Raw genomic sequence first — 57296 nt, 5'->3', positions numbered from 1 at the left:
TGTCGACACAGCAAGCACTGATGGCTTGAATGGCAGACTGTATGAATTGAAAGTTATCAACCTGGTAGCTGTGTTTTGTTCTGTTCGCCAGTATGTCTTTGACAGGGTGAAGTTGGCGGCACCGGGCATAGTGCTCCAGTGTTGTGGTGATGGTGAACAGTGTCTCATTCGGTTCGCAGGTGTAATGCACCGATTCGTCGCTGTGCAATACGATGATTTCGTCAGGCCGCAGTTTTTGATTGTTCACGACGGGACGGCCAATCGGGGCCTGCGAAATGGCGAATGTGACGAATCCGGCGGGGACAGAACTGACCAGGGTGACGGATGAGTCGAACTCGAGGCGACTGCACTGCAGTTCAGGACTGTGAAAGAGCCTGTGTTGCCGGATGCGCGCCTCGTGCTCGGTCGGGATAAGGCTCATTTCCCAGTTGCCTATGGTTCTGTTCAGTTGGCTTGGCAGGGCAGAAGACAAATGAAAGACTTCATCGGGAGGTGCGATACTCATGAAATTGAAAGCTCACCTGTTAAATGATTAGGATCAGGCAATGACTGTCCGTGCGGCGATGACGGTCACATGCCGGATGAAGGTATAGGCGCGTTGGGAGGATTGTCAGAGCCCCCGGATTATTTCCAGTTCCGCTGAAAACGCGTAATTGCTGTGCGATTCCGAGTCGTCCAGCTGTTGTACGTTGCGCGAGTCAACCATCGGACTGAAGATTTTCGACTGGGGTTTCATCGGGTCAATGGCTGCCGCTGTAAAGGAATAAAAGTCGTCAACACGGTAACCCGTTTTTACCTGATAGCCAGTTTTCACAGAATCCGCAGCCTTCTTGTTGGTTTCGACACTCGTCAATTTTGTACTGTAGATGCCCTTGTCGTCGGCCATGGCCTTGAGGGAAAGCAATAAACCAAACGACACGGTGACGAAGTTTTTCAGTAGCATCGAGGCGATTTCCTTATTTACAGTTTAATCAGGCAGAACCCAGTGTCAGCTGTATCTCTGCCACGACGTGGTCTGTAAATAATCCCACCCCGACTGCGCCTTCCAAAGTCAATAACTCATATTTTCAGGTTGTCAGAAGAGGCAATTGCCGCTTGTGACGGAGAATGCCGCGCTGTTCAAAGTAATATGAGCGAGGTGGCGTAACTCATTCCGGTATCGCTTTGTGGCGGTGTAGGGAGGGCGGAATCAGTGTCCTGCTCGTCCGTATGATACTCATTCTCACTATGAATTTTCAGATGCGATAATTTCTGAGTGTCATCCGGGTTTGTTTGAATTTCATAATATTCAATGGTCGTGCTTTCGACGGCATGCTCGTCGTTCGCTAACGAACAAAAGGGCAGGGCAGACAGGAATAGAACCGCCAGGCATCCGAAGGGCGTCGATTTATTACTGCGCAGGAAATGTATTGTTTTCACTTGATTCCCCTGTGTAGGGCATTGTCCCGGACGAGAATCAAGCAGGCTCGATTCCAGAGATTATTGGCGGGGGATTTTTTTTCCGGGACGCCATCTGATTCAAGTCAATAACTGTTATTTTTATTTGAAGTGATCTTTGACAGGAGCCTGTGCCAGTCTGGTGCTGAGTCAATTAATGGTTCATGCAGCGCAAACGGCCAAGGTCATGTATGTAAAAGCACACGGCGTTTTTATTCTGTGTGGGGATCAATTCGTAGTTCAGGATGGCACCTTCTTGCAAGACGTATTGGCGTCTGAAGAACAGGTCAGGGGTCTTTTCAATGGCAAAAAGTTCATTGTCCTGGCTGAGTTTGACGTTACTGATTTTTATCTGAACCTGCGATTTGCTTTCTCTGATTATATTTGCCGATATTGTTGCATTGCGGATTTTTCCATTCAGGCTTTCCAGCGTGGTCCCGGTGAGTCGACCATGCCCGATAGTGAGATACTCTTCGGTGTTGAGTTGATTTAGATCTTCCAGCCATTGCCGGGCCTTGGTTTGATAGCTGGTATTTTCCATGTAGTGCGAAGGAGAATAAAAAAAGGAAAAAATGCACAGTGCATTGATCAAGGCGATAACCGGCCAGTGAATCGCTTGCGGAATTTCAAACTTCATAAGGTAACTTCCAAGCATTGACGAATCATCATGGCGAGGTCTTTTTCGGCGCTGTTTAATTGTAGATTTGCAGTGCTTAGATCCGGGCGAATGCACGAAACGGAATAGTTGGTTTTATACAGGTTGATCCAGACTTGCCCCTTCAGGTTGGGTGGAAGCTGTTCTGATTGCTTGGCCGACAGCTCCAGCAACGCTTGTGCCTCGGCAAGATCATTGCCTACGGCGTGGATGATCAGTCCATTCTTGTCGACGCTGGATATTTCAATTTTTGGCGCTTCGAAGTCGAACTGAAAGACAGTCAAGGCCACGACTGCCAGGGTAACGATATAAGCGATCAGTTGGGCCTTGGTAATACCGGTGGATTTTTCGGTTTTGCTCGAGGACGCCAGCGACTCATCGCGATCCGGTGGCGGTCGTTGTCCAGGCGTGGCTGCCGGTGGCTGCACAGCTTCTTCTGAGGGTGCCGGGACGTCGGCTGCTGCATCGACGACAAAGTGCCGGTTGAAGCAATATCCCCGGCGAGGAACAGTCATCAGGATCTCGTGATCGCGACTGTCATTCAAAATGTTTCGTAGTGAGAAAACGGTTTGATTCAGACTGCCGGAAGCAACCACGCGGTCATTCCAGGTGTAGTCGATGATTTCATCGCGGCTTTTAGTGACACCTGGCTCCATCAGCAGCAGGTCCAATAGACGCGATTCGGCTCTGCCTAGCGTGGAATTCTGTACATCTCCATGGGGTGTTGTAAGGGTGAGCATGGCGCTGTCCGGGTCGAATATCGCCACGGCGCCATTTTTCAACTTGAAGGTGTAGCTCATAGAAATCTTCCGATCAGGCGTGCTGGCCTGAGTATAGGGGCCGGATTTGGCTCGGTACATTCGGGACTGGGAGATGAAATGGATGAGGACCAGGCGCAAGGCGCGCTGTGGTGCCTTTACGATGCGGGACCGGCTCGGTTCAGGAGCGCGGGGTGCGGTAAACAGCCCTGCCTGTCAGCGGTATCAGTTGAACCAAACAAAGGAAAAGCATTGTTGGATGACCCATGGTTTTTGATTTTGACAGCATGAATGATGCTTTGAATGGATGTTCTGCGCTATCCGAAAACTGCAAGCTCGCGCGGGTGGGTTTGCGCGGCGACTGGGTCTAAGCGGATTGCCTGCGCAGTCCAGACAAGGTATTCGTTGCTCCCGGACAGGTCGAGAGTTTTCACAATACAAGTCAATGATTGTTGTTTGTGCGCCCGTTCAACGGCAGATTATTTTTGATTCCAATTAGCTTTGAACCAGACTCGCTAGCGCTTTTAATGGATCTCGAGGAGCGTTGACACGCATCGCGTTCAGGCTTTGCCTGACGCGGCGCAAACGATCCTCACCTCTCGTTCGACGGCTTTTGCCCCGCGCCCTTCATGGAGGACGCGGGGTTTTTTTTGTTCGGGAAATTGCAGGAGCTGGCTTGCCAGCGATGGTCGTTAACGATAACGCGTGCGAACTGGATCAACGCGGCGCACTGGAGTCCATCGCCAGCAAGCTGGCTCCTACAGTTTTAGCGTGGGCGCGGTCCCTTGTGGGAGCTGGCTTGCCTGCGATGGTCGTTAACGATGACGCGTGTGCACTGGATTAACGCCGCCGATCAAGGCAAGACATCGTAGCCGCGCTGCTGCAGGCAGCTGCTATAGACGGAGTTATTGGCAGTGACGCTTTGCTCGCTCGCCGCATTATTCTGCCGGCGCGCCTGGCGTTGCCTGGAAGCACCCACCACGGCGCCGGCCGCCGCGGCACTGCGCGCCTGGTTCTGGCGATAGTCTTGCCGGGTGTCGTCGTCGATCTGGTCATAGACGTTTTCATGTTGGCGGCCCCGAACCTCAGCCGCGGTCGCCCCGGCTACGGCGGCGGTTGCGGCGCCCTTTGCCCGACCACCGGTCGGCACGGTGCTTTGTACCGGATGTTGTGCGTTGGCCTGGGATTGGCAGGCACTGGTGTCCTGTTGGATGGCCTGGGAAGTCTGACCTTTGAGGGGGATCACCGTCACTGCCAGGGCGCTGGTGCTCGGCAACAGCATGAGCACCGCCAGGGTATGGGCCAGTATTTTCATGATGGGGTCTCACGTCAGGCGTCGGCACGGCTGACGGTTTTGTTAGAGAACAAGCGCGGTTCAAACCCCATGCCAGCCTGTGTGCGATGGGGCTTATCCGGGCATCAGTGCTTGAGGAGCAGGGCCTGCATATCGTCTGTCATACCTTTGAGCGCGACCTTGAAGTCACTGGCAAGCACCGGCTGTTGGGCATTGTCGAGTGTCGCGCCAAACACCTTGCGAACCATCTTCGCGACCGGCAAACCGGTCTTGGCATCGATCAGGTTGGCTTCGATGTACATCTCGGCAGTCTGATCCCGATGCCCGGTGGCTGCTTGTGTTGCCCCGACAATGGCCCCAATCGGAACAGCCTCATACCAGTGCATGCCTTCGTTGTTGGCGCTGACATGAGTGATCGCCGCTTGCAGGATCAGCGATCGCGAATCGGTCGGTGCCAGTTGCGGATAAGGGACTATCGCATAGCGGCGGGAAAAGGCTTGCTTGACGCTGTTGCTGGCCATCAATTGCAGGTCTTGCAGGGTCTTCAGGCTGACGCGCGCGGTCGGCTTCGGCGCCGGATACAGCTCCATCTGCCTGAACACCACAGTGGAGTAGGCGCGAGGATCGAACCCCGGCGATACCCAGCGCAGGACCTTCTGTTCACTCGGCGTAGTTTGCTCCTCCAGGCCCTGGTAATTGCCCAGAAAGCCCGAGTATTGCTCCTGTTGCGCCACTTTCGAGACACAGCCGACCTGAAATACACAGCTCAAAGCAATACCCGCAATCCATTTATTCGACATGCCCATGTGTTCGGTTCTCACGTGATGAAAGTTGTCATTCGGGTACAGGTGTTTGCACGCCGGTCAATGCGGGCCGAATGCTGCCTGCAGCAGCGGGATAATTCGAATCAAAAACTCTCAAAAACCGTTAAACACACGGCCAGCGAGGGGCCGGGCCGGGTTGCACATCGATCAGAGTTGCCTACGCTAACCCTTTGCAACGCCGGTTTTTGACAACGACAGGTGAGTGAGATGGATTTGAAAGAAGGGTGGATGGGTAGCGCGTCGACACTCGTCGTTGCATTGGGCTGCATCCCGATGGCTCAGGCTGAGGATGCGGCAGAGTTGGCGAAAAAAGCCCTCAACCCGGTCGCCGCGATGTACAGCCTGCCGGTGCAGTACAACTGGGACCAGAAAATGGGGCCGACCGGGGAGGGCATGCACAGCGTGACCAATATCCAGCCCGTGCTGCCGTTCGCCCTGAACGAGGACTGGAATCTCATCTCTCGCACCATTCTGCCGATCATCGACCAGCACGGCCTGGCCCCCAATGGCGCGGCGGATAAATCCGGCACCGGCGATATCACCCAGAGTTTTTTCTTCTCGCCGACCAAGCCGACGGCAAGTGGCTGGATACTCGGTGCCGGCCCGGCGTTGCTGATACCGACCGGCAGTGACGAGTTGCTCGGCAGCGAGCAATGGGGCCTGGGCCCGACAGGGGTGGCGTTGAAACAGTCCAATGGCTGGACCCGCGGCATTCTGGCCAACCATATCTGGGGCCTGGACGACAGCCCGCCGGACAACAAGGAAAAGGTCAACCAGACTTTCCTGCAACCCTTCCTCTCGTACACCACCCATACGCTCACGACCTACGGGGTCAACACCGAGTCGACCTACAACTGGCAATCGCGGGAATGGTCGGTACCGGTCAACCTCACGGTCACCCAATTGTTGAAGATCGGCGGTCAACCGCTGACGGTGCAGGCCGGCCCGCGCTACTGGCTCGACAGCCCCGAAGACGGCCCGCAAGGCTGGGGCTTTCGCGCCGCCGTGACGCTCCTGTTTCCACGCTGATACGCCGTTTCGGACGGCTGGAGGAGACACCCCATGGACCGATTCACCGGCGGTTGTTTGTGCGGCAAGGTGCGCCTAGTCGCATCGGGGCGCCCGTTCCGGGTTGGCGTTTGTCACTGTCTCGACTGCCGCAAGCATCATGGGGCACTGTTTCATGCGTCCGCGATATTTCATCAGGATGCGGTAACTATAGAAGGCGAAACACGTGACTACGCCGGGCGGCATTTCTGTCCGCACTGCGGTTCGTCCGTGTTCGCGCGCAGTGCCGACGAAATCGAAGTGAACCTCGGATCCCTGGATGCCCCGGACCAGCTGACGCCGACCTACGAGAGCTGGGTCGTGCGGCGTGAGGCCTGGCTGCCGGCGTTTGCGCTCACACGACGCTACGAGCGCGATCGGGATTCCACCGGGCGTTTCGAGGACTAGCGGGCATGCATTGTGGTACGCCAGGTCTTGAGGCTCCGGGTGTCCGGTTCAACGATCAGTGAGATTTCGGCACCGCACCGCGCAGAACGATCGATGCAGCGGATCTCTCGCCGCTACTCAAGCAACTGATCGATTAGCACCGCGTTGGTATAAATCAGGCTGCCATCGCTCGCACGATGCCCGACCAGATGAAACTGACCGCGTTCGTGGTGCAGATAGACACGCATCTGACAGTCGGACAAGGGCGCGTATCCCTCGGGCATGATCAATTCCATCGAGTCCATATCGACATCGACCATGGCTTCACGCTCGTGGGTCTTCTGCAGGCGCTCTTCGGCCTCTTCCAGACGGAGATGGAGAGGTCCGTCGACGTAGAAATGGACTTCCCCCATCGGGGTGGACTTTTGGTCGCCGCTGGTTTTGCACCAGCCTTCGATCGTCAGGGCACTCATGACGAAACCTCCCATGTGGATTGCTGGACTGTGTGGCTACCGTCCCTGCTCAATGTCACCACATTTGTTTGACGACGCTGCAAGGGCAGGGTTCGAACTTTGCAACCGCTTGCGGCCGAACTCAGCCATCCGTCATCAGCACTCAAGTATAGCTGGCAACCGGAACTCCCTTGCCGGCCTCACGGTACAAGCCGATCGCTCTATACTTCTTACTGACTTTAGCGCCCGGACGGGTGGTATTTGTCGGCCCTGCTTGGACGTCAGTGGCGATGCTTATTGCATAACCAATGAACAACAGGAATAGGATGAAGAGCAAATGGCAATAGCAATTGTCCTGATACTCATCGTTATTGCCTCCGTGCTATTCCACATACTGGCGCCCTGGCATGCGACAACGGCCGCTTCTAACTGGGGATCCATAGACACCACCTTGTTCATCACCCTGATCATCAGCGGAATATTTTTCATTGCCATCACGGGGTTCATGGCGGTAGCGGTGATTCGGTATCGTCACAAGGTGGGTGCCAGGGCGGCCTACCAGCCGGAAAACAAAAAACTGGAAACATGGCTGATCATCGTTACCTCGGCAGGCATCGCCGGGATGTTGGCGCCAGGCCTGGTTGTCTACAACGATTTCATCCGGGTGCCGAAAGATGCCTACGAACTTGAAGTGGTCGGCCAGCAGTGGCAGTGGGCCTATCGTTTTGCCGGGCAAGACACAAAGCTGGGCAAGTCGGATATCAGGTTTGTCGACGCCACCAATCCTCTCGGCCTTGATCCCAAGGATCCTGCAGGCCAGGACGATGTACTTGTCATGAATAATGAAGTTCGCCTTCCGCTCGATCGGCCGGTGAAAGTTTTATTGCGCTCTAAAGATGTCCTGCACGATTTCTATGTACCGCAAATTCGCAGCAAGATGGATATGGTGCCAGGGATGGTGTCGTACTTCTGGTTTACGCCGACTAAAACCGGAAAATACGAAGTCCTTTGCGCTGAATTTTGTGGCGTAGGTCATTACAACATGCGCGGGCATATGGTCGTGGAAGAGCAGGCCGTCTTCGATCAATGGCTAAAAGGCCAACCGACTTTTGCCCAGACATTGACCACAGCTGCCAAACCCGGTCGAGACAGCGTGCTGGAAAAAGGTCGTCAGTTGGTCGAGCAGCTAGGCTGCAAGGCCTGCCATAGCCAGGATGGCAGTGCCAGTCTCGGCCCGGGATGGAAGGGGCTGTACGGCCGCACTGAACAGCTTGCCGATGGCACCGGTGTGCTGGTCGACGAGGCCTACCTGAAAGAGTCGATTCTCGATCCGAAGGCCCGCCTGGTACAGGGCTACCCGCCGGTCATGGTGGCCTATACTCTCAAAGACGACGAACTGGGTGCTGTCATCGCCCTGATCAAATCGCTGGGTGCTGCCGGGCAAGACGATCAACCTTCGACCGGCGAAGCGTCGAGCCCGGGTGACGACCTGGTGGCGCAAGGGCAGCGACTGGCCGGGTCGCTTGGCTGTCTGGCCTGCCACAGTGTCGATGGCAACAAGGGCGTCGGCCCCAGCTGGCAGGGCCTGTTTGGCAAGACCGAAACCCTTGCCGACGATACGAGCGTAAAGGTCGATGAGGGCTATTTGAAAGAGTCGGTTCTTCATCCCAATGCCAAAATCGTCAAGGGCTATCCAGCCGTAATGCCGACGCTTGCTCCGAGTGACAAAGAACTGAATGCACTGATCGCTTTTATCAAATCCAAAGCGAATGCTGACGCTGATGCGACCAAGGCGGAGCCAGGGAAGTAGCCGTAAAGCAGCCAGAAACACACTGAAACTTCGGAACGAGGATGACGTGATGGCCTATGCGGAGCAAGCCGAAACAGAAGCACTGCACGAGCCCAAAAGCTTCCTGACCAAATACATCTGGAGTCAGGACCACAAGGTCATAGCCATTCAATACTCCTTGACGGCTCTGTTCGTGGGGCTTATCGCCCTGGTGCTGTCCGGCTTGATGCGCATGCAGATAGGCTTCCCCGGCAGTTTGGCGTTCATGGATGCCAATACTTACTATCAGGCGATGACCATGCACGGCATGATCATGGTCATCTACTTGCTGACGGCCTTGTTTCTGGGAGGCTTCGGCAACTATCTGATCCCGCTGATGGTGGGCGCCCGCGACATGGTCTTCCCCTATGTCAACATGCTCAGTTACTGGTTTTACCTGCTGGCGGTAGTGGTGTTGCTCAGCAGTTTTTTCGTCCCCGGCGGCCCCACGGGTGCCGGCTGGACGCTCTATCCGCCACAGTCCATCGCCCAGGGGACACCGGGCGTGGAGTGGGGCATTGTCCTGATGCTCGTCTCACTGGCGATTTTTATCGTCGCCGCCACCATGGGCGGGTTGAACTATGTCACCACGGTGTTGCAGGCGCGCACGCACGGCATGACATTGTTTCGCATGCCGCTCTCGGTGTGGGGCATTTTCATGGCCTCGATCATGGCCTTGCTGGCCTTCCCGGCGTTGTTCGTCAGCGCGGTCATGATGTTGTTTGACAAGCTGTTGGGCACCAGCTTCTTCATGCCGGCGATGGTCTCGCTGGGGCAGCAGCTCGATCACCAGGGTGGCAGCCCGATATTGTTCCAGCACTTGTTCTGGTTTTTCGGCCACCCGGAAGTCTACATCGTGGCTCTCCCTGCATTTGGCCTGGTCTCCGACCTGATCAGCACCCATGCGCGTAAAAACATCTTCGGTTACCGAATGATGGTGTGGGCCATTATTGCGATCGGGGTGCTGAGTTTTGTGGTCTGGGCGCACCATATGTATGTCAGCGGAATGAATCCGTACTTTGGCTTTTTTTTCGCCGTCAGCACCTTGATCATTGCGGTGCCGACCGCGCTGAAAGTCTATAACTGGGTACTGACCCTGTGGCGCGGCGACATCCATCTGACCGTGCCGATGCTGTTTGCCCTGGCCTTTATCGTCACCTTCCTGGTTGGCGGCCTGACCGGGTTGTTTCTCGGCAATGTGATCGTGGATATTCCGCTCTCGGACACCTATTTCGTCGTCGCCCATTTTCATATGGTCATGGGGGTCGCACCGGTACTGGTGGTGTTCGGCGGTATTTATCACTGGTTCCCGAAAGTCACCGGACGCATGTACAACGACACCCTGGGCAAACTGCATTTCTGGATTACCTTCCTGGGCACCTACGCCATCTTCTTCCCCATGCACTACCTGGGTTTCCAGGGTATGCCTCGCCGCTACTACGCCTATGAAAACTACGCGTTCATCCCGCAGTCGGCGCAAGAGCTGAATGCCTTCATTACCGTGGTCGCATTGACTGTCGGGGTTTCCCAGTTGCTGTTCCTGTTCAACATGGCCTGGAGTGCATTCAAGGGCAAGCCCGCCGGCAGTAATCCCTGGGGCGGGGCCAGCCTGGAATGGCAAACGCCGAACACCCCGCCGATACACGGTAACTGGGGAGAGAAGTTGCCGGTCGTGCATCGCTGGGCCTATGACTACAGCGTGCCGGGGATAGAACAGGATTTCGTGCCGCAAACAGTCTCCGCCGAGGAACTGGAGCACATGCGCCAACTCAATGCCGGAACCAAAATAGCGGACGTCAAGACATGAACAGACTGCTATTGAGAAACGCCGACGGCGCCGACCCCGGCGGCAGCTGGAATCGCGACCCTGAGGGTGTCCAGGACGCTGAGGGTGCCAATAGAAGTCAAATCGCAAGAGTGGGCCTGCGCTTGTTTCTGGTGGTGGTCAGTTCGTTGTTCTTGCTCTTCCTGATCGCCTTTGTTGCCCGTTCACAAATGGCCGATTGGCTACCCCTGACAGAGCCTTTGGCGCCGTTAGGCAATTTGCGGCCGCTATGGCTGAACTCGGCATTTCTGCTATTGAGCTGCATCGCACTGCAATGGTCGCGCATGGCCGCCAGACAGGCTCGACTGGGCGCAACCGTGGTTGGTTTTGCACTGGCGGGCGTCTTTGCAATTGCCTTTCTGGCGGGGCAACTCTGGGTCTGGCAGCAGTTTGTTGCCTGGGGCTACTTTGTCGCGAGCAATCCCGCCAACAGTTTTTTCTACCTGTTGACCGGGCTGCATGGGCTGCACCTGCTGGGCGGACTGATCGCCTGGTGCTGGATCGTCGCCAAATTTCTGCGTCATGTGCCGGTGGCGCAACTGAGCGCCAGCGTAGAGCTCTGTGCCATCTATTGGCATTACTTGCTGGGTCTCTGGTTCGTGCTGTTTGCTCTGCTGGCCAGCACGCCGCAAACCTATGAAGCCATCGCCAGATTCTGCGGCCTGAGGTGAAAAGCCATGGCATCGCATCCGCAAGCCCAAGTCCAAGTCGAGACCGGTTCATCCGATCCACCAGGCTTGCCACCCGCCCCGGGATGGCAAGGCATCGCCAGCGACTGGTCCACGGACAAAGAGGCCTTCAAGCAGGTGCCCTGGGGCAAGGCGATGATGTGGATCTTCCTGCTCAGCGATACGTTCATATTCACCTGTTTTTTAACCGGCTACATGTCGGTACGCATGACCATCACGACGGCCTGGCCGAACCCGAGTGAAGTGTTTGCCTTGACGATCGGAGGAAGGGAAATCCCGCTTATTCTGATCGCCATCATGACCTTTGTGCTGATCAGTAGCAGCGGCACCATGGCCATGGCCGTCAATTTCGCCTACCGCCGTGATCGCGCGAAAACGACTGCCCTGATGCTGGCGACCGCTGCCTTGGGTGTGACGTTCGTCGGTATGCAGGCATTTGAATGGAGCAAGCTCATTGCAGAAGGTGTGCGTCCGTGGGGGAACCCCATGGGCGCGGCGCAATTTGGTGCCAGCTTCTTCATGATTACCGGTTTTCACGGACTGCATGTGTCAATCGGCGCCATCTACCTCAGCATTGTGGCGCTCAAAGTATTGCGCGGAGATTATGAACGCTCCGGAAACTACCAGAACGTCGAGATCGCCGGGCTCTACTGGCACTTCGTGGATTTGGTGTGGGTGTTTATTTTTGCATTCTTCTATTTATGGTAGAGGAGGGCGGGTGATGGCACATGCTCAGGGTCAGCAACATCCAATCAGTTTGTACCTTAAAATCTGGGGGCTGTTATTCGTCCTCAGCACGCTGTCGTACCTGGTCGACTATTTCCACTTCCATGGCTACCTTCGGTGGTCCCTGATTATCACGTTCATGTTGTTGAAGGCAGGTTTAATTGTCTCCATCTTCATGCATATGGCCTGGGAGCGGTTGGCTATGGTCTACGCCATATTGGTGCCACCGTTGTGTTTGCTGGTGCTCGTCGGGCTGATGGCCACCGAGGCCGACTATATTTTCCTCAGCCGGGTCATTTTCTTTGGCCAGTAAGCCGATTGCGGATGGCCTTGAGTCTCCAGGCGCTAACCCGATATCACTCGCTTGAACTGATGCCATTTGTGCTGCCAGGCGACTGTCCAATGGGGGGCTGCCGCTCCAGTGCCGGCGATCTCCAGCTGTGGATGTTGTCTGATTACCTGATCCAGTACCGATTCCTGGTTCGGATCAACATCGACGAAGAAGATATGTTTGCCTTCGTTTACCACCTGTTTGAAGTTGCGGAAGTGAGTGTTGGGCATCTGGAACCCGAAAAAACCGCCTTCCCAGATGCAAAAGCCCAGGATGACAATGGAAAGGAAGATAAACGGCATCCAGCCTGCGGCGGATTCGGTCCAGCCCATCCAATAGGCGCCACCGAGAACCAGTGCCGCCAGTGGCAAACCGATCACCGCGCCTATCTCACCCGAGTGAACAGCATCCTGTTCCAATAACGAGTTGACCTCGTGGAGGTGATGTTGTTCGACATCGGCAACTTTTTCACTGAGCACATGTATCTGTTCAGAATTGATGCCGCTGGCTTCCAGTTCATATTCAACGGTTTCAAGATCGTTGAGATTGTCACTGATGTAATAGTGCCGATTCATGCCACACCTCCCGACTCGAATTTGCTGTAGACCTCCTTTGTCCGGCAGCGATTAACCTGGATTTGCAGTCGGTGTCTGAACCGTGGGGAACGTTGCACACTTCATGCAATCTGAAAAAAAGTATAGCACTCGCCATCCTGCGGACCGGTCGCTAGTTGATCTGCACAATGACCGGACCTTCCGTCACGATCGGTGGGTTCGCGCGGATATGCGAAGTGTTTTTCTGAATCCACTCACGGGCAACTTTCAGGCTCGCATCACTGCCGGCCTTGTCCTTGCAAACAGTGATCGAAGTACCACCATCACCCGTATTGAGCAGTGTGTAGCTTACGAGGCCAGGTACTGTCCGCAGGGTCGTTTCGATGTCGACGCTGCGCTCTTCCATAAACTCGAATAGCTGCTTGGCTCCAGCACCCAGGTAGGTTCTTATCACCGCATACATGGTCGTCTCCTTTGAGAGTACCGTCGTGATGCCAATACAGATCCGTTGCTGCTCCCCCGGGTTTCAGGTCGCCCTGATTCAATAAGCTTAGTCAAACGCCGGCGACAATCGACATGCAACGACCACCGGCCACATGGGGTCGATTTCGACCTGTCCGATCGAAAGCGAAACACGAGCTACATCAAACATTTCGATGTGTTTAAGCAACATTTCACGGTTTTTCCGATAATACCATGTCGCGATAATCCTCCTTCAAAAGTGACGGGCAGGACAGTGAGATGGCGAAGGAAGGAAGTTATACCGGTACAGCCAAGTGGCTGCATTGGGGCATGGCCTTGGTCTGGCTGGGTGCCTGGGTTATCGGAATTGTGGCGACGCATTGGCGCGACGAATTCAATGCCCACCATGAACTCACCTACGTGCACAAGGCGATGGCCAGCACGCTTTTGTTTCTCATCGTCGTGCGTATCGCCTGGCGACTGAGTCACCCGGCACCGGCGCTACCCGATTCGATGAGCCCGACGATGAAGCGTGGTGCACTGGTCGGGCATGTGCTGCTGTACGCCGTGGCCCTGATCGGGCTGCCGTTGTCCGGCTGGTACTGGAGCTCGGTCGCTGACAAACCCGTCATGGTGGCGGCGCTGTTCGTGCTCCCGCCAATCGTTGACCCCGATCAAGGCCTGTACGATCTGGCAAAGGCGGTTCACACCTACATGTCGTGGTTGTGCGGCGCGCTGGTGGGGGGGCATCTGCTGGTTGCGCTCAAGCATCACTTCGTTGAAAAGGATGATGTGCTCAAGGGCATGCTGCCCGCCCGCGACCGCTGATTTTCCTGCCGTTTCATTGTCGACGCAATTGCACCGGACTCACGCCAAGGCGTTGCCTGAAGGTGGTCGCCATGTGCGCCTGGGAATTGAAACCGCAGGCGTAGGCGATTTCAGCCAGCGTGGCGGTCGAGTCGCGCATCAGGGCGCGGGCCCTGGCCAGGCGTCGGTCGATCAGATAAGCATGGGGGCTTTTGCCGGTGGTGTTTTTGAAGGCCCGCATGAAGTAGCCTTCGGACAAGCCAAGCAGGCTCGCCATCGCCGGTACGCTCAACGGGCCATCGAGGCCTGCGTCAATGAACTCATCGAGCAAGCGCATCCGGCTGCCGGTTATCGAGCCTTGGGGCAGTGTCGACACGGCTTCGCTGGCCGTCGCGCGCTCGGACAATGCCAGTGCCCAGGCCTCCCAGTCGTCCTCCACGCCAGCGTGCAACAGCGCGGCGCGCATGCGCCATGCGAGGGCCGTGGCCTGCCGGTCGATGCGATTGTTGAAGGCGCGATCCCCCTCCAGCGCCATACCGTCAGTGCGTATCACCCGCAGATATTCACCCCCCTTGGGCGATTCGGATAACACGTCACACCCCACCGGAACGAACGCCAGGCCGTTGGGCAGGGCATCGAAGGGTTGTACCCGGTCGCTGCCGATCGCGTGCAGGCCTCGCTGGCTGTCGAAGGCAAAGCCGATTCCCGCCTGGGTCGCTACGTATCGGGTTGCGTAGGCGCAGCCGGGGAGCAATTCGATCGCCCAGGGGCCGGCCTCGATGCGGCGGACCGGTTCGGACAGCAGGGGGGGATGCAGGCGGTTTCGATGGCTCATGAGCACCATAGTAGTGAAGAGGGCACACAAAAGTCAGGTCGGTTTTTTGAAAGCCTGCGTACTGCGCTCTTGTTCAGACTGGGCAAAATCCCGGGGAGACAACTCATGCACACACTGACTCGCGAAGACATCGAACAGGCCGCACGCAACGTTTACCAGGTCATGCCCGCCACCGCCCAGTACCCTTGGCCGTTGTTGGCCCGCCGTTTGGGTTGCACGGTGTGGGTCAAGCACGAAAATCACACGCCTACCGGTGCTTTCAAAGTGCGCGGCGGCATCACGTTCATGCACTGGCTCAAACGCGAGCATCCGGGCGTGAAGGGCATTGTCAGCGCGACCCGCGGCAACCATGGCCAGAGCCTTGCACTGGCGGCTGGCGCACTGGGTTTGCGGGCGCTGATCGTCGTGCCGCAAGGCAACTCGGTCGAAAAGAACAACGCCATGCGCGGCTTTGGCGCTGAAGTGGTCGAGTATGGCCGCGATTTCGATGATGCCCGGGAAGAGGCGGCACGGCTTGCGCAGGAGCACGACCTGTTCCTGGTGCCGCCGTTTCACACCGAGCTGGTCAAGGGCGTCGCCACCTGTGCGCTGGAGTTGTTCAACGCTGCGCCGGATCTGGATACCGTCTATGTACCGATCGGCTGTGGATCGGGGATTTGTGGCGTGATCGCCGCCCGCGATGCCCTGGGCCTCAACACCCGGGTGGTGGGCGTGGTTTCCACAGAGGCGGCGGCCGCACAGTTATCGTTCGACACCGGCGCCCTGTGCGAAACCGCCTCGGCGACCACCTTTGCCGACGGTCTGGCCGTACGCAAGCCGGTGCCTGAGGCCTTTGCCATCTATGCCGCAGGTGCGGCGCGGATCGTTGCGGTCAGTGACGCGCAGATAGCCGAGGCCATGCGCGTGTATTACACCGATACCCACAACCTGGCGGAAGGGGCCGGTGCGGCGGCGCTGGCGGCGCTCATTGCCGAGCGTGAAGCCATGTCGGGAAAAAGGGTGGGGGTGATTCTGTCCGGCGGAAACGTCGACAGATCGGTGTATGCGGGCGTGATTGCGTGAAGGGGGGTTGTAACCTGGTCGCATAAATTTGAAATGCTCGGCATTGCCCGACACAATCGCGCCCCGTTCCGGCCAAAGGCGCCGGACGTTCGTGGTGAGAAGGGGCTGCAGTTGAACGAACAGACATTGTCCATGCGCCTGGAACGCGTGGCGGCGCATGTGCCGGCCGGTGCGCGCCTGGCCGATATCGGCTCGGATCACGGCTACCTGCCGGTGGCGTTGATGCGCCGTGGCGCCATCACCGCGGCGGTGGCCGGGGAGGTGGCGTTGACGCCGTTCCGCGCGGCCGAACGCACCGTGCGCGAGAACGATCTGGAACAACGGATCAGCGTGCGCCTGGCCAACGGCCTGGCGGCAATCCTGCCGGGAGACGGGATCACGGCGATCAGCCTCTGCGGCATGGGCGGCGAAACGATCCGCGACATTCTCGACAGCGGCAAGGCGTACCTGAGCGGGCAGGAGCGCCTGATCCTGCAACCCAACGGCGGCGAGCAGCCACTGCGCCTGTGGCTGATGGAAAATGGCTATCGCATCCGCTGCGAGGAAGTGCTGCGGGAAAATCGTTTCGACTACGAAATCATCGTCGCCGAGCGCGCCGGGCCGGTGATCTACACCGCAGAAGAGTTGTACTTCGGCCCGCTGCAGTTGCAGACCCGCAGCCCGGCGTTCCTGGTCAAGTGGCAACGCAAGCTGCGCCAGAAGCAGAAGACCCTGAGCCAGTTTGGCGGGGCGCAGCGGGCCGTGCCTGAGGAAAAGGTGCAGGACATCGCGCGCCAGGTCCGGTGGATCGACCAGTTGCTGGCCTGATTCTGTTGCGCAAGGCACGCGTCTGCGCTTACGCGGGCAATGGATCGCCCTTGTTCCCGGCCCCTTTGGCCAGACGGGCGCTGCGCCGCAGTTCCTGCGGCGTGCGCCCGACGACTCGCACGAAACTGCGCAGCATGTGATCGGCATCGCCGAATCCGAAGCACCTGGCGATCTCCTCGAACGTCTGGTGCCCGTCTTCGACCAGCGGCCGTGCCGACTCGATTCGCAGGCGTTCGATAGCTTTAGCCGGCGTCACCCCGACCGATGCCGCGAACACGCGGCCAAACTGGCGCACGCTCATATGGGCAACGTCTGCCAGGCGTTCAACCGACAGATCATCACGCAGATGATCGCGCACGTAGCTCAGCACCGTGCGGATCCGGTCCGAGCCCGGGTCGAAATCCAGCAGCGAAGAGAACTGGTACTGACCACCCGGTCGCCGGTAGTAAACCACCAGCATGCGTGCGACAGCGCGTGACACTTCCTTGCCCAGGTCCTGCTCGATCATCGCCAGGGCCATGTCGATGCCGGCCGACATGCCGGCGGACGTCCAGACATTGCCGTCTTCGGTCCAGATTCGATCACCGTCCACGCGCAGCGCCGGATAGCGTGCCTGCAATTGCGGCGCGTAGTTCCAGTGCGTGGTCGCGACACGACCGTCGAGCAGGCCGCTTTCGGCCAGCAGGAAGGCGCCCGTGCAGACGCTGGCAGTGCGGCGCGCGCGCGGGGACATCTGCCGTATCGCCGCTGCCATCGGCATCATCCTGTCATCGATCGGGGCGGTGGGTGCGCCGACGATGATGAGCGTGTCGAGCGGGTCGACAACCTGCAGGGCTTGCGTCGCGACTTGCACGCCGCTCGAAGCTTCGATCAATCCGCCTTCAAGGGACGCGACCGTGAATCGATAGCCCGAGGGGCGCGCACGGCTGGCGTTGGAGAAGGCTTCGAGCGGGCCGCTCAAATCCAGCAGTACGAACCCCGGGTAGACCAGGAAACAGATGTGACGTTGCATGAACGGAGCGCCCAAAGTCTGCATGGGAGGGGAGCCATGGTACGCGCTTGCCGTCTGCAAGGTCAGGGGCGCGCATCAAGCCCGTAAACCTCACGCGAGATGGCTGCGCCTGTCGGCCGAAATCCAGGGATTAATGTCCATTTGCTGATGCTTTCTCGCCGTACCGTACATGCCCCCCCCACATTGAGGACGTGCAAATGACCTTCAACACAATTCAAGCCGCGAGAATGATCTCCTGCGCCACGTTGCTGTCGGCTTTCCTGATAGCCTCCGGCGTTGGCTTCGCCGCAGAGAACCCTTACGCCGATCCGGCCAAACCCGCGCTCCCGGCCTCCACCTTCGAATGGGATTCCAGTCGAACCGCGCTGGTCGTTATCGACCCGCAGATCGACTTCATGAGCCCGGAGGGGGCGGGCTGGTCGGTCTTCAGACAGAGCGTTACCGAGCAAAACCTCGTGCCGAACCTGAGCCGGCTTTTCGCGGCGTTCAAGCAGGCCGCAGCGACGGTAGCCATCTCGCCGCACTACTACTATCCCCACGATCATGAATGGGAGTTCGAGGCGCCGGCGGAGACCGTGCAGCACAAACTGGGGCTCTTCGATCGCAAGGGCGCCCTGACGCTGGATGGATTCCGCAATTCGGGTGCCGACTTCATGAAGGAGTTCAAACCTTTCATCGAAGACGGCAAGACTATCGTCGCCTCACCGCACAAGTTGTATGGCCCGCAAAGCAACGACCTGATGCTGCAGTTGCGCAAGCAGCGGATCGACAAGATCATCCTGGCCGGCATGGCATCCAACCTGTGCGTCGAATCGCACCTTCGCGAGTTTCTGGAGCGCGGTTTCGAGGTGGTTGTGGTACGTGATGCCATCGCCGGCCCGAAGCTGCCTGACGGCGACGGGTACGGTAGCGCGCTGGTCAATTTCCGCTACATCGCCAACGGCGTGATGACCACAGACGACGTCGTGAAAAAACTGGAAGGGCGCTGATCTGCGGTATTCTCCATCCGCTGACCAGGCACGGGGGCCCTTGAGGCTTCCGTGCCTGATGACTGACTTTGATTGATCCATGAGCGATGGATCGGCCTCATCACTCTTCTTCCCTGAGTGCCTGGATCCGCCCTGACTTTTCTGCTGCCAGCAGTGCGGCATGGTCTTTCGCATTTTGATTGGCATAGGCAATGGAGAATTTGCCGATGGCCTGGTCGAAGGAGTCCGTCTTGCCCAGGTAGCCACTGATGAGCGCGGCATCTCCGGATTTGGCATGGGCACGGGCCAGGGTTTGCCCGCACCACTCGGCGTACATCTTCATTCTTGCGGCGCAAACGCCTTCGATGGGGGCTGACATTTTCATGTCGCGCAACTGGCGTACAAAGAAATGCCGGCCATTTTGTCCGCGTGTCCAGCCCAGAAAGATGTCGCTGGAGGACTGCATCAGCCGCTGCCCCGTGACCACACGCTGCCCCTGGTTCTCGAATTCGCTGTCGCCTGCAAAAGGCGCCAATACCGAGGGGCAGGCTTCCTTGAACTGCAGGAGCAAGGGGTTGTTTTCCGCAGAAAAGAACAGGCCGACGAAACAGTAGGTACCCACGCTGCCAATGCCGACAGCCTTGACGGCAACGTCTTCGAGGCGGTACCGATCGAAGAGCACACGTCGTTCATGGGGCAGCGACAAACGATATTCCTGCAGTGCGATACGCACTCGCTGCTTGAAGTCCTTTTCGTACACATGAAAAAGCAAGGGCGGTTGATCGATCAGTCGCCGTCGACCGCCGACTTCGCTGCTGATCTTGGGGTAGAGGTAATCCCCCAGACGCATCTTCGCCTTTGCCACCACTTGCTCGCGAATTTTCCTGATCTGGGCATTGGGCGCCATGTCGATGATCGCTTGGGCATCCAGACGGTCATACCAGACCTCCAGCGGGCCCATTTTCGAGAATTTGCGCAGGCCCTCGCGGTAAGCACAAACGCATTTGACGGCAATGCCCCGTGCCTCTTTATCGGTGAGCCGGTTATCGCGTGCCGCCACGACAAAACTGATTGCCAGGCGTTTGACGTCCCATTCCCAGGGGGCAGGGAGTGTTTCGTCGAAATCGTTGATATCAAAAATCAGATTGCGCTCAGGTGTCGCGAACAATCCGAAGTTCATCAGGTGACAGTCCCCGCAGGCTTGCACCTCAATGCCTGTGGTTGGAGTAGTGGCCAGGTCATGGACCATCAAACCCGCAGAACCACGTAAAAAGGTGAACGGGCTGCGCAGCATCCGGCCGTAGCGCAGCGGCACCAGGTTTGGCAGTCGATAGCGGTTGGACTCTTCGAGGCGTTCGATAGGGTCGCGGTGTTTGCCCGGCGGTTTCCATTCGCCGTGAACCGAATGGGGCAAGCGTTCGCGTATTTGCTCGCCTGCGAACAGGCGCTCCTTGCGCGAGAGAAAGACTGACTCGTCTGCGCTGTCGTCCGATTGTTTTGCCAGGCCATCGGCAGCCTTGCTTTTGCGGGGGGGCATGCCCACTCCTTTGCTCAACGAAGGCTGACTCCCTCGGGCACAGGATCTGCTAATGCGACTGTTCCATCAGCCTTCAGGGTGACCTGCACTGGTGTTTCGCAAAGAGTCGAAGCCGTTGTTGAAGCGTAGCAGTTCCGTTCCGGGATGCTGTATTGCCAGCATTGAATGGCGCGGCTGCGTGGGAGCCAAATTTCGCAGTTTGCAGGGGCAAACGGTGTGAGTTCCGCGCGAAATCCGCTTTTTTTTCCGGCACGGAAAGTGAAACGATTCAGCCGCTTTGCAACGGTGGTTTCAGCCAATGAAACCGGCCTTTTGAGGGGGCGTCGACAGTACCGTTTGTCGTGGTTTTTGTTCGAAAAATGAACAATTGGGGTATTCTGCGCTCTGATCTTCCAGCAGGCGGATCCCTTGAGCTTCGCACTGCACTCCCTAGTAAAATGGACGTATACCTCATCTGCATTGAATGGAATGCACATGGGGATTTTTTTTACCTGAGACCTGGAGTGATAGTATGACGTCATCACTGACTCGCGGGGCGAGTCGCTCTCTCTTGTAATACCCAAACTAATTTAGTCGCTTCAATCAATGTGAACTTTGATTGTGCAGGCGTGGATAATTCATTCGCGAGCCTGGGGCATGGTCACTTCACACTGCCGCAATAAGTGGAGATGTATACGTGGATATTAATACAATGATCGGCCTGCTTGGCCAGAAAGAATCCATGGAGTTTATGCGTTTAGGAGTTGTATACGTACACCTGTTGGCTTGCTGTGTAGCGATTGGCCTGGTGTTTGCCAGCGATGTCGCAATGGTCAAGGATTTGTTGAAAGGCCGTGTGTCCTCCGGGCACGATAATGATCATATGGCCAGTTTGCAGAAGTCTGTTTCCAATGCGTTGCTATTTTTGTGGATCACCGGTGCAGCGATTATAGGTATTGATTACCTTGATAAAGGGATGACTTATTTTGCCAACCCGAAACTTCAAGCCAAAGTTATTATTGTCCTGTTGCTGACATTCAACGGCATGCTCTTGCACCGCTATGTATTGCCCGCCATGCTCAAGGCCGGTTCCTTGCTTGACCTGCCTATCAATGTGCGAATGTTTGCCCTGTTCTCTGGTGCACTGTCGGGCGTTTCCTGGCTGTATGCCGCGATGCTCGGTGTTGGCCGACCGCTGGCCTGGAAATACTCGTTGACCGAGTTGCTGATGGCCTATCCGGTATTGATCGTGCTCGGCTTTGCGACGATGGTGGCGCTGACCCAGTGGGCGCGCAATCGCAACGCGGCAGCGCCGGCTGAAGAGACTACCTGGCTGTTCGCTGGAATTCCTGCGCGTTGAACTGACGAAAGTCCAGGTGAAGACGGGTGAAACCGTTAGAACCCTGAAAACACCAGACCCCCTCCCTGTGAGGGGGTTTTTTTTTTTTTTGGGGGGTGCGCCAGGCATGGCGCGTTGCGCGCAAGCGCAACCAGCTTGGCTGTGGTGGCCTCGCTGGTGACTTGGAGGTGAAAGTCCTCTACACACCCGGCAAGGGGAAGTGTTAGCCAGAGGCAAGGGTGTCGCGGGCGACCGCGAATCTGAAGGAAGCCCGAGGCAAAATGCTGGCCTGACGAACAGGAAGCGGATAGAGGCGGCGCAGTGGGGTGAGACGGCCCAAATCGTCAAAGCCCAATACTTGCACGGGACGCTGTGACGTAAATCCGACAGGCATAAGCAGGAAGGTCGCGCGAATTACCCTGGGAGATCTGTACGTTTGCCACAGTGCTACCGAGCGTCGAGAGGCGACGGGATGAGCGTGCAGAAGTCAGCCGAGGCCGTAGTAAGTGGTGAATAACCGCGCCACCAAGGGCCGAACAGGTTATGCCGCCAGTAGGCGTCAGAGTCTCGTCGAATGTCGAAAAGCAGAAATTTCTCCGAGGGAGAACTGTGACCCTTAGTTCCGGACAGAATCCGCGGGCGACGGCTGGCAGTGCACAGGCATCGGCGGCGTCTGTGGCGTGGACGAAAGCGGAGCCGGACACGCTGATGGCGCGGGTGCTTGCACCGGCCAACCTTAAGCGTGCGTATCAACGGGTAGTCAGCAACAAGGGTGCACCGGGTGCCGATGGTATGACGGTCGACCAATTGGCGGGCTACGTGAAACAGTATTGGCCGATCCTCAAGGCTCGGTTGCTGGCCGGCGAGTATCACCCGCAAGGTGTACGCGCCGTCGAAATCCCCAAGCCCAAAGGCGGCACCAGACAGCTGGGTATCCCCTGCGTCGTGGACCGCTTGATCCAACACGCACTGCTGCAACAGCTCACGCCGATCTTCGACCCGCTGTTCTCGGACTCCAGCTACGGCTTTCGTCCGGGCAGAAGCGCTCACCAAGCCATTGAAACAGCCCGCGCCCATGTGGCGACGGGGCACCGCTGGTGCGTGGAACTTGATCTTGAGAAGTTCTTTGATCGAGTCAATCACGACATTTTGATGGCCCACATAGAGCGTCAAATCGAAGACAAGCAGGTGCTCACGCTCATTCGCCGCTATCTCGAGGCTGGAACGATGTCAGGCGGTATCGCCAGTCGACGACAGGAAGGGGCGCCGCAAGGCGGCCCGCTCTCGCCGTTGCTGTCGAACATCCTGCTCAACGAACTCGACCGCGAGTTGGAACGACGGGGTCATCATTTCGTGCGTTATGCCGATGATGCGAACATTTATGTGCGTAGTCATCGTGCTGGTGAACGAGTGATGGTCAGCGTCGAACGGTTCCTGAACCGGCGCTTGAAACTAAGCCTCAATCGGGAAAAGAGCCGAGTGGCACGGCCTTGGGTCTGTGATTATCTGGGTTATGGGATGAGCTGGCACCAACAGCCGAGGCTGAGAGTGGCGAGCATGAGCCTGCATCGCTTACGCGACCGACTCAGGGAACTGCTGCGTCGGGTACGGGGCCGCTCGATGACGTATGTCGTCGAACGGATAAACCCCGTGCTGCGTGGTTGGGCTGGCTACTTCAAGCTAAGTCAGAGCAAACGGCCACTTGAAGAACTGGACGGCTGGGTGCGTCACAAACTTCGCTGTGCCATATGGCGTCAATGGAAGCGGCCCTCCACGAGGGCGCGCAACCTGATGCGTCTGGGGCTCAACGAAGCACGTGCCTGTAAATCTGCGTTCAATGGCCGGGGCCCATGGTGGAACTCGGGAGCGCCACATATGAATCAGGCACTACCGAAGAAGCTATGGGATCGACTTGGGCTGGTCTCGATACTGGATACGATCAACCGGCTTAGCCGCATAACCTGAACCGCCGTATACGGAACCGTACGTACGGTGGTGTGAGAGGACGGCGGCTGTGAAGCCGCCTCCTACTCGATGTGTTCATGCAGTTCCGGGGAACACCGAGAACTGTAGGAGCCCGCCGCGATCGGCCTCGTTGTTTGGTGGTGCACGTGCTCCCCTGTAGGAGCTGCCGAAGGCTCGGGCCGCGTTCGGACGATCTTTTGATCTTGATCTTCAGCAATCTCCAGATCGCAAAAGCAAAATCAAAAGATCGCAGCCTCCGGCAGCTCCTACAGATATTTCGCTATCTGTGTTCCCCCCGGTTGTCCGCTCATCCCTTGGTTCGGCGAGGGGGAGGGCAGCTCGGTCGGCCGCGAACCTGCCGCTCATCGCCAAGGCATAAAATAAGCTTTGACATCATTGGGGCTTTGGATGAATATTCATCTATCGCATGCGATCTAGTCGAATACGACAACAAATACAGGCAACCCTTGCCGTTTGGAGATTCAGCCATGAACACCGGAAGCCGCCGCACCCTGTTGATCGCTACCGCTCAAGCTTCCCATGGCCACAACGGCAACAACTGGATCGTTGCACAGGCCAATTGAGGAACGTTGTCTTTTTGAATGCCATAAACATCGTATGCGATACAATCGCACGAACTTTAAACCCTGAGGAAATCCCCATGAGCAAAATCGAAAAAGTACTGGTTACCGGCAAAACCCACACCACCCGCAGCAATGTCGGCGGTCACGACGGCAACCTCGATATCATCCTGTCGTCACCGGGTTCCACCCAGCCAGCCCACGTCTTTGCCGCCACACAGCCGCATCCGAAAGCCGAGCAACTGTTCGCCGGGGCCTGGTCGGCCTGCTACACCGCAGCAGTGGGGCTGGTGGCACAGGAACGCAATATCGTTTTGCCGGCGGACATGACCGTCGACATTGAAGTGGACCTGGGCCAGACTGGTCCGGCCTACTTCCTTCAGGCCCGACTGACCCTGCGCGTGCCAGGGCTGGCACAGGATGTCGCGACCGAACTGGCGCACATCGCCGACTCCATCTGCCCTTACTCCAAAGCGACACGCGGCAATATCGATGTTGCCCTGAACGTGATCACGGCGTGACGCGCGGACGCATTACAAATATCGCATACGATGCAAGCGCATACGAATATAACTGATTGTAATCCTGAGGAAATCATCATGAGCAAGATCGAAAAAGTACTGGCCAGCGGCAAAACCCACACCACCCATAACAGCGCGGGCAATACGTCGCGTGGTCACAACGGCAACCTCGACATCGTGCTGTCGTCCCCCGGCAGCGACACACCGGCACACGTGCTGACCGCCGTTCAGCCGCACCCGAAAGCCGAGCAACTGTTCGCCGGAGCGTGGTCGGCCTGCTACATCGCAGCGGTGGGGCTGGCCGCCCAACAAATGAAGGTGACACTGCCGACCGACACGGCTGTCGACATTGAAGTCGATCTGGGCCAGACCGGCGCGGCCTACTTCCTCCAGGCCCGACTGACCTTGCGCGTGCCTGGGCTGGAGCATGGGGTGGCGACCGAACTGGCCCACAACGCCGATGCCATCTGCCCGTACTCCAAGGCCACACGCGGCAACATTGATGTTGACATCAATGTCTTGACGGCCTGACCCGCAGCACGGCCGGCTCAACGGGGATGTTCCCGGTGAGCCGGTCGTCGGTGTTTATGCGCACTTCCGATACCATCGCGTACGACGTATAGTTCGGTCTCGCAAGACTGCCCCCTGAGAACGTCCATGAAAAACACCGACAAGACATCCGCCCTGGATCTGAAACTCTCCGACTTCCTGTGTTTTGCCGTCTATTCCACCAACCTGGCCTTCGGCAAGGCCTACAAGCCGATGCTCGAACGGCTCGGCCTGACCTACACGCAATACATCACCCTGGTCGCGCTGTGGGAGGAAGACAATCAGACCGTCGGCAGCCTTGGCGAAAAGCTGTTTCTCGAATCCAACACCCTCACGCCGATCCTGAAGAAGCTCGAGGCGATGGGTTATCTGCTGCGCCAGCGCGATCCGGAAGACGAACGCCAGGTGCGGATCAATCTGACAAAAGAGGGCCGAACACTGCGTGAAGGCCTGCGCGAAGACGGCTTCCCGCAAACCGGCCTCGATCCAGACGAGTTCGTGCAAATGCAGAAGGCCATCGTGAAGTTACGGGGCAATCTCATCCGGACGACGAAAGACAGGGAGTAAGGGGGATCGACTCAAGGCGGTGAGTGGCCCCCGATTTCGGTGTGAGCATCCCCACAAACGGGGCGCTATTCCCCAGCGGCATTCACGCCAGTATCAGCACGGCATTTCAACTTTCGACGAATGTTTGCAGGGACCTTCCGCTCATCGCACATATTTTGTTACTGCAATGGCAGGGTAATTGCTGAATGAGCTTGTCCCGTTCATGAAAGGTCCGCGTCGGCAAGCTGTGGAGCTGTAAGTACCCATTGAGTGATTGCATGTAACCATCGGTTTGCATCACGAAATACCCCTGGCGACTCAATAGAAGTACTGCAGTCATCCTCTGCGAACCGTCCAGAGGAAATGCTATGAGCCACTCCAGATCAACGTGTGCACAGTTAGCGCTGCATGGGCTATCGGCCTTGATTGTTCTATGGACGATCAGCGCCGGGTCTTACATGGCAATGTTCAACGTACCGCCAGGCGTCAAGCTGGCTATTGTCGACTTGAACATTTCCCTGGTGACATTGTTCATACCGTTGTTCCTGGCGCTCAGGCCTCTGGCTCGCCGTATTTTGTTCTTTCTGGCCTGCCTGCTGACGGTGACGCTGGTGGCGGCCGACGAACCCCAGAGCAGTAACAATCAGGGCAATGACAATCAGAGCAATGAGAAGTGGCTGGAGCCGGCACGCTCCCGGCTCATGCATGTGAATGGCGGGATGCCGTTCTTCCCGCACCGGGCCAATACCACCGGTAACCTGGTCTTGAATGTGAAGGACTTCGACAATGCCCAGGTCTGTGGCGCTTGTCATACGGAGATCTACAAGCAGTGGCGCTCGTCGATGATGTCCCAGGCCTGGGATGAACCCATCTATCGGGCCTTGCTCAAGCGTGCGAGTTCGGCCACCGAGGGCAAGGTCGATAACTTCTGCACCGGTTGCCATACACCGATCGGTCTCACGACCGGGCAGATCACCTCGCAAGTCAACCGCTCCTCGGTTGAAGACAGCGCGAAGAACACTCCGATGCCCGGGGTCGATTGTGAGACCTGCCACAACATCAGTGCCCGCACGGGCCTGGACAACGGCGCCTATGTTCTGAGCCCCCGGGCGCACGGCAAACCGACCAAGTTCGGCCCGCGCAAAGACGCCGTCTCGCCTTATCACGACACGGTGTACTCGGCTTTGCACACCCGCTCGGACTTTTGCGGCACCTGCCACAACGTCACGCACCCGTTCAGCAGCGTGGCGGTGGAGCGCACCTATGACGAATGGCAGGAGAGCACCTACAGCCTTAACGATGTCACCTGCCAGAGCTGCCACATGCCGGGTTTCAAGGGCAAGGCCGCGATCATGGGGCCGGATCGCGAGGAGGTCGCCTCGCATTGGTTCAGCGGGGCCAACGCGATGATGCTCAACCATCTCGGTCAGGATGAGGGCGCACAACGGGCTCGCAACATGCTCGCGCGCGCGGGGGAAATAACCTTCGAGCAATTGCCGGCAGCGATCGTTGCCGGGCAATACACCTCGGTCGCCGTCAAGGTTTCCAATGTCGGCGCAGGGCACAAGCTGCCGACCGGCTTTCCGGAGGGCCGGGAGATGTGGATCGATTTCCGCGTGCAGGATGCCACGGGGCGCGAGATCTACCGGCTGGGCTCGATCAAGGACGGCAAGACCGAAGTCAACACGCGAAATTTCAAGGTGCACATAGGCGACAAGGACGGCAACCCGCTGGACGTCGAGGTCTGGAATGCCACGCAAATTCTCTCGGACAACCGCATTCTGCCCAAGGGCTACGATATCGGGGAGTTCTCCTTCCTGGTGCCGGCCGACGCCGTCGGCCCGCTGACCCTGACGGCCGACCTGAACTACTGGCCGTTTTCACAGAAGCTGGCTGACTACTTGCTCGGCAAGGACAAGGTGCAGGTGGAAATCACCCGGATGGGCAACGTCACGCAGAGCGTACCCCTGTCGACCAGCCTGCCGGTTGCCGGGGCGGATACGGCGCACTTTTAACCGCGCAGCGTCGGCGGCCCGGGAGACCGTAGGAGCAGCCGGTCGACGCTCGATTGCTGGCGATGGACTCAAGTGCGCTGCGTTCATCCAGGTCACACGCGTTATCGTTAACGACCATCGCAGCCTGCGGCAGCTCCTACAGGGTATCGGGTGCGTCTGTAGGAGCTGCCGAAGGCTGCGATCTTTTGATCTTAAGCGATTCCGAAACCGCTAAAAGATCGCAGGCCGCGCTTTTTTGCTTTGCTCGCGCAGCAGGCCCCTGAAGAGAACCGTTTTGTCACCTTCAGACTTCGTTAAGAATTGTTTTTGATACTGCTCCCCAATTGATCCGGGGAGATGTTTTTCAATGTCCGATTTCAACTGGAACGTTCAGTTGCCGCTGCGCTTTGGCCTGACCGAAGCACAGCAGATGCATCTTGTCAGGGCCTTGCCGGACACCCCGCAAAGGAGTGTCTTCGAAGCCTTTATCCAGCAACGGTTTCGCAGGGCCCACGGCGCCGATGTTCGCCACTTCATGCCGGAGCTGTTTGGCATGAGCGATGCGTCCGGCACGCTTTGCGCTGTGGTTGGCGCGCGTCTGGCGAGCAGCGGACCGCTGTTTCTGGAAGGTTATCTGGACGAGGCGATCGATCCACTGATCAGTGCCGCGGCCGACCACACCGTAAGCCGCTCAGCCATCGTCGAGGTCGGCAACCTGGCTGCCAGCGACACCGGCAGCGCGCGGATGAGCATCATCGCCATGACCTACCTGCTGGCCATGGGGGGACTGGAATGGGTCGCCTTCACCGGAAATCTGGGGCTGGTCAATAGCTTTCATCGCCTTGGCTTGAAGCCCGTGACCCTATGTGCTGCTGATCCGGCACGCCTGGGCGACGACCGCCACGCCTGGGGCAGCTACTACGAAAGCAAACCCTGGGTTCATTTCGGCAATATCCGCTCCGGGTTCATTCATTTGCGCAACATCGGCCTGTTCAGTCGCCTGGGTTTGCCGACCTCCATTGAAGGGGCCTGCCATGTCGCCTGAAATAGAGCGTTTCAAACAGACCCTGGGTAATCATGCTGAGCAAAAAGCCAACGCCATTGCCTTGTGGGACGACCATCGCAAGCTCGACTACGCCACGCTCTATACCGAGGTCATTTATCGTCAACAGCGCCTGCGCGATGAAGAGGTCAGGGTAGTCGCCCTGGCCCTGGACAATGGTAGCGAAGCCCTGCTATGGGACCTGGCCGCGCTGTTCGAGGGTTTGACCTGCGTGGCCTTGCCGCCTTTTTTCAGTCTGGCGCAACGCCAGCATTGCCTGGAGCAAAGCCAGGCCGAACACGTCATTGCCGAACCGTCATTGCAGGAAGAGCTACAAGCCGCTGGATATCAGCAGTGCGGCGAGTTCTGGCACCGCACGTTCAGTGGCCCCAGCCGGATGCCTGAAGGCACCGCGAAGTTGACCTTCACCTCGGGCACCACAGGCACACCCAAGGGCGTGTGCTTGAGTGCCGACAGCATTCTGCGGGTCGCTCGCGAGCTGGACCTGGCCAGCCAACCCACCGACCCGCAACACCACCTGGCGCTGCTGCCGCTGGCCATTTTGCTGGAGAACATCGGTTGTTACGCCGCGCTGTATGCCGGGGCCACCTTGAGCCTGCCCAGCCAGAAAACCCTGGGAATTGCAGGCGCCAGCGGTGTGGAAGTGCCGAAACTGTTGGGTTGCCTGGCCAGCCGGACACCCCAGAGCCTGGTCCTGGTGCCGCAGTTGTTGCTGATGCTGGTCGGTGCTGCCGAGCAGAAGGCTTTCGATCCACGGCACTTGCGTTTTGCCGCCGTGGGCGGTGCCCGGGTCAGTGAAGCTCTACTGCATCGCGCTGAACGCGTGCGCATACCCGTCTATGAAGGTTACGGGCTGTCCGAGTGCGCATCGGTGGTGTGCCTCAATCGCCCGCAAGCTCGGCGACCCGGCAGTGTCGGACGGCCATTGCCCCATGTGGAGATTCGCCTGGCGGAGGACGGAGAAGTGCTGATCAAGGGGTCGACCTTGCTGGGCTATCTGGGAGAGGCGCCGCACACCGCCCAGTGGTGGCCCAGTGGCGATCTCGGCGAGTTCGACGCCGAAGGTTTTCTCTACCTCAAGGGACGCAAGAAGCATCAGTTCGTGACCAGTTTCGGGCGCAACGTGAACCCCGAATGGGTGGAAGCCGAATTGACCCAGCGCGGGCCTATTGCCCAGGCCTTCGTCTATGGCGAGGCGATGCCCCACAACCATGCGCTGCTGTGGCCGCATCGCCCGGATTGTACCGACGAACAACTGGCCGCCGCCGTGTCCCAGGCCAACGAGGCCTTGCCCGAGTACGCCCAGGTCCGCCACTGGAGTCGGCTCGACCAACCCTTTACCGCCACCAACGGTTTGCTCACCGCCAATGGCCGGCCCCGCCGTGACGCCATCATCGAGCGCTACCGGCGGCAATTGACCGAATCTGCATTTTCCGAGGAATCCGCACCATGAGTTTTTTTGACACGTTGCAGCAAGCCACTGAGCAAGAACGCAATGAGTTGTTCAACCTGCCGATCATCCGTGATGCGCTGCAGGGCGACGTCAGCCTGGAAAGTTACCGGGCCTTTCTGGCACAGGCCTATTACCACGTGCGCCATACCGTGCCGTTGATGATGGCCTGCGGAGCGTGCCTGCCTTCGCGCCTGGAATGGCTGCGCAAAGCGGTCTGTGAATACATCGAGGACGAATACGGCCACGAACAATGGGTACTCAATGACATTCAAGCCTGCGGCGGTGACAGGGACGCTGTACGCGATGGGCGCCCGTCATTGCCGATCGAATTGATGGTCAGCTTCCTCTACGACCTGATTGCCCGGGACAACCCGGTGGGACTGTTCGGCATGGTCAACGTGCTTGAAGGCACGAGCATCGCCTTGGCGACCCACGCCGCCGGCAGTATTCGCCAGCGCCTGGACTTGCCGGAAAGCGCTTTCAGCTACCTCAGCTCCCACGGTTCGCTGGATATCGAACACATGCAGACTTACCGTCGACTGATGGACACCCTGGATGACCCGCACGACCAGGCCGCCGTCATTCATGCCTCCAAAGTGGTGTACCGGCTTTACGCCGATATGTTTCGTGGCTTGCCGCGTAACGGGGAGAACCTGCATGCGCCTGTCTGAAGCCCGCGTCGTGTTGACCGGTGCCAGTGGCGGCATCGGCCTGGCCATCGCCACTGCACTGTGCGCCAGTGGTGCCCAAGTGCTGGCCGTGGCTCGTCATCGGGAGCCCCTGGTGCCGCTGTTTGAACTATATCCCGATAATTTGTGTTGGGTCCGTGCGGACCTGACATTGCTGTCCGACCGCCGCGAAGTGTTGGCGCGGGCCCAGAACATCGGCGGCATCAACCTGCTGATCAATGCCGCCGGGGTCAACCATTTCGCCATGCTCGAACAGCTCGGCGACAGTGAGATCAATTCGATGCTCGCGGTGAACATCAGTGCGCCGATGTGCCTGACAAAACTGATGTTGCCACTGCTCAAGCAAGCCGACAGTGCGATGGTCGTGAACGTCGGTTCGACCTATGGCTCCATTGGCTACCCCGGCTACGCCAGCTACTGCGCCACCAAGTTTGCCCTGCGCGGGTTCTCCGAAGCCCTGCGCCGAGAGCTGGCGGACACCCGAGTCAGTGTGCTTTACGTCGCCCCGCGAGCGACCCGTACCGGCATGAACAGCCCGGCAGCCCAAGCGCTCAATGATGCGCTCAAGGCCAATGTCGACGATCCGCAAACCGTGGCGGCGGCGGTGATTCACGCCATTGCCGGTGACCGTCGCGACTTGTACCTGGGCTGGCCCGAGCGTTTTTTTGTACGCCTGAACAGCTTCCTGCCCCATCTGGTGGACCGTGGTTTGCGCAAGCAATTGCCACTGATTCGCCGCCTGAGCCAGAAACCCGACCAGGAGAATCTCGAACCATGAAAAAGATCATCGCTTGCCTGCTGCTGGGCGCATTGAGCCAGAGTGTCTGGGCGCTGGATGCTGCCGACCAGCAGCGTCTCAACGGTATCCAGCAAAGCTGGGCGCACATTCAGTACGAGTTGCCCGAGGGACAACGCACTGCGGCTTTTGAAAAGCTGGCCGCCCAGGCTTCGAGCTTCAAGCAGGAGCGCCAATCGGTGGCGGAGGCGTGGATCTGGTCTGGCATCGTCACCAGTAGCTGGGCGGGCGCCCAGGGCGGGCTGGGTGCGCTGAGCAAGGTCAAGGATGCCAAGGCCGATCTGGAAAAAGCCCTGGCCCTGGACCCCAAGGCCCTGCAAGGCTCAGCCTATACCAGCCTGGGGGCCCTGTATGACCGCGTACCGGGCTGGCCCATCGGTTTCGGCGATTCGGACAAGGCCGAGCAGTTGCTCAAGCTGGCATTGCAAATAAACCCCAACGGCATCGACAGCCTGTACTTCTGGGGCGATCACCTCTACCGTCAGAAGCGGTATGTCGAAGCCAGGGCAGCGTTGCAAAAAGCCTTGCAGGCTGCGCCCCGACCTGGCCGCGAGAGCGCTGATGCCGGGCGCCGCAAGGAGATCGAAGCGCTGTTGGTGGACGTGAACAAGAAACTCGGCTGACAGGAGACCCTGTGCGTTTATTACTTGTAGAGGATGACATGGCGCTCGGCGAGGGCATTCATCAGGCCCTGCGCCGTGAAGGTTATACCGTCGACTGGTTGCAGGACGGCAACAGTGCCTTGCACTCGCTGCTCAGTGAAATCTTCGATCTGGCGGTGCTCGACCTTGGCCTGCCACGCATGGACGGTCTCGAAGTGCTCAGGCGCTTGCGTGACAGCGGCTCCAACCTGCCGGTGTTGATCCTGACGGCGCGCGATGCCACCGAAGACCGCATCGCCGGCCTGGATGCCGGCGCCGATGACTATCTGATCAAGCCTTTCGACCTGGCAGAATTGAAGGCGCGCCTGCGTGCGTTGCTTCGGCGCAGCGCCGGGCGCGGGCAATCGCTGATCGAGCACGCGGGTATCAGCCTGAACCCCGGCACCCAGCAAGTCAGCTACAAAGGCGAACCGGTGGCCCTGACACCCAAGGAATACCAGTTGCTCCACGAACTGCTCTCGCCACCGGGGCGGGTAATGACTCGCGATCATCTGATGCAGTTGCTGTACGGCTGGAGCGAGGAGGCCGAAAGCAACACGCTGGAAGTGCACATCCATCACCTGCGCAAGAAACTCTCCACCGACCTGATTCGCACCGTCCGCGGTATCGGTTATCTGGTGGAGGAGCGTCGATGACCTCGATCCGGCGTCGCACCCTGACCCTGATCATTGGCCTGATGCTCGCAGGTCTGACAGTGATCAGCGTGCTGAACCTGCACGACAGCAACCATGAAATTGCCGAAGTCTATGATGCCCAACTGGCCCAGAATGCTCGCCTGCTGCAAGGCGTCATGCGTATGCCCATGGTGAGCAAGGATCACGCAGATCTGTACAAGGCTTTCAACCAGGCCCTGAACGAGGCGACGCCCAGGGACGATGGGCATCCGTACGAAACGAAGATTGCGTTTCAGGTCTGGAATGCCAGGAATGAAGTGCTGGTACATACCGCCAGTTCTCCTTCCTTCAGCCAACCCCCGGTCACACCAGGCTTCAGTGATGTCATCGACCTGAACAACCGGCATTGGCGGGCCTTCCTGCTTGAAGACAAGCAGAACAAACTGCGGATCTGGGTGGGCGAACGGGACGATGTGCGAATGGACCTGGTGGACCGCATCGTACGCCACACCTTGTGGCCTAACATTCTGGGGAGCTTGATACTGGCCGCCATGCTCTGGCTGGCCATCGGTTGGGGATTGAAACCGCTGGTCAACATGGCTGCAACACTGCGGGCGAGGCATCCCGGTTCACTCGAACCCCTGCAATTGACTCCGCTGCCTACGGAGCTTGAGCCGATGCAGGCGGCCCTTAACCGTATGCTTGCGCAGATTCAGGAAGTCATGGGACGTGAGCGACGTTTTATCGCCGATGCCGCCCACGAAATGCGCACCCCCCTGGCCGTGCTCAGGGTGCATGCGCAGAACCTGATGGAAGCGGGGAGCGAAGGGGAGCGTCGTGCGTCGCTTGAGCACTTGATTGCCGGAGTGGACCGTACCAGCCGACTGGTTAATCAATTGCTCACGATGGCCCGTATCGAGCCTAAAGCAGGCGCGCAACCGCCTGTGCCCGTCGATCTGGCAGCCACGGTTCGCGACAGCCTTGTCCAATTGACGCCCTGGTTGTTGAGCAAGGACCTTGAACTGGTTTTCGATGTCAGCGACAACATCGGCCTTGTGAGGGTCGACCCTGCGGCCATCGACATTGCCTTGAACAACCTGGTCACCAACGCAGCGAACTTCTCCCCCCAGCACGGAGTGATCACGGTAAAACTGGTCGAAAAGAGCAAGGGCTACGAACTGTCTGTCGAAGATGAGGGGCCGGGTATCGATGAGCAGGACCGCGATCGGCTTTTCGAGCGTTTCTACAGTCGCGCAAATGATCAGGGGGCAGGGTTGGGGCTGACCATCGTCAAGGCCATTGCGGTTCGCCTGGGTGGACAGATCAAACTGGAGAATCGCATCGGTGGCGGGTTACGTGCCACGTTGGAAATTTGTTGCGTTTGACGTCGGGCCCGGTTTGCCGGGTGCCGTGGTCGCCTGTACCCAAGCGTTGCAGGGCGACTGCTGGTCGGATGGAAGACGGATCCGGGTTTTTATGAAGGTTTCTGTTTTTTTATGCTCAAATCCATTAAAAACAAAGTGTTGAAATAGAAATATAAAGTGCTTTGTAAGACTTTTTACTTGTTCAGGTTCTGATTGCACCCGACCTAAGTCGGATATCCGGACGACTGGAGCCCGGTACATACGATTGATGACCGGCGGCTTCACGGGTTCCCTGCTATTAATCAATGTGTATCCGAATGCTTATTCTTGCGGGAGCGTCTCATGAGTCCATTCATTCGCATCGGCATTGCCGACGATCACCCGATGTTGCGTGAAGGCGTGGCCAATACGTTGAGAAAACGGGCGGATCTTCAGGTCGTGGAGCAAGGTTCCAATGCGCAGGATGCCATGGATATTGCGCAGAAGGAGCGTCCGGACGTGATGTTGATGGACGTCAATATGCCGGGCGACGTGTTCGCCGCAGTGCGGTTCATTTCCACACAGCTGTCGGATGTGAGGGTGCTGATGCTGACGGTTTCGGAGTCCGAGGATGATGCCTTCCTGGCACTGGAGGCCGGCGCGCGCGGGTATGTGTTGAAAGGTGTCAGCGGGCCGGAACTGGTCCTGGCGATCAGGACGGTTGCCAAGGGTGAGTCGTATATCACCCCCGAGTTTGCCAACAAACTGCTGAGCAACATCAACAAGCACGAAGCGGAAACCCGCAAGTTCGATCTGACCCACCGCGAGGAGGAGGTCATTCGTGAAGTGTCCAAGGGGCTGACCAACAGGGAAGTGGCGGACAGGCTGTTGATCAGCGAAAAAACCGTCAAGCACCACATGGGCTGTGTGATGCAGAAGCTGAACGCGCGAAATCGAGTCGAAGCGGTCACGGCTCTGCGCCACTACCGGGAGCGCGAAGCTATCAGTCACCTTCACATCGGCGCGGCGAAAGCGCCAATGGATGCCGAAGCGGCGCCTGACTAGAGTTTGAACTGGGCATTGACCGACGTACCCGCGTCGCAGGAGTCGATGCTGAACAACCCGCCCAGGGATTCGACGCGATAACGCAAACCGGCGAGGCCCAATCGGGTCCTGCCGGATTTCTCGAGCTGCATCGCGTCCGCCGCCATGCCTGGACCACTGTCCCTGACGCTGATGTTCAATACCCCATCGATGTACTTCGCGAGGATGACCTGGCCCTCGCCGTTGGCGTGCCGGTAAGCGTTGTTGAGGGTTTCTTGCACAAACCGGTACAAACAGAGTTTGAGCGGCAATGGCGCGGCCTTCGGTAGCTGCCCCAGGGTCAATGTGACCTTGGTGCCAGTGCGTTGCTCGTGCCGTTGCGCCACCAGTTGCAACTCTTCCACCAGGCTCACGTCGTTGATTTCCGGAAGTGCCAGGCCGCGTGATAAATCGCGGACCTCACGCAATGCGTCGGTGGCGGCGGCACGGATGGTTTCCAGCGATTCCTGATCGACCTCCGTGCAGTTTTCGGCCAGGTCGTCGAGCCGGATCAGAATCAAGGTCAATAGCTGCGCGGGCCCATCGTGCAGGTCTGCGCCAATGCGCCTCAAGGTGAGCTCGTTGACTCGGGAAAACTCCTGGGTAGCCGTTGCCATCTTGTGCTGGAGTTCAGCATTGCTGATGTGCAAACGGGTTTGTTCGACCAGCCGCAAGTGCAGTGCCACCTGCTGTTGCTGGATAATCTTGTCGCCGCGTCGCACGATGAAGAAAAGCAGGGTCAGCATGGCCAGTGTCGCGGCGCCGACGACCCCCCACACCTCTTCCCGGACCCGATTGATCTCGCGCCTGAGGCTGTCGGCCTTTTCATAGAATTCGCCGACCGCGATGATTTTCCCGGAGCGCGAATCCCGCAGGGGCGCGTAGATTTCATAGAGCGGGACGTTGAGCTCGCGCTCGAACGCGTTCTCATCCTGGGTCAGTTCCTGAAGATCGGTGACCACTTTGCCCTTGAGTGCCTCGGTGATCTCATCCAGCGGGAATTGAACGTTGGTGATGTCTCTGTTCGTGCTGTAGACCACCGTGCCATCCGCTCGCCAGATCTTGATCGAGACAATGTGCTGTTTCAGCGAACGACTTTCCGTGAGGCGGTCCAGGGACTGGATACTTGCAGCCGATAATGTGTTGTCCTGGCTCAACTCCTGCACAAAGGGCTCCAGAAACGTATCCATGTACTGAGCGCCTGCTTCTGCTGCGCTATGTACCGCGGCACTTTCGATGCGCACGCTCACCAGATTGCCGACGAAAAACATGGTCAGCCCCAGGATCACCGCAGCGGCAATGACAAACTGGGTCGAGTGACTCAGCTTGCGCGCCCGGCCCCTGATCCATGTACGCCAGAGGCCATTGCGACTTACATCGCCATCAGGCGCTGCTTCGTCCTGCGCCTCGGCTTGCTGCGCGGCGAACGTCTGGTTTTCGGATTCCGCTTTTGCATTTTTTGCCATAGGTCCGGTTCCCTGATCATCGAGACAGGTCGGTTGCAAACCCGGCAGTTCAACGCCCATCTGGAGATTGACGCCAAGCCCATGACTGACAGTAGATCACTGCATGACGATCCGACAGTTTCACGGATGATCAGCCAGGCCGCACGGCGTTGCGTTGCAACACGTATAAAGCTGGCTTCTACAGTTTCAGCGTGGGCGTGGTCCCTTGTAGGAGCTGGCCTGCCAGCGATGGTCGTTAACGATAACGCGGGTTAACTGGATGAACGCGGCGCACTGGAGTCCATCGCCAGCAGGCTGGCTCCTACAGTTTCAGCGTGGGCACGATAACGCCTATGAACTGGGTAACCCCGGCCTATGTTCAGGCTTGCGCGGCGCTGAGCTCGCCAGTGACCGTGGCGTTCTTGCGCACCGTTTGATACAGCAGGCTCGATACCATGAACCCGACAATGGCCAGCAGGCTCATCAACGAGAAGACGTAGTTGTAGCCTTGTTGACCCGGGAAGTGGTCGAGTATCGCGCCATAGATGACGTAGGCAAACATGCCCGGCGCATAGCCGATCAGGCAACCAATGCCAAAGGCCGAGCCCGTGATGTGCTGGGGAATGCCGACTTCACCCATCGGTGCCCAGAACACACCGCGCATGGAAAATACAATCAACGCGAAGGAGAGGGTGGCCGCCATGCCTGCGTAGATGTAACCCGGGCTTTTCGGGATGAGCATGATGACGCCCATCAGCGGCAACAACGCCAGGAATGCCCACTTCAGATAACGGCTGGAACTCTTGAACTGCTTGTCGGCAATGAAGCCGCCAGCGGGGCCGCCGAGGATCTTGAGAAAGTACTGGTTGATGATCCCGTAAGCCCCCACCAGGGCCACGGGCAGTTCGTACATGTCCTTGAGGTAGGGAATGAAATAGGTCAGGCCGCAGTAGACGATGTAGACCATGAACACGTTGAGGCTGACCAGCCAGATGCCCGGCACCTTGATGGCCTCGAGCAGGTTCGACAGTCCGCTCTTCGACTTGACGGTCGACTGGGTCTTGCCGCTCTTGAGCAACAGCCAGGTCAGGGTACCGGCAAGAATGTCGATGACCGAGTAGAACAGAATCGCCGACTTCAAGCCGTTTTCACCGGAACCCATGGCGACGAAGACGCCCAGCGCAGAAAACGCGACCAGGGTATCAATGACGCCACGCCCGCCTTCGAGCAGGCCGAACAGGCGCCCCTGTTCCTTATCGTCACCCAGGTTGCGGATGGCCTTGAGCAGCGATGGCCAGAAGAGGCAGTCGGCACACACGGCCAGCAGGCAGAACACAACCAGCAGATTGCTGAACGGCGGAAAGGTCGCCAGGTAAAGCCCCAGCCCCCCGGTACCGATCAGGCCGAGGGGGATCAGCTTGCGTGTGTCGTACCGGTCGGCGAGCATGCCGCCCACCACGAACAGCGCCGTGGCGACGATGGCGTTGGCGCTCAGCAGCACGCCGATTTCAGTGTGGGACAGCCCCATGAATTCTTGCATGGGGATGTAGAAGGCGTCCTTGAGGCTCGCCAGCTTGTAGACGGTGCCGCCACCGAGGATGAGAATCAGGAATCTGAGCCATTTGGCCTTGTCATGGGATGTCATTATTGTTCTCCAGGCGTATTGGGGGTAGGTAGTGCCGCTCGGCACCTCAGGTTCAGGCGTCAGCGCAATGCGCCAGGGTCAACTCGGCCAGGGTTCGGAACTCGGCCAGCAGACCTCGTACATAGGCGACCTGGTTGTTTGCCCAGCGGTGTTCATCGGCCAGCATTCGCTCCAGCGAGAAGCCCTGCGGCAGCGCTGTCTCACTCATTTCCCGGTACGCAATGAACGGGTCGGCGGTTTCGTCGAGCTGGCGGAATGCCGGAGCCACGTAGTGGTTTTCCTGCTCGAGAATGAAGGCGATCACTTGCGGGGTCGATTCGCCGAGCATCAGCAGCTCGAACAGCATGCGTGCGTTGGGCAGGTCGTCTTCGTCACTGCCTTGCAGCACGCCGTAATGCCCGAAGCCGTTTTGCTCGGGCACGATGCGCACACCCTTGAGGTGGGTCTGGCGTATGTGCGGGGCCAGGGCGCGCAGTGCCGCAAGGGGCTGCTCGCAGGCATTGATCATGTTGCCGAAGTCGAACAGGGCGTGCAGGCGCGGGTGGTTCAGCCGGCTCAGCAGTTGCGCGATCTCGCCGCTCTTGAGTTCCTCGTGCTGCTCGAAGTCGAAGAACAGGTCGTGCGCGTCTGCCTGTTGCGCGAGGTAGTGCAGGTCGGACTCGATCACGTCCATGACCCGGGACAGCGCCCCTTCGTAGCGTGAGTAGACACGGATGTTGCGGGTGCCCAGCGCCTTGGCGATGGCGATCGCTTGATCGACATCTTTTTTCAGGGTGCTGCTGATTTCCAGATGCACGTCCAGCCCGAGGGCATTGGCCTTGGCCGCGAACGCCTGGAGCTGCGCGGCGGTCATTTGACTCAGGCTGTTTTCCTCACCGTCGAGCAGGTGCAGGCTCAGGCCCTGGAGTTCGTGGCGATAGGCGAAGTCCAGCAGGTCGGCAGGGGTGACACGGCCGTGGGTCAGGTTGGTCAGCAAGGGGTAGGCATGGGCAAACAGGCGCAGTTGCCCAAGTCGGTCGAGCAACTGGCGGGCCAGTGCCTCGGTCAGTAGGGGGGGAGCCTCGGCCTCGACAGCCTTATGGCTGAGCAATGCGTTGAATCGTTCCTGGATCTTATTGTTCATTCGAGTCGTTCCTGGTTCAGACACCGGGACTACCGGCGCAGCCTTTATCGCGCCAGTCAGGAACTCTCGATAGATCCATTATCAGTTAAATCATAAGACCACTTGCCCGGCGTCAGGTGGCCGGCTGCAGGTAGCCCATTGTGTCCAGGGCCTGGGCCAGCGCTTCGACCCGCGCCTGGGCCTGGTCCTCGGGGGTGCTGGCAAAGCCGATCAGCAGCGCCGGCGGCAGGACATGTTCGACGCAGTAGTCGCTCAGGGGATAGGTGTGAATGCCATGCTGGTCGAGCGCCCTGGCCAGGGCATCGTCATCCAGATGCGCGGGTAACCAGGCGATCATGTGCATGCCGGCTTCCACCGGAGTGACCCTGAAGAAAGTCCCCAGTTGTTTCTGCAACTGTTCGACCAGTGCCTGCTGGCGAGCCTGGTACAGGGCGCGCATCCGCCGAATATGGCCGAGGAAGTGGCCTTCGCGCATGAAGTCCGCCGTGACGGCTTGAAGCAGCGTGGGCGGGCTGCGATCCATCACCGCCCGCAGGGTGCAGAAAGGATCGACCAGGGCGTCGGGCAGTATCACGTACCCCAGTCGCAGCGAGGGGAAGAGCACCTTGCTGAAGGTCCCGGCGTAGATGACCCGGGCCCACTGGTCCATGGCATAGAGTGCCGGCAGGGGACGGCCGTTGTAGCGAAACTCACTGTCGCAATCGTCCTCGATGATCCAGCTTTGATTCTGGGCGGCCCAGTCGATGAGCTCCTGGCGTCGCCCATAACTCATGGTGACGCCCAGGGGATGCTGGCGAGAAGGCGTGGTAAACACCAGGCGGGCGTCAGGACACAACGCCAGGCCTTGCCGGACATCGATCCCCTGTTCGTCGATACGCAACGGCACGACCTGGCCACCCTGGGCCTGGAGCGCAATGCGCGCCGCGATATGCCCCGGATCTTCCATCCAGAAGCTGTCCTGTGGATTGAGCAACAGCATGCCCAGCAGGTTGAAGGCTTGCTGGGCGCCGGACACGATGACCACCTGCTCGGCACTGCAATCAATGCCGCGGGCATCGAAGACGTACTCGGCAATCGCCTCGCGCAGGGCCAGCAACCCCTGCAGTTCGCCATAGCCGAGCATGGCCTTGGTCGGCTTGTGCAGGTGGCGGTTCAACAGGCGCTTCCAGACCGATTGCGGGAACGCATCGTAAGCACTGTGACTGGGCAGGAATGACGTCGGGCTGTCCGTAGCCCAGCCGGCATAGGAAACGCCACGGAAATGATCGCTGCGCAACGACAGCATCGACTGGCTCAGGTCAGACAAGCGAGGCGGCTGGCGCGGCTGCTCGTCATCAATGCCGCGGCCTTCCCATTCATGGCCGACGTAAGTCCCGGCCCCGGTCCGCGACGTCAGGAAACCTTCGGCAATCAGTTGATCGAACGCATTGAGAATGCTGATTCGCGACAGTTCGAGCTCCTTGCTCAGGGTCCGCGTGGACGGCAGGCGCACGCCGCCCTGAAGCCTTCCACTGAGAATCTGTTTGCGAATCTGCAAGTAGAGTTGGCGGTACAAGGGGGTGGAACTGGCACGGTCCAGCTCGATACCCGACAACAGCAAACCTGCGGAGGATTTCATTATTCGTTCGTCTGGATGGAATGTGGTCTGGCCTGATCGCGGTCAAGCACCCGGGTGCGAAAGGGTAGCGAGGGGGGCTGGATAAGTCATCCACCCCAGCGTCACAATAACAGGGCCGGCGAGTGCGGCATTGCACTAACCGGTCTGGTCATGGTCCATAACCCCCGCACGACCCTCAGCGGTCGAACCGACCGGCCCCGCATCGGTAATTGATCAAGGACAGTGAAAGCATGCTCGCCGCCACATAATCAGCAACCCCCTCCACCCGGTTCCGTGAATCGGGACTCGCCGTACGTTTACCCCTTAATTCCTTTCGAAGATCTGACCCATGTACCTACGCAAAATTGCAGTTGGGCTGTCGGCCCTTGTTTTGCTCTCGCCCGGGGCGCAAGCCCGCAGTCTGCTGGACCTCCTCAAGCCACCCGCCGCGCAACACGAACAAGCGTCCCGCTCAGGCTCAATCAGCCAGAGCGCGGCCCTGGACCTTTACTCAAGCAAACAGAAACAGGCCTCGTTCGAAGGCTGTGCAGAGCTGTTCCCGGCAGCGAAACCGATCAACACCGCCACTGTGCCTGCCTCCATGAAACCCCTGGCATTGTGTTCCGACAATTTCGCGGTGCTGTACTCGCAAACCAGCAAGACCCCGCTGGTGGTGGTTGAACGCCTGAATGCGGCCCAGTTGCGGGACGCCAAAGGGGAGGAGCGCACCAACCAGTTCTACCCGGACCCACGCATTCCCAAGGGTGGGCGTGCAGAGTTGAGCGACTACCGCAGCCAGCATCCGGCCGTGGACCGTGGTCATCAATCCCCGGCAGCCGATGCACCGAACCCCAAGGCAATGGCCCAATCCTTTGCGCTGTCGAACATGGTGCCGCAAGACCCGACCAACAACCGCAAGATCTGGAGCAAGGTCGAGTCGGATGTCAGGAAGTTTGCCACGCGAGCCGATGGCAACGTGTTCGTCTTTACCGGCCCGCTCTTCGATCCAGGCCACTCGACCGTCGGCGACAACCAGGTCTGGGTGCCGACGCGCCTGTTCAAGCTGGTGTACGACGCCTCGTCCCAACGGGCCTGGGCCTACGTACTGCCCAACGCTGAAACCCGTATCCAGAAGCCGATGGACTACGACACTTTCGTGAAGAACACCGGGCTCAAATTGCTCGGGAACCTGCCCGTTACAGGATCCGCAGGGCGCACCTGACGGCTGGATGAGCAGCACCCCACAGGTTGAATGCCACCTGCGGGGTGCTGCATTCCCGAAAAAGGAGGGCGCCTGATCGTCATGAGCATGCCCAGGCGGTCCAGTAAAAAATCAGCAGGAAGTAACAGTTTGTAAATTTGAACTATACCCAATAGGGCAATCGCTCGTGGCCCCGGGACATGATGCCTCCCCAGATACTCGTCCCGGGAACTTCAACGTCGGACAGACCGAGAAATTCCGGTTATGAACGCTTTGAAAATCGCTGCCAGCAATGCGGTGCGTCTACAGGCTCAAGGCCTGATCAAGCATTAGCCCCAGTCCGGCCGCGTGCTGCACGTCGCCAGGCCCAGGTTCAAAACTCTGAACAAGGCAAGGAGTTTGCGATGGCTGATTCAAGCAAGAAAATGGGCCTGATGGGGCTCACGACGCTGGTAACGGTCAACATGATGGGCTCGGGCATCATCATGTTGCCCACCAACATGGCTCAACTGGGTGCCGTCTCGCTGCTGTCATGGATCTTCACGGCGATCGGCTCGATGGCCATCGCTTACTGCTTTGCCCAGTGCGGAGTCTTCTGTTCGCGTTCCGGCGGCTTGTCCGCCTACACCGAAGAAGCCCATGCGAAGTCGGGCTTTTTCCTCTGCTCCTATCTGTACTTCCTGTCCCTGGCCATCGCCAACGTGGCTGTGGCCATTTCGGCGGTGGGCTACATGACCGCCTTCGTGCCCTGGTTGGGCACGGGGGCCATTCCACTGTGCATCGGCACGATCTCGCTGATCTGGCTGACCACTTTCGCCAACTTCGGTGGTCCTGGCATCACTGGCAAGATAGGCGCTTTCACGGTGTGGGGCGTGATCATTCCGGTAGCCGGCCTGAGCATCATCGGCTGGTTCTGGTTCAAGCCCGATGTGCTGGCCGCCGCCTGGAACCCCAACAGCCTGCCGATTTCCGAAGCCATTAGCAAAGCCATTCCCCTGACCCTGTGGGCCTTCCTGGGCATGGAGTCGGCGGCCCAGGCCACCGATGCCGTGGAAAACCCCAAGCGCAATGTGCCACTGGCCTGCCTGTTCGGCACCCTCGGTGCCGCCGTGGTCTATGTGCTGTCGACCACCGTCATCCAGGGCATCATTCCCAACGCCGAACTGGCCAAGTCCTCGGCGCCCTTTGCGTTGGTCTACGCCACGATATTCAGCCCGATGGTGGGCAACATCGTCATGGCCCTGGCGGTCATGGCCTGCGTCGGCTCGCTGCTGGGTTGGCAATTCACCCTGGCGCAAACGGCGAAGATGACGGCTGACCAGAACCTGTTCCTCAAGTTGTTCAGCAAGGTCAACTCGATGAATGCGCCCGTCGTCGGCATGATCGTCTGCGGCGTGCTGCAAACCCTCATGGCCCTGTCGACCATCTCGCCCGACGCCGCCGCGCAGTTCAGCAAGCTGGTCAGCCTGGCGGCGGTCACCAACCTGATCCCCTATATCACTGCGCTGACCGGCCTGCTGGTGATCATGCACAAGGCCGGAGTCTCGTCAGCGATTCGCACGCGTAACGTGGTGGTCTTGCTGATTGCCGTCACGTACTCCCTGTACGCCCTCTATGCCTGCGGCAAGGACGCAGTGATGGGCGGCACCCTGGTACTCGCTGTCGGCTACCTGCTCTACGGATTCCTCGCCAAGCGCTTCACCGAAGTGCCAGTGACCAATCAGGCCAGGGCCGCAAACCCTCAGGCGTAGCCATCAGGACTGCACAGACATCTGCATACGGGGAAACCGGACATGAACGTACCATTTGCCACAACCACCAGACTGCTGCTTGCCTTCGCACTCTTGACGCTGCCGCTGGTGGCCGGCGCCAACACCCTTGAACGCGTGCGCAGCAGCCACACCTTGAACCTGGGTTACTTGCCGGACCTGGCGCCTTTCAGCAAGCAGGACGGCGACAAGGCCAGCGGTTATGCCATCGACCTGTGCCTGAAAGTCGCCGACAAGCTCAAGAGCGAACTGGGCCTGTCCGACCTGCAAGTGCACTACCTGCCGGTCACGGTTTCGGACCAGGTCAGTGCCGTCAGCCAGGGCAAGGTGGATATCCTCTGCACGCCGACAGCGCCTACCCTGGAGCGGCGCAAGATGATCAGCTACTCCATCCCGGTCTACACCGCCGGCCTCTCGGTCGTGGTGCGCAAAGATGCGCCTGAACCCTTGCTCAATGTGCTCAATGGCAAGGTCGCCACTGCCGGCCCGACCTGGCGTGCCAGCATCAACAACGGCCTGGCCAACCAGACTTACGCGACCCTCGAGGGCGGGGTGACCGAAGACTGGATTCGCGAGCGGATGCGCCTGCTCAACGTGATCGCCTCGCTGGTGACCGTGGCCAACAACGACGAGGGCGTCAAGCTGGTCGCCGAGGGCAAGGCCGATGCCTTCTTCTCCGAACGCATGCTGCTGCGAAATGAAGTCGCCAAGGGAGGTGCGGCGCAGAACCTGATGATCCTGGACCGCATCTTCGAGTACTCGCCGGTGGCGATGATGGTCGATCGCAACGACGAAGACTTCCGCCTGCTGGTCGATACGGCCCTGAGTGAAGCCTATTACTCGGGCTTTGTGGAAAAGGCCTACGACCAGTATCTGGGCGGAAGCAACCTTACCGTGAAGAGATTGTTCAGGGTGTATGCATTGCCGTAGCTGTGGCGAGGGAGCTTGCTCCCTCGCCACAGGTGATGCCATTGGTTCGGAGCAGCATCAATGGGCGAGGACCCTGGCGAAGCAGGATTCGCCCTGTCGCTACTAACGGTTAAAACGCTCGGCCAGGCTGTGCAGGTAGTCGGCCATGACCTCAAGATCCTGGCTGATCGCGGCGCCTTGTTTGGCCTGCCCGGCGCTGTGGTCACAGAGCTGGGCAATACGCGTGATCTGCTGATTGATGTCTTCAGCCACGTGACTTTGTTCTTCAGACGCCGAGGCCATCTGCTGGCTCATTCCGGTAATCCGGGTGACGGCCTGACTGATGCCGACCAGCGCCGACTGCACTGCCTCGACACGCTGCATGCTTTCGCGGGAGATCTGCTCGCCACGGCTGGCCGTTGACACTGCGCGATCGGCACCGTTGTACAGAGAAGCAATGATGCCGTGGATCTGTTCGGTAGAGGTGCGAGTGCGTTGTGCAAGGGAGCGCACTTCGTCGGCAACCACGGCAAAACCGCGACCTTGCTCACCGGCCCGGGCCGCCTCGATGGCCGCATTGAGTGCCAGCAGGTTGGTCTGTTCGGCAATGGAGGTGATGACATCCACGACACTGCCGATCGATTGCGTTTCACTGGCCAATGCGTTGACCGCCTTGCCGATCTCGTTGACTGCTTCATGCATGGTTTCCATGGCGCTCAGGCTTTGCCGGGCCAATTCACTGCCGTCACGCGTCAACTGGTCAGCCTCCGATGCGGCATGCGCAGTGCTGATGACGTTCTGGGTGACTTCCTGGATGGTGGCGGCCATCTGTGAGATGGCGGCGGCTGACTGATCGGTTTCACTGCGCTGACGATCAAGTGACTGTGCCTGCGAACCGGAGAGTTCGGATGACTGCGCAGCCTTGGCCTTGACATTGACCCCGGCATCGACGAGTCGGCTCAGGGCGGTCTGCAAACGCGCTTCCTCACTGACCATGGCCATGTCCAGGCGACCCTGGGGACCATGGTTGTCGCTGTAGGTGAGCGCGACCAACGGATCGGAAAAGGCTTTCGGATGCTCGGCCAGGGTGCGCTCGATGGCTCTGCGATGCCGGGACTCGATCAGGTACCAGGCCATACACAGGCTCGCCACCATCAGCCCCTGTGCCGCTGCATTGGGCAGCCACTGCTCGGCGAGCAATGAAACTGCGCCGGCGATCAGCAACGGCCAGCCGTGTTGCAGCGGCCGGGAAATCCGCGTGCTCAGCGAAACGATGGGCTTGCCGGCCCGCATCCGTGCATAGAGTGCTGCAGCCCGACGAACCTGGTCGCGGCTGGGCAGCGAACGAACCGACTCGTAGCCACTCAGGCGTCCGTTTTCATGGATGGGCGTGACGTAGGCACTGACCCAATAGAAATCACCATTTTTCGCGCGGTTTTTCACAATGCCCATCCAGGGTTTGCCTTGCTTGATGGTGTGCCACATGTGAATGAATACCCCGGGAGGCATGTCGGGGTGTCGAACCAGGTTATGGGGCTGGCCCACCAATTCGTCGTAGGTGAAACCGCTGATGGCAACAAAGGCCTCGTTGCAGTAGGTGATCCGGCTATCGAGATCGGTCGTGGAGATCAATCGTTGTTCGGCGGGAAATACTCTTTCATGCTCGGTTACGGGCAAATTCACGCGCATACGATGCGGCCCCTCGGATTATTATTATGATGTTGAGCCTGTAAACCAGACGGAGCCCGCCGTCAGATCAAGGGATTCAACGCGTGCGGGCCCGGAGAGGAATTTATGGAGCGGGGCGGCTGACGGCCATTCATTCGACGACAATTTCTTTTCATTTCATGACAACTCACGATGTCGCTGTGGAATCATGGGTGACGTCGAATCGAATCGGTTTCGGGGCGCGAGGCATCACCTCGGATGACGGATGTCGCCGCCCCTCTATTCAAGGCAGGTTTGAGGCATGGCGGGCAAGCCATGGAGAAAGGCCGCAATCTGCTGGCTATTGCGCAAATGCACCACGGGAATACGCGGGCCCATGGCCAGGCGCACCGCTTCGATACCCGGGCGGTAACCTCGATCAAAATTCCACACGAACCCAAGGAACGTCAGGAACGCCCGGTCGAGCTTCTCTGCGCAGCCGGCTGCAAGGTCAGGGCGAGGACGGTTCATGAGGCTGCGCAGGATCACCCGGGCGAAGCAGGTGAGTCGCGGCGTATCGAGCCAGATGATCAGGTCGGCCCGAGGTAGGCGCAGGTCGAAGGTGCGCCGGGCATAGTTGCCTTCACAAATCCAGGTATCCGCTGCAATCGCTGCGCTGACCCGCGCGCGGAACTGCTCAGCGTCGGGTTCGATCCAGCCGGGCTCCCAGAACAAGGTATCGAGGTGCACCACGGGCAGCCCCAGATGCTTGCCGAGGGTGCGGGCGAGGGTGGATTTGCCGCTGCCGGCATTGCCCAGAATAACCATCCGTTGCACGAGTGACGTCCTGTCGAAAAAAAGATTCTTTACGCATTCTCGGGGAACTGCAGGAGCCAGCCTGCTGGCGATGGACTCAAGTGCGCCGCGTTCATCCGGTTCACCCGCGTCATCGTTAGCGACCATCGCTGGCAGGCCAGTTCCTACAGGGGACCGCGTTTATCCAGTTCACCCGCGTTATCGTTAACGCCCATCGCTGGCAAGCCGGCGGCCTCCAAACCAGTGAAAGCCCCAAAAACAGCCGGCAATTGTGCAGGGTTTTGCTGGCCAGTCAAAGGCCTCCGGGGAAAACCTCGCTGATGACGCCTGCCGGCTCGTTTCGTGTCTCAGGCGGAGGCACCTACGCCTTCGGCTTTCTCCTGCGCCGCCACGTCATGCAGGGAGATCCTCGAGGTCTCCGGCAATGCCAGTCCCCCGGCCAGCGCGAGCAATGCGATTGCAATCAGGTAGAACGCCGGCGACAGGTTGCTGCCGGTGGTGCTGATCAGCCACGTCGCCACCAGCGGCGCGGTGCCGCCGAACAGGGTGTACGCCATGTTGTAGGTGATCGCCGAGGCGGTGTATCGAGTGCGGGTCGGGAAGGTTTCCGAGAGCAGGGCCGCCGTCACCACGCCACACAACACCGCGCCAATCGCCAGGAGCATGACGCCGACGACGGACGCTGCGAACGAGCCGGAGCTGGCCATCAGGAACGATGGATACACGACAACGATCAACAGCGCGCAGGCCGTCATCACCGTCATGCGACGCCCGACCCGATCCGAATACAGCCCGGCCAGCGGGCAGATCGCCGCGGCGAACAGCAATGCAATCAGTGACACCAGCAACGCGGTGGCGCGACTCAGGCCACCGGCGACTTGCAGGTACGTCGCGAAATAGGTGGTGAACATATAAAACGACAGGGCGGTCAGTGACACGAAGGCACCCAGGCAACAGATCGCCGCCCCATGGTTGCGCAAGGTGTCCTTGAGCGGCGAGTGGGCGACCGCATGCTCCTGGGTCACCGCCTGGAATGCCGGCGTCTCGTCGAGCTTCCAGCGCAGGTAAAGCCCCACCAGGCCCAGCGGCGCAGCAATCAGGAAGGGCAGGCGCCAACCCCAGCTGCCCATGGCTTCGGCCGACAATGATGCCTCGAGCGCGTAAGCCACCACGGCTGCCGCGGCGAAGGCGGAAAATGTCGACACCGGGATGAAGCTGCCGTACCAGGCTCGTTTGTCATGGGGTGCATGCTCCATCAGGTAGGCACAGGCACCTGCGTATTCGCCCCCGGCGGAAAAGCCCTGGGCGCAACGGATCAGCGACAGCAGAATCGGCGCCATGACCCCGATCGCCGCATAAGTGGGCAGCAGACCGATCAGGGTTGTCGCACCTGCCATCAGCAGAATGGTCATCGCCAGGGTTCGCTTGCGGCCGATCCGGTCGCCCAGCATGCCGAAGAAAATCCCGCCAAGAGGCCGAAACGCGAAGGCTACGGCGAACACCGCAAAGGTCTTGAGCAGCGCGGCGCTGGCATCGCCACTGGGGAAAAATTGCTGGGCGATGGTCGTGGCCAGAAAGCCATAGACGGCGAAGTCGAACCACTCGACGAAATTGCCGATGCCGGCGGCGACAATCACTCTTCTCAGTGTTCCCGGGCTGACTTGTTCCATATTTGCGCTAGTCATGCTTGACCTCGACAGTTCGTCAGTAAGCTATCGATTATCGGGGCAGGCACGGCGGCGGCTCACTTCAAAAGTGTCATCCACGTAGTCAGTACCGACGAGATAACGCTGAATGGCACCTGATTGGCCGGATAAGGGAACGGGCAGTGTTTTTCGTGAATTTGTAAAGCAGCGGGGGTATTGTCGGTCGCCAGGATCAGATCGACAGGGAAGGGATGAAGATGACATTGACTGCCGAAAGCCTGGTCAGGATCGCAATGACCAATCCGGTCAACGCACAAATTTACACACGCTTGCCCGAGCTCGGTTTGAACCAATGCATGCTCACGGCCGGTTGCCTGTTCCAGGTCGTCTGGAATCATCAGTCGCAGCGACCGCCAGAATGGGGCGTGAAGGATTACGACGTCTTTTACTTCGATGATGATCTGTCCTGGGAGGCAGAGAATGAGGTCATCCAGTCAGCCCGGCAGCTGTTCAACGACCTCGACGTGAACGTTGAGGTCAAGAATCAGGCCCGCGTTCACCTGTGGTACAGCCAGCGGTTCGGCGGGGATTATCCCAGGCTCCAGTCGGCCAGGGACGGGGTCGATCGCTACCTGGTTGCCGGTACCTGCATAGGTTGGGATGTCGCCACCGGCGAGGTCTATGCCCCCAACGGCCTGGCCGACACAGAGCACGGGCTGCTTCGAATCAATCCAGGAAATCCCAGGCCGGACTTGTTTGCTCAGAAGGCCAGAAGTTATCAGGCTCGCTGGCCATGGCTCAGGATCATCGCGCCGCACAGTTGAACCGGACCAACCGAACTGACCGATTCGGGCCTCAGATCCATTGAGGCCCTCGTCGCTAAAGCCAGGTTGAAACTCAGTTCTTCACTACCGGCACCGTCACGGTTTTGCCAAAGGCCGACTTGATGGTCGCCGTCGGGGCAGCCGCTGGGCCGCTGCCGACGGTTGTCACCGCTATATTCCAGCGCGCGCCTGTAGGCGTCGTGGTCAGGGTGGCGGCGCCAAGGTTCACCGTGCCGGTCGTGGTCGTGGCCGTCGCGGTGATGGTATTGCCCGTGCCACGCGAGGTGGTGCCGGACAGTACCCAATACCAGCGGCTGTTACTGCGGGCGGTGACGGTAGCGCCGGTGACGATCAGGTTCTCGACGACCCCTGCCGAGACTGCCACGGTTACCGTCGCCAGTGCCGATTCCGCACCCTTGGCATCGGCGGCCTGATAGGTAAAGGTCGCGGTGAATGGCGCGGGGACCGTGGCCGGTGGCGTGTAGATCACGCGCAGGCCATCGGTGCTGACCGAGCCCATGCCGGAGTCCGGTTGTGCCAGACCCACCACTTTAAGTGGCACGTTACCGTCAGGGTCGCTGTCGTTGGCCAGCACGTTGATGGTCACCGGTTGGCCGGTGTTGCTGATGGCGCTGTCGGGATTGGCGATCGGTTTCTGGTTATCGTCGTTGGTACGGGTATCGCCAGTGCGGAAGGTTGGCAGCGCGGCGGAGTTGACGTAGGTCACGCCGTCCCAGCCTGGCAGGGGCGTTGGCATCAACTGGAACTGGCCCGGATTCTCGCTATCCCAGCGCATCAGCATGGAGGTGTCCTCGTGCTGGGTGTTGTGGCAGTGCTCCATGTAGGTCCCGGCGAACTCACGGAAGCGGATCGCGATGTCCACGTCCACCGTACTGTCGATGCCCTGGCCGATCAGATAGACGTCTTTGCGTGCCCATTTTTCCCATTCCGGCGGTGCCTTGCCGTCGCGGCTGAGGACGACGCCTTCTTCGAAATGCACGTGTACAGGGTGGCTCCAGCCGTTGCCGCCGTTCTTGATTTTCCACACTTCCAGGGTGCCGTCGCCGGAGAACCCGGCCGGGGTCGGGCCGGTGGCCAGTTGTGGTGCGGCGCTGATCCGGCGCAGGTCGGCGCGGTTGCCGAAACCACCGTCGGTCTTGATGGTCCAGGGTTCTCCATCGGTGCCGTCGGAGCGACCGAAGATGAATTCGCGATGCCGCACGGTCTTGAGCTTGGCCTGCATCGTTGGATCGTCGCGGTTGACCGTCAGCGGGATCATGACCTTGCCGACCGGTTTACCCGGTTTGGCAGGTTCGTAGTCGGCGGGGTTCATGCTTACGTCCTGGCCGGCATAAGGCTGCACCACCATCTGCATGAACTTGCCCACCGCCGGGTCACCCAGGTCCCATTCCAGCCCCTTGCTGCCCAGTTTGAGCACGGCCTTGTACTTGCCGGACAGGACATCGGCCAGGCTCAGCGCAATATTCTCCGGACCCTTGCCGTTCTGGTGTTCCATCAGGTTGACGAAGTACAGCTTGTCGCCAGTCTTGATCCCGTATTTCGAGAAGTTGACGATGATGTCGAAACGCTCGGCAATGCCCTGGGTGGGCAGTATCGCGTTGTGGTCCTGTACATCGCCGTCGGCGTCCAGGTCCATGCTGCCGTCGAACGGCACGGCGTGTTCCATGAGGTTGCCGTCGTTGGCGATCATGTGGAACGGCACCCGGGTATAGGACAGGCCGGAACCTGCCGGACCGGGGAATTCGCCACCGGTGCCGACGACTTCACGCACCAGCGCGATCCTGAAGAAACGCGACACCGAGCCGTTGAGGATGCGGAAGCGATAGCTGCGCGCACGCACGTTCAAGCGCGGCTGGTACTGCCAGTTGACCAGGATCTGATCGCCGAGGAAGCCATCGGTGTTGAACGGGTTGAACCACAACTGGCCGTTGGCATCCCAGGCCTTGTCGGCCACCATCAGGTTGACGTCGTAGTCACGGTTACCCCAGGGCAAGGCCGAACCGCTGGGCAGGCGCAGGTTGACGCCGTCTTCCATGGCTTCGTTACCGCGATCCATGGCGCTGTAGTAGTTCATCATCGTCGCGTTGCCCTTGTAGACATTCTGCGCGGTGAAATCGAGCATGTGGTCGTGGAACCAGTGGGTGCTCATGGTCTCGCGCCAGTCGCCACGAATCTTGATGCTGCCGTTGTTGCAGGTCTTGAGGCCCGGAGTGGCGTCGTTGACGAACAGGGTTTCACCCGGAGCGCAGGGGAACGCCGCGCGCGGATCCTGCGCATTGGTATTGATGCTGTCATAGCCGGCCAACTGGATCGGCCAACGATAGTCGTAGTACTGCCCCGGAAAGAAAAACGCATTGGCATAGCCGTCGCTTTCGGCCGGGGAGTGGCCGTTGTGTTCGTGGGTGCTGAGGGTGTGCAAGCCAAACCCCATGTTCGCCGCCGGATCGATCGGCAGGGCGTTGTAGTGCCGCATCAGCACCGGTTGGCCGTAGCGCACCATCAACAGTTTTGGCGGAAAGGTGCCGTCGAAGGTCCAGAGTGCCTTGTGGTTCTGAATCGGCATGTTGGGGTGGAAACGCGTGTCGATGCCTTTGGTGGTGCCCGCGATGACCGGGGTGTCCGAGGTCTGGTTGTAGAGGCCGCCCGGCCCGAACTCACCAACGGCATAGTTGTGCAACTGGCGGCGGTCGCGCATGCCGCCGTTGAGCTTGGCGCCCGCTTGGGCGGTCTTGAAGGCGACCTGTGGGTAGAACTCGTTCCAGCGCTGGTGCGACCAGCCTTTTCCTGGCGGACGCCCCTCGGCCGGCGAGCCGACCGGATGGCGGTTGAGGAAGGCTTCTACCTGCGCTTGCCACGGGTTACGGTCCAGCACGTTGGAATACTGTGACGGAAACGGGTACAGCCCGGGCTGGCGCATGAAGGCTTCGAGCGCCACGGCCGAAGGGCCGCTGCGGGCGATGCTGTTCGGGTCCTGCACGGGGGCCGGGCCGACGGTCGGAGGCGGGAACGTCAGGGGCGGTGCTGGCAGTGTCGGGTCGAGTTTTTCCGTGCCGAATTCTTCGAACAACAGCAGTTGCTGAGTGTACGGCTGCGCCCCGAACAGCGGACTGGGCTTGCCGTTGGTGGGGATCTTGAACGATGTCTGCAGTGCTGGCGGCAGCACGTTCTCGGCCCGTGGCGTGTACCGGTCGCCATACACACCGTTGGGCAGGGCGATGGCGCCCTCGTTGGTGGGGGGCATGGTCAGAATGGCATCCAGCGCGGCCTGGGGGTCAGCCGGCGGGTTGGTATAGGCTGAGGGGTCGGTCGGCGGTGGCGGGCTGACATCGTCCAGTGGCGCAGCGTCTGCCGTGGCCAGGGAAAGGAGCATCGCACAAGGCAGGCTTGATCTGCGCAGCCGGTCGAAGGAATTGCATTGTGGTGTCGCGCTTTTCATTTTATGACCCCTCGCCTGATGTCCCGTCGTCTCCATGTCCGGGACGACCGCTGTTGTGGGCACAAGTGGGGGAGTGCAACTAATGAGCCATCATCCTGGCAAAAGAAAAAATTCAGGTAAATGAACAAGTTGTTGACTGGGTAGCCGGCAGCAGAACCGGGGGATATTCCTCCCATTTGGTGGTAATTACCCGGAAGGGTGGGTGAAGGACCCCAGTTATGGGGGATATGGCAGCCCGGCCTGAATGTTTAAGCTGATATCATTCAAGAACTACCCGTTGAGCAGAACAACATGAATCGTCGCAAGAAAATAAATCAGTTGTTAAAGGCTAACGCCAAAAAGGCGAGTGCCAAACTGGCACCGAAAAGCAAGGATAAGTACATCAGCAAGGCTGACCGATTGAAGCTGGCTGCCGAGGCGGCTCAAGACCCGGTTGTTGCCAGCGAGAGCTGATCTGCGCAGCTCACGCCCCCTTTTTCCAATCAGGGGGCTCTGCCACCACGAACTCAGCGAATACCGGCGCCCGCCATGGACTCCGGCACCCACTGCGCCGTCGATAGCGGCTCGATGTAGCGGATGCCGCCATGAGGGCCGACCACGCCATTGATGTTGTAGGTGCCTTTGGACAGGTCGTACGTCATGAAGGGCGTGGCATCCGGGACTTGCTGGTCATAGCTCTGGCTGAAGAAAGCGAAGGAGCCACGATACAGCTGGCCACGGGTGTCGTATTGATCAGAGGCCACTGCGGCCCAGGTGTCTTCATCCAGGTAAAAGCGACGCTTCTGGTAGATGTGCCTGGCGCCGGGCTTGAGGTTGCCCTCCACGACGTAGACCCGGTGCTTTTCCCAGCGAACGAAATCCGGGGCAATGAAATTCGGCGTGGTCAGGGATTTGGCGTCGCGAGCGTAGGTGAGCTTGTAGGTGTTGTAGGGCACGATCATTTCCTGCTTGCCGACCAGCGTCCAGTCATACAGCTCGAGCGCACGGGCAGTACCGGGGTTGGGGGTGTCGTAGGCCAGGATCGAAATCTGCTTGACCCGGCGCTGGGCCGGCATGTACTGCCAGGCGCGGCCGGGAAACTCCGTTGGATTGGTGGCGTTCTTGAGCATGATCGACTCGCCGGCTCGGCGCGCAGGCCCGGTATAGGACAGTTTCAACTGATAATAAATGTCCGAGCTGTTGAACGGCTTGGACATGTTCTCGTAGATCGGGAAGGAGACGAATGCCTCGCCGGTGACCGCCAGGCTCGGTACGCCGGCCGTGTCGACCGTCCAGGAGTCGTACTTGGAGTGGATGTTGACGCCCTGGTAGCGCAGCAGGAAATTCCACATCGCCTCGGCGCCCGATTGCGGGATCGGGAACGGCACTCCGGGCATCACATTGTCGATGGCGATCCCGCCATTGAGGGACTTGGCATGGGTGGCATTGCGGCGGCTGTTGTCCAGTACCGCCTGGGGCAGCGATGCCGTGCGGTGGGTCGGATACACGTCGATGCGAAAGCCGGGGTAGCGCCTGGCCAATGCTACGGTGGTGGCGGTGAGCATGCCTTTGTACGAGTCGACGTTCTTGCCGTTGATTACCAGCAGCGGTTTTTCGCCGGCAAAAGGGTCCGGGCGCATGCTGTCGCCGTTCTTGAAACCGGGTGGGGCGGTGGTCAGGCCACCGTTGTAGGGCGGAATGGAGCCGTCGGCATTACCGGCCTTTTCGGCACCCACCCACGTCAGGCTGCTGCCCAGTCGGGCGGCTTCCTGGCTCGATACATAGGCTTGGGCATCGATGGCCAGCGCCATGAGGGGTACGGCAGCCAGAAGAGTTTTCACGAATTTCATATTGTTGTTCTCCTGCCTGGTGTTCCAGGCAACTCGTGACTCAGGCGCAGCGTCGCTTACGTCGACTCGTCGCCAGAGACCTTTTCAGTACTGCCATTAGATAACCCCCGTGTCAGGGGCGCTTTTCATTTGACGACAGCCCCTTGGCTATTGATGACACGTCCGGTAGGTCTCGGCGGGCATTCGATGGCGTGGTCGCTGGGAGTGAGCGTCACTTGTTTGTATTTCCCAACGGAATCATTGAGTTACCGAATGGTCATAGCCATGGCTGAACACTGCCCGGATAAACGTTTCGAGCAGCCGTGACCCTTCCATAATCCCGACATTCAGGACGTTTTCATGAATCGCGCAGTAATCTTGATCTTGGCCATTTCCAGCGCCGTGTTGTTGGGAGGCTGCGGCCCGCATTGGGATGACGGAGAACGGTACGGGCGATATCACGATCATGATCATCGACGTGGTTACGACTGGAGAGGGGACGATGATCAGGGTTATGACCGTGACGATGATCGTCGTGGCTATGATCGTGAACACCGTCGCTACCGTGATCGCGATGACAATGACGACTGATACGTCACATTGAAATGCAGGGGTTAGTCAGAGCCTGTGTCCGATGGCTGAGACAATCCATAGACAGCATCGCTAAAACGCCACTCGGTGGCAGATCGTGTGAAAACGCGCCCTGCCACCGAGTGGTGTTTCTTTGTCTGCGCCGCTTGCCGCCACTGCGGTTCTCGCGTCATAGAGGACGATGGAACCCATCATCCTGGAGGCGCTGGCCCGGGCAATACGCAGCGAATAAATTGCAGCCCGTCTCATACCCGGCACTAAAGTGAACAAATCATTGAAAAAAACGCTATAAGCTATAAATAAGATGATAGATGGCATATTGCTAGCAATCAGTCAGTGAGTTTCGCCAGTTTTGGCTCAGGGAGCCCTGATGAGTTTTCGTACATTGACCGACTCCCGGAGGCATTCGAGCCATTGCGAAGTGGCCGAGCTGCAACCCGTAAAGAGCCCGGATACTGTCGGCAAGGTCTACGCCGGCAATGACGACTCGATCGAGCACGTGCTGGACTCAGCGCGCCACTGGGCCCACAGCACTGCCTGGGTGTTCTACCGCGCCGGCGAACAGATGCATTGGGTCGGGCAAGGCGATCCACGGGTGCAATGGCCTTCGAGCATTGCCAATGAGGCGTTTGAAGCCTTTTGCCGGACTTCGAACTTGCACCGTTGGCCGACCGGCAGAGGCGAAAGTGAGCTGGGTTGGCTGCTCGCCCCCGTCAACGATGCGGCTGAACCCGCGTTCGCGGACTTTGCCCAGCGCCTGGGTATCGAGCTACAAACCAATACCCTGGCCCGTGCGCAGATCACCCAGCGTGTGCTCTATGAAATTACCTATCTGGCCAGTTCGACCCGTGACCGCTCTGTGTTCCTGGTGGGGGTTCACCGGCTGCTGGCCAGCCTGATCGACGCCGAGAACTTCTATCTCGCGCTGTATAACCCGCACACTGGCAAGATCGATTACCCGTATTACGTCGACATCATCGACGTCGATGCCCTGGAATCGGAAAACTATGAATACCTTGACCCTTCGCGCCTGTCGTTGACCGGACAGGTGTTGACCAGTGGCCAGCCATTGTTGATCGACGCCGCCGGCATTCTCGCGGCCCAGGCACAAAACCGTTTCCACTGTGTGGGTGATCGTCCCGAGTTCTGGATGGGCGCACCGTTGAAAAACGCCTCGGATGACGTGTTTGGCATGCTGGCGATGCAGGTTTACGATGTTTCGCGAATCTACAGCGCTGAAGACCGTGCATTGTTTCTGGTGGTCGCCCGTCACGTGGCCATGGCGCTGGACCGGATCCTGCACCGGGAGGACCTGGAAGAAACGGTGATACGCCGTACCCTGGA

General features: G+C 59.0%; 53 protein-coding genes and 2 pseudogenes (2 of these 55 only partly in view). 32 read left to right on the top strand and 23 right to left on the bottom strand.

The window, feature by feature from the left end:
* The 7 genes from KW846_RS21380 to KW846_RS21350 all read right to left on the bottom strand — a co-directional run.
* Positions 1-505 carry the 5' end (the start) of a helix-turn-helix domain-containing protein gene (locus tag KW846_RS21380; protein WP_218485001.1) on the bottom strand. It extends 518 nt beyond the left edge of the window, so 505 of the gene's 1023 nt are visible here — the first part of the coding sequence; it begins with the start codon at positions 503-505; its stop codon lies beyond the left edge, outside the window.
* Positions 506-610: 105 nt separating this feature from the next.
* On the bottom strand, positions 611-943 hold the full coding sequence (locus tag KW846_RS21375) for a hypothetical protein (RefSeq protein ID WP_218484998.1): 333 nt from the start codon (positions 941-943) through the stop codon (positions 611-613).
* A 176-nt stretch (positions 944-1119) separates the two neighbouring features.
* Positions 1120-1419, bottom strand: coding sequence for a hypothetical protein (locus tag KW846_RS21370; protein ID WP_371321768.1), 300 nt, complete (start codon positions 1417-1419; stop codon positions 1120-1122).
* A 172-nt stretch (positions 1420-1591) separates the two neighbouring features.
* The gene (locus KW846_RS21365) at positions 1592-2074 is read right to left on the bottom strand and encodes a hypothetical protein (RefSeq protein ID WP_218484996.1); all 483 of its coding nucleotides are present in this window, start codon (positions 2072-2074) and stop codon (positions 1592-1594) included.
* Entirely contained in the window at positions 2071-2892 is an 822-nt protein-coding gene (locus tag KW846_RS21360; RefSeq protein ID WP_218484994.1) for a winged helix-turn-helix domain-containing protein, read from the bottom strand. Before KW846_RS21360 ends, KW846_RS21365 begins: the two co-directional genes overlap by 4 nt.
* Before the next feature lie 811 nt (positions 2893-3703).
* Positions 3704-4165: a hypothetical protein gene (locus tag KW846_RS21355; protein ID WP_218484992.1), complete on the bottom strand. Its 462-nt coding sequence runs from the start codon at positions 4163-4165 to the stop codon at positions 3704-3706.
* 104 nt (positions 4166-4269) lie between these two features.
* Positions 4270-4950 (bottom strand): DUF3313 domain-containing protein, encoded by a 681-nt coding sequence (locus KW846_RS21350; protein ID WP_218484990.1) that lies wholly within the window; start codon positions 4948-4950, stop codon positions 4270-4272.
* Positions 4951-5175: 225 nt separating this feature from the next.
* Between KW846_RS21350 and KW846_RS21345 the strand changes: the two genes are divergently transcribed.
* Positions 5176-5997 (top strand): transporter, encoded by an 822-nt coding sequence (locus KW846_RS21345; protein WP_218484987.1) that lies wholly within the window; start codon positions 5176-5178, stop codon positions 5995-5997.
* Positions 5998-6030: 33 nt separating this feature from the next.
* Complete coding sequence (locus KW846_RS21340) at positions 6031-6423, top strand: GFA family protein (protein ID WP_007977886.1); 393 nt, start codon at positions 6031-6033, stop codon at positions 6421-6423.
* A 113-nt stretch (positions 6424-6536) separates the two neighbouring features.
* Here KW846_RS21340 and KW846_RS21335 read toward each other — a convergent pair whose 3' ends face one another.
* Positions 6537-6875: a hypothetical protein gene (locus KW846_RS21335; RefSeq protein WP_218484985.1), complete on the bottom strand. Its 339-nt coding sequence runs from the start codon at positions 6873-6875 to the stop codon at positions 6537-6539.
* A 316-nt stretch (positions 6876-7191) separates the two neighbouring features.
* Between KW846_RS21335 and KW846_RS21330 the strand changes: the two genes are divergently transcribed.
* From KW846_RS21330 to KW846_RS21310, 5 genes are read left to right on the top strand one after another with little or no spacing between them, the layout of a single operon-like run.
* A complete protein-coding gene (locus tag KW846_RS21330; RefSeq protein WP_218484983.1) occupies positions 7192-8664 on the top strand; it encodes a cytochrome c oxidase subunit II in 1473 nt (490 codons plus the stop codon).
* A gap of 49 nt (positions 8665-8713) precedes the next feature.
* Positions 8714-10489, top strand: coding sequence for a cytochrome c oxidase subunit I (gene ctaD, locus KW846_RS21325; protein ID WP_218484981.1), 1776 nt, complete (start codon positions 8714-8716; stop codon positions 10487-10489).
* A complete protein-coding gene (locus KW846_RS21320; protein ID WP_218484978.1) occupies positions 10486-11178 on the top strand; it encodes a cytochrome c oxidase subunit 3 in 693 nt (230 codons plus the stop codon). Before ctaD ends, KW846_RS21320 begins: the two co-directional genes overlap by 4 nt.
* 6 nt (positions 11179-11184) lie before the next feature.
* Positions 11185-11904: a heme-copper oxidase subunit III family protein gene (locus tag KW846_RS21315; RefSeq protein WP_218484976.1), complete on the top strand. Its 720-nt coding sequence runs from the start codon at positions 11185-11187 to the stop codon at positions 11902-11904.
* A gap of 13 nt (positions 11905-11917) precedes the next feature.
* Positions 11918-12235, top strand: coding sequence for a cytochrome C oxidase subunit IV family protein (locus KW846_RS21310; RefSeq protein ID WP_007977898.1), 318 nt, complete (start codon positions 11918-11920; stop codon positions 12233-12235).
* Between the two features lie 32 nt (positions 12236-12267).
* Here KW846_RS21310 and KW846_RS21305 read toward each other — a convergent pair whose 3' ends face one another.
* Complete coding sequence (locus tag KW846_RS21305; RefSeq protein WP_218484973.1) at positions 12268-12828, bottom strand: magnesium transporter; 561 nt, start codon at positions 12826-12828, stop codon at positions 12268-12270.
* 151 nt (positions 12829-12979) lie between these two features.
* Positions 12980-13270 carry a hypothetical protein gene (locus tag KW846_RS21300; RefSeq protein ID WP_007977903.1) on the bottom strand — a complete coding sequence of 97 codons (291 nt, stop codon included), beginning with the start codon at positions 13268-13270 and terminating at the stop codon, positions 12980-12982.
* A 278-nt stretch (positions 13271-13548) separates the two neighbouring features.
* Here KW846_RS21300 and KW846_RS21295 point away from each other — a divergent pair, with 278 nt between their 5' ends.
* Complete coding sequence (locus KW846_RS21295) at positions 13549-14097, top strand: cytochrome b (RefSeq protein ID WP_218484972.1); 549 nt, start codon at positions 13549-13551, stop codon at positions 14095-14097.
* A gap of 13 nt (positions 14098-14110) precedes the next feature.
* Here KW846_RS21295 and KW846_RS21290 read toward each other — a convergent pair whose 3' ends face one another.
* Positions 14111-14920, bottom strand: a complete 810-nt coding sequence (locus KW846_RS21290) for an AraC family transcriptional regulator (protein WP_218485159.1) — start codon at positions 14918-14920, stop codon at positions 14111-14113.
* A gap of 96 nt (positions 14921-15016) precedes the next feature.
* Here KW846_RS21290 and KW846_RS21285 point away from each other — a divergent pair, with 96 nt between their 5' ends.
* Together KW846_RS21285 and KW846_RS21280 are read left to right on the top strand one after the other, a co-directional pair.
* Positions 15017-15973 carry a threonine dehydratase gene (locus tag KW846_RS21285; RefSeq protein ID WP_218484970.1) on the top strand — a complete coding sequence of 319 codons (957 nt, stop codon included), beginning with the start codon at positions 15017-15019 and terminating at the stop codon, positions 15971-15973.
* 111 nt (positions 15974-16084) lie between these two features.
* A complete protein-coding gene (locus KW846_RS21280; protein WP_305733738.1) occupies positions 16085-16780 on the top strand; it encodes a tRNA (adenine(22)-N(1))-methyltransferase TrmK in 696 nt (231 codons plus the stop codon).
* A 28-nt stretch (positions 16781-16808) separates the two neighbouring features.
* Here KW846_RS21280 and KW846_RS21275 read toward each other — a convergent pair whose 3' ends face one another.
* A complete protein-coding gene (locus KW846_RS21275; protein ID WP_095966210.1) occupies positions 16809-17792 on the bottom strand; it encodes a GlxA family transcriptional regulator in 984 nt (327 codons plus the stop codon).
* Between the two features lie 197 nt (positions 17793-17989).
* Here KW846_RS21275 and KW846_RS21270 point away from each other — a divergent pair, with 197 nt between their 5' ends.
* Positions 17990-18781 (top strand): cysteine hydrolase, encoded by a 792-nt coding sequence (locus tag KW846_RS21270; RefSeq protein WP_218484966.1) that lies wholly within the window; start codon positions 17990-17992, stop codon positions 18779-18781.
* 100 nt (positions 18782-18881) lie between these two features.
* Here the strand turns inward: KW846_RS21270 and KW846_RS21265 are convergent, their stop codons facing one another.
* A complete protein-coding gene (locus tag KW846_RS21265; protein WP_218484964.1) occupies positions 18882-20297 on the bottom strand; it encodes a DUF2252 domain-containing protein in 1416 nt (471 codons plus the stop codon).
* Positions 20298-20988: 691 nt separating this feature from the next.
* Between KW846_RS21265 and KW846_RS21260 the strand changes: the two genes are divergently transcribed.
* The 14 genes from KW846_RS21260 to KW846_RS21195 all read left to right on the top strand — a co-directional run bounded on the left by KW846_RS21260 (position 20989) and on the right by KW846_RS21195 (position 35456).
* Positions 20989-21636 (top strand): hypothetical protein, encoded by a 648-nt coding sequence (locus KW846_RS21260; RefSeq protein ID WP_007977914.1) that lies wholly within the window; start codon positions 20989-20991, stop codon positions 21634-21636.
* A 522-nt stretch (positions 21637-22158) separates the two neighbouring features.
* Positions 22159-23580, top strand: coding sequence for a group II intron reverse transcriptase/maturase (gene ltrA, locus KW846_RS21255; protein WP_218484962.1), 1422 nt, complete (start codon positions 22159-22161; stop codon positions 23578-23580).
* A gap of 661 nt (positions 23581-24241) precedes the next feature.
* Entirely contained in the window at positions 24242-24682 is a 441-nt protein-coding gene (locus tag KW846_RS21250; RefSeq protein ID WP_218484960.1) for an Ohr family peroxiredoxin, read from the top strand.
* A 78-nt stretch (positions 24683-24760) separates the two neighbouring features.
* Positions 24761-25213, top strand: a complete 453-nt coding sequence (locus tag KW846_RS21245) for an Ohr family peroxiredoxin (protein WP_218484958.1) — start codon at positions 24761-24763, stop codon at positions 25211-25213.
* A 126-nt stretch (positions 25214-25339) separates the two neighbouring features.
* Positions 25340-25798, top strand: coding sequence for a MarR family winged helix-turn-helix transcriptional regulator (locus KW846_RS21240; RefSeq protein ID WP_218484956.1), 459 nt, complete (start codon positions 25340-25342; stop codon positions 25796-25798).
* 347 nt (positions 25799-26145) lie between these two features.
* On the top strand, positions 26146-27792 hold the full coding sequence (locus tag KW846_RS21235; RefSeq protein WP_218484953.1) for a multiheme c-type cytochrome: 1647 nt from the start codon (positions 26146-26148) through the stop codon (positions 27790-27792).
* Positions 27793-28138: 346 nt separating this feature from the next.
* On the top strand, positions 28139-28816 hold the full coding sequence (locus tag KW846_RS21230; RefSeq protein WP_218484951.1) for a thermostable hemolysin: 678 nt from the start codon (positions 28139-28141) through the stop codon (positions 28814-28816).
* Positions 28806-30287 (top strand): AMP-binding protein, encoded by a 1482-nt coding sequence (locus KW846_RS21225; RefSeq protein ID WP_218484948.1) that lies wholly within the window; start codon positions 28806-28808, stop codon positions 30285-30287. The genes KW846_RS21230 and KW846_RS21225 overlap by 11 nt, the downstream gene beginning before the upstream one ends.
* Positions 30284-30958, top strand: coding sequence for a TenA family transcriptional regulator (locus KW846_RS21220; RefSeq protein ID WP_218484946.1), 675 nt, complete (start codon positions 30284-30286; stop codon positions 30956-30958). Before KW846_RS21225 ends, KW846_RS21220 begins: the two co-directional genes overlap by 4 nt.
* Positions 30945-31754, top strand: a complete 810-nt coding sequence (locus tag KW846_RS21215; protein WP_218484944.1) for an SDR family oxidoreductase — start codon at positions 30945-30947, stop codon at positions 31752-31754. The genes KW846_RS21220 and KW846_RS21215 overlap by 14 nt, the downstream gene beginning before the upstream one ends.
* Positions 31751-32395: a tetratricopeptide repeat protein gene (locus KW846_RS21210; protein ID WP_218484942.1), complete on the top strand. Its 645-nt coding sequence runs from the start codon at positions 31751-31753 to the stop codon at positions 32393-32395. The genes KW846_RS21215 and KW846_RS21210 overlap by 4 nt, the downstream gene beginning before the upstream one ends.
* A gap of 11 nt (positions 32396-32406) precedes the next feature.
* Positions 32407-33069, top strand: a complete 663-nt coding sequence (locus tag KW846_RS21205; protein ID WP_033048300.1) for a response regulator — start codon at positions 32407-32409, stop codon at positions 33067-33069.
* Complete coding sequence (locus KW846_RS21200) at positions 33066-34433, top strand: HAMP domain-containing sensor histidine kinase (protein ID WP_218484940.1); 1368 nt, start codon at positions 33066-33068, stop codon at positions 34431-34433. Before KW846_RS21205 ends, KW846_RS21200 begins: the two co-directional genes overlap by 4 nt.
* A gap of 321 nt (positions 34434-34754) precedes the next feature.
* Positions 34755-35456 (top strand): response regulator transcription factor, encoded by a 702-nt coding sequence (locus KW846_RS21195; protein ID WP_116579426.1) that lies wholly within the window; start codon positions 34755-34757, stop codon positions 35454-35456.
* Here KW846_RS21195 and KW846_RS21190 read toward each other — a convergent pair.
* From KW846_RS21190 to KW846_RS21175, 4 genes are all read right to left on the bottom strand, one after another.
* A complete protein-coding gene (locus KW846_RS21190; RefSeq protein WP_218484937.1) occupies positions 35453-36940 on the bottom strand; it encodes a sensor histidine kinase in 1488 nt (495 codons plus the stop codon). The genes KW846_RS21195 and KW846_RS21190 overlap by 4 nt on opposite strands.
* A gap of 358 nt (positions 36941-37298) precedes the next feature.
* On the bottom strand, positions 37299-38564 hold the full coding sequence (locus tag KW846_RS21185; RefSeq protein ID WP_218484935.1) for a nitrate/nitrite transporter: 1266 nt from the start codon (positions 38562-38564) through the stop codon (positions 37299-37301).
* A 52-nt stretch (positions 38565-38616) separates the two neighbouring features.
* Entirely contained in the window at positions 38617-39687 is a 1071-nt protein-coding gene (locus tag KW846_RS21180) for a sugar phosphate isomerase/epimerase (protein WP_218484934.1), read from the bottom strand.
* Between the two features lie 112 nt (positions 39688-39799).
* Positions 39800-41305 carry a PLP-dependent aminotransferase family protein gene (locus tag KW846_RS21175; protein ID WP_218484932.1) on the bottom strand — a complete coding sequence of 502 codons (1506 nt, stop codon included), beginning with the start codon at positions 41303-41305 and terminating at the stop codon, positions 39800-39802.
* 328 nt (positions 41306-41633) lie between these two features.
* Between KW846_RS21175 and KW846_RS21170 the strand changes: the two genes are divergently transcribed.
* The 3 genes from KW846_RS21170 (at position 41634) to KW846_RS21160 (ending at position 45184) form a co-directional block, all read left to right on the top strand.
* Positions 41634-42506, top strand: coding sequence for a DNA/RNA non-specific endonuclease (locus tag KW846_RS21170; RefSeq protein ID WP_218484930.1), 873 nt, complete (start codon positions 41634-41636; stop codon positions 42504-42506).
* 383 nt (positions 42507-42889) lie between these two features.
* A complete protein-coding gene (potE, locus tag KW846_RS21165) occupies positions 42890-44236 on the top strand; it encodes a putrescine-ornithine antiporter (RefSeq protein WP_218484928.1) in 1347 nt (448 codons plus the stop codon).
* Between the two features lie 42 nt (positions 44237-44278).
* On the top strand, positions 44279-45184 hold the full coding sequence (locus tag KW846_RS21160; RefSeq protein WP_218484925.1) for an amino acid ABC transporter substrate-binding protein: 906 nt from the start codon (positions 44279-44281) through the stop codon (positions 45182-45184).
* A 102-nt stretch (positions 45185-45286) separates the two neighbouring features.
* Here the strand turns inward: KW846_RS21160 and KW846_RS30540 are convergent.
* The 4 genes and pseudogenes from KW846_RS30540 to KW846_RS21145 all read right to left on the bottom strand — a co-directional run.
* Positions 45287-46261: pseudogene (locus KW846_RS30540) on the bottom strand (methyl-accepting chemotaxis protein); the annotation flags it as partial.
* Positions 46262-46573: 312 nt separating this feature from the next.
* Positions 46574-46852 (bottom strand): annotated as a pseudogene (locus KW846_RS30535) (PAS domain-containing protein); the annotation flags it as partial.
* A gap of 258 nt (positions 46853-47110) precedes the next feature.
* The gene (locus tag KW846_RS21150; RefSeq protein ID WP_218484921.1) at positions 47111-47647 is read right to left on the bottom strand and encodes an AAA family ATPase; all 537 of its coding nucleotides are present in this window, start codon (positions 47645-47647) and stop codon (positions 47111-47113) included.
* A gap of 326 nt (positions 47648-47973) precedes the next feature.
* On the bottom strand, positions 47974-49311 hold the full coding sequence (locus KW846_RS21145; protein ID WP_218484919.1) for an MFS transporter: 1338 nt from the start codon (positions 49309-49311) through the stop codon (positions 47974-47976).
* A 218-nt stretch (positions 49312-49529) separates the two neighbouring features.
* Here KW846_RS21145 and KW846_RS21140 point away from each other — a divergent pair, with 218 nt between their 5' ends.
* On the top strand, positions 49530-50096 hold the full coding sequence (locus KW846_RS21140) for a nucleotidyltransferase family protein (RefSeq protein WP_256356825.1): 567 nt from the start codon (positions 49530-49532) through the stop codon (positions 50094-50096).
* Positions 50097-50169: 73 nt separating this feature from the next.
* Here KW846_RS21140 and KW846_RS21135 read toward each other — a convergent pair whose 3' ends face one another.
* Positions 50170-53487 carry an Ig-like domain-containing protein gene (locus tag KW846_RS21135; protein WP_256356815.1) on the bottom strand — a complete coding sequence of 1106 codons (3318 nt, stop codon included), beginning with the start codon at positions 53485-53487 and terminating at the stop codon, positions 50170-50172.
* A 357-nt stretch (positions 53488-53844) separates the two neighbouring features.
* On the opposite strand from KW846_RS21135, the gene KW846_RS21130 reads away from it, so the two are divergent.
* Positions 53845-54006, top strand: a complete 162-nt coding sequence (locus KW846_RS21130) for a DUF2986 domain-containing protein (protein ID WP_007974875.1) — start codon at positions 53845-53847, stop codon at positions 54004-54006.
* 53 nt (positions 54007-54059) lie between these two features.
* Here KW846_RS21130 and KW846_RS21125 read toward each other — a convergent pair whose 3' ends face one another.
* Positions 54060-55382, bottom strand: a complete 1323-nt coding sequence (locus tag KW846_RS21125; RefSeq protein WP_218484914.1) for a DUF1329 domain-containing protein — start codon at positions 55380-55382, stop codon at positions 54060-54062.
* Between the two features lie 339 nt (positions 55383-55721).
* Between KW846_RS21125 and KW846_RS30135 the strand changes: the two genes are divergently transcribed.
* Both KW846_RS30135 and KW846_RS21115 read left to right on the top strand, forming a co-directional pair.
* Positions 55722-55952 (top strand): hypothetical protein, encoded by a 231-nt coding sequence (locus tag KW846_RS30135; RefSeq protein WP_007974872.1) that lies wholly within the window; start codon positions 55722-55724, stop codon positions 55950-55952.
* Positions 55953-56322: 370 nt separating this feature from the next.
* Positions 56323-57296 carry the beginning of an EAL domain-containing protein gene (locus KW846_RS21115; RefSeq protein WP_218484912.1) on the top strand. The gene runs 1927 nt beyond the window's last position, so only the first 974 of its 2901 coding nucleotides appear in the window; it begins with the start codon at positions 56323-56325; its stop codon lies beyond the right edge, outside the window.

It is taken from the genome of Pseudomonas sp. PDM32, from assembly GCF_019219225.1.
Lineage (GTDB): Bacteria > Pseudomonadota > Gammaproteobacteria > Pseudomonadales > Pseudomonadaceae > Aquipseudomonas > Aquipseudomonas laurylsulfatiphila.
The sequence above is the reverse complement of the archived record's forward strand: the minus strand, read 5'-3'. Positions and strand labels throughout refer to the sequence as shown.

Bases quoted from the DNA above. Each gene is read 5' to 3' on its own strand.
- KW846_RS21375 (WP_218484998.1), bottom strand. From the start codon at position 943: ATGCTACTGAAAAACTTCGTCACCGTGTCGTTTGGTTTATTGCTTTCC.
- KW846_RS21365 (WP_218484996.1), bottom strand. From the start codon at position 2,074: ATGAAGTTTGAAATTCCGCAAGCGATTCACTGGCCGGTTATCGCCTTG.
- KW846_RS21360 (WP_218484994.1), bottom strand. From the start codon at position 2,892: ATGAGCTACACCTTCAAGTTGAAAAATGGCGCCGTGGCGATATTCGAC.
- KW846_RS21355 (WP_218484992.1), bottom strand. From the start codon at position 4,165: ATGAAAATACTGGCCCATACCCTGGCGGTGCTCATGCTGTTGCCGAGC.
- KW846_RS21350 (WP_218484990.1), bottom strand. From the start codon at position 4,950: ATGGGCATGTCGAATAAATGGATTGCGGGTATTGCTTTGAGCTGTGTA.
- KW846_RS21345 (WP_218484987.1), top strand. From the start codon at position 5,176: ATGGATTTGAAAGAAGGGTGGATGGGTAGCGCGTCGACACTCGTCGTT.
- KW846_RS21340 (WP_007977886.1), top strand. From the start codon at position 6,031: ATGGACCGATTCACCGGCGGTTGTTTGTGCGGCAAGGTGCGCCTAGTC.
- KW846_RS21335 (WP_218484985.1), bottom strand. From the start codon at position 6,875: ATGAGTGCCCTGACGATCGAAGGCTGGTGCAAAACCAGCGGCGACCAA.
- KW846_RS21330 (WP_218484983.1), top strand. From the start codon at position 7,192: ATGGCAATAGCAATTGTCCTGATACTCATCGTTATTGCCTCCGTGCTA.
- ctaD (WP_218484981.1), top strand. From the start codon at position 8,714: ATGGCCTATGCGGAGCAAGCCGAAACAGAAGCACTGCACGAGCCCAAA.
- KW846_RS21320 (WP_218484978.1), top strand. From the start codon at position 10,486: ATGAACAGACTGCTATTGAGAAACGCCGACGGCGCCGACCCCGGCGGC.
- KW846_RS21315 (WP_218484976.1), top strand. From the start codon at position 11,185: ATGGCATCGCATCCGCAAGCCCAAGTCCAAGTCGAGACCGGTTCATCC.
- KW846_RS21310 (WP_007977898.1), top strand. From the start codon at position 11,918: ATGGCACATGCTCAGGGTCAGCAACATCCAATCAGTTTGTACCTTAAA.
- KW846_RS21305 (WP_218484973.1), bottom strand. From the start codon at position 12,828: ATGAATCGGCACTATTACATCAGTGACAATCTCAACGATCTTGAAACC.
- KW846_RS21300 (WP_007977903.1), bottom strand. From the start codon at position 13,270: ATGTATGCGGTGATAAGAACCTACCTGGGTGCTGGAGCCAAGCAGCTA.
- KW846_RS21295 (WP_218484972.1), top strand. From the start codon at position 13,549: ATGGCGAAGGAAGGAAGTTATACCGGTACAGCCAAGTGGCTGCATTGG.
- KW846_RS21290 (WP_218485159.1), bottom strand. From the start codon at position 14,920: ATGGTGCTCATGAGCCATCGAAACCGCCTGCATCCCCCCCTGCTGTCC.
- KW846_RS21285 (WP_218484970.1), top strand. From the start codon at position 15,017: ATGCACACACTGACTCGCGAAGACATCGAACAGGCCGCACGCAACGTT.
- KW846_RS21275 (WP_095966210.1), bottom strand. From the start codon at position 17,792: ATGCAACGTCACATCTGTTTCCTGGTCTACCCGGGGTTCGTACTGCTG.
- KW846_RS21270 (WP_218484966.1), top strand. From the start codon at position 17,990: ATGACCTTCAACACAATTCAAGCCGCGAGAATGATCTCCTGCGCCACG.
- KW846_RS21265 (WP_218484964.1), bottom strand. From the start codon at position 20,297: ATGCCCCCCCGCAAAAGCAAGGCTGCCGATGGCCTGGCAAAACAATCG.
- KW846_RS21260 (WP_007977914.1), top strand. From the start codon at position 20,989: ATGATCGGCCTGCTTGGCCAGAAAGAATCCATGGAGTTTATGCGTTTA.
- ltrA (WP_218484962.1), top strand. From the start codon at position 22,159: ATGCCGCCAGTAGGCGTCAGAGTCTCGTCGAATGTCGAAAAGCAGAAA.
- KW846_RS21250 (WP_218484960.1), top strand. From the start codon at position 24,242: ATGAGCAAAATCGAAAAAGTACTGGTTACCGGCAAAACCCACACCACC.
- KW846_RS21245 (WP_218484958.1), top strand. From the start codon at position 24,761: ATGAGCAAGATCGAAAAAGTACTGGCCAGCGGCAAAACCCACACCACC.
- KW846_RS21240 (WP_218484956.1), top strand. From the start codon at position 25,340: ATGAAAAACACCGACAAGACATCCGCCCTGGATCTGAAACTCTCCGAC.
- KW846_RS21235 (WP_218484953.1), top strand. From the start codon at position 26,146: ATGAGCCACTCCAGATCAACGTGTGCACAGTTAGCGCTGCATGGGCTA.
- KW846_RS21230 (WP_218484951.1), top strand. From the start codon at position 28,139: ATGTCCGATTTCAACTGGAACGTTCAGTTGCCGCTGCGCTTTGGCCTG.
- KW846_RS21225 (WP_218484948.1), top strand. From the start codon at position 28,806: ATGTCGCCTGAAATAGAGCGTTTCAAACAGACCCTGGGTAATCATGCT.
- KW846_RS21220 (WP_218484946.1), top strand. From the start codon at position 30,284: ATGAGTTTTTTTGACACGTTGCAGCAAGCCACTGAGCAAGAACGCAAT.
- KW846_RS21215 (WP_218484944.1), top strand. From the start codon at position 30,945: ATGCGCCTGTCTGAAGCCCGCGTCGTGTTGACCGGTGCCAGTGGCGGC.
- KW846_RS21210 (WP_218484942.1), top strand. From the start codon at position 31,751: ATGAAAAAGATCATCGCTTGCCTGCTGCTGGGCGCATTGAGCCAGAGT.
- KW846_RS21200 (WP_218484940.1), top strand. From the start codon at position 33,066: ATGACCTCGATCCGGCGTCGCACCCTGACCCTGATCATTGGCCTGATG.
- KW846_RS21195 (WP_116579426.1), top strand. From the start codon at position 34,755: ATGAGTCCATTCATTCGCATCGGCATTGCCGACGATCACCCGATGTTG.
- KW846_RS21190 (WP_218484937.1), bottom strand. From the start codon at position 36,940: ATGGCAAAAAATGCAAAAGCGGAATCCGAAAACCAGACGTTCGCCGCG.
- KW846_RS21185 (WP_218484935.1), bottom strand. From the start codon at position 38,564: ATGACATCCCATGACAAGGCCAAATGGCTCAGATTCCTGATTCTCATC.
- KW846_RS21180 (WP_218484934.1), bottom strand. From the start codon at position 39,687: ATGAACAATAAGATCCAGGAACGATTCAACGCATTGCTCAGCCATAAG.
- KW846_RS21175 (WP_218484932.1), bottom strand. From the start codon at position 41,305: ATGAAATCCTCCGCAGGTTTGCTGTTGTCGGGTATCGAGCTGGACCGT.
- KW846_RS21170 (WP_218484930.1), top strand. From the start codon at position 41,634: ATGTACCTACGCAAAATTGCAGTTGGGCTGTCGGCCCTTGTTTTGCTC.
- potE (WP_218484928.1), top strand. From the start codon at position 42,890: ATGGCTGATTCAAGCAAGAAAATGGGCCTGATGGGGCTCACGACGCTG.
- KW846_RS21160 (WP_218484925.1), top strand. From the start codon at position 44,279: ATGAACGTACCATTTGCCACAACCACCAGACTGCTGCTTGCCTTCGCA.
- KW846_RS21145 (WP_218484919.1), bottom strand. From the start codon at position 49,311: ATGACTAGCGCAAATATGGAACAAGTCAGCCCGGGAACACTGAGAAGA.
- KW846_RS21140 (WP_256356825.1), top strand. From the start codon at position 49,530: ATGACATTGACTGCCGAAAGCCTGGTCAGGATCGCAATGACCAATCCG.
- KW846_RS21135 (WP_256356815.1), bottom strand. From the start codon at position 53,487: ATGCTCCTTTCCCTGGCCACGGCAGACGCTGCGCCACTGGACGATGTC.
- KW846_RS21130 (WP_007974875.1), top strand. From the start codon at position 53,845: ATGAATCGTCGCAAGAAAATAAATCAGTTGTTAAAGGCTAACGCCAAA.
- KW846_RS21125 (WP_218484914.1), bottom strand. From the start codon at position 55,382: ATGAAATTCGTGAAAACTCTTCTGGCTGCCGTACCCCTCATGGCGCTG.
- KW846_RS30135 (WP_007974872.1), top strand. From the start codon at position 55,722: ATGAATCGCGCAGTAATCTTGATCTTGGCCATTTCCAGCGCCGTGTTG.